46 protein-coding genes (1 of these 46 running past the window's edge) are annotated in these 57671 nt (G+C 60.0%); 16 read left to right on the top strand and 30 right to left on the bottom strand.

Translation table 11 applies throughout. The annotated features are described in order from the left end of the window. On the bottom strand, positions 1-746 hold the start of the coding sequence (locus tag OKC27_RS05225) for a methyl-accepting chemotaxis protein (protein ID WP_182939275.1). Its footprint begins 967 nt before the window's first position; only the first 746 of its 1713 coding nucleotides appear in the window; its start codon is at positions 744-746; its stop codon lies off the left edge, out of view. Positions 747-975: 229 nt separating this feature from the next. Further along, positions 976-2778, bottom strand: a complete 1803-nt coding sequence (locus OKC27_RS05220) for an MOSC N-terminal beta barrel domain-containing protein (RefSeq protein WP_270805985.1) — start codon at positions 2776-2778, stop codon at positions 976-978. A 133-nt stretch (positions 2779-2911) separates the two neighbouring features. Between OKC27_RS05220 and OKC27_RS05215 the strand changes: the two genes are divergently transcribed. From OKC27_RS05215 to yciA, 6 genes are all read left to right on the top strand, one after another. Beyond that, the gene (locus tag OKC27_RS05215; RefSeq protein ID WP_270805984.1) at positions 2912-3658 is read left to right on the top strand and encodes a substrate-binding periplasmic protein; all 747 of its coding nucleotides are present in this window, start codon (positions 2912-2914) and stop codon (positions 3656-3658) included. A 176-nt stretch (positions 3659-3834) separates the two neighbouring features. Beyond that, positions 3835-5481, top strand: a complete 1647-nt coding sequence (locus OKC27_RS05210) for an NAD(P)-binding protein (protein ID WP_270805983.1) — start codon at positions 3835-3837, stop codon at positions 5479-5481. Further along, positions 5478-9053 (top strand): pyruvate:ferredoxin (flavodoxin) oxidoreductase, encoded by a 3576-nt coding sequence (gene nifJ / locus OKC27_RS05205; RefSeq protein WP_182939279.1) that lies wholly within the window; start codon positions 5478-5480, stop codon positions 9051-9053. Before OKC27_RS05210 ends, nifJ begins: the two co-directional genes overlap by 4 nt. Positions 9054-9292: 239 nt before the next feature. Further along, positions 9293-10213 (top strand): hypothetical protein, encoded by a 921-nt coding sequence (locus tag OKC27_RS05200; protein WP_182939280.1) that lies wholly within the window; start codon positions 9293-9295, stop codon positions 10211-10213. Positions 10214-10298: 85 nt separating this feature from the next. Then, entirely contained in the window at positions 10299-11132 is an 834-nt protein-coding gene (locus OKC27_RS05195; RefSeq protein ID WP_182939281.1) for an NAD-dependent epimerase/dehydratase family protein, read from the top strand. A gap of 59 nt (positions 11133-11191) precedes the next feature. After that, complete coding sequence (yciA, locus tag OKC27_RS05190) at positions 11192-11596, top strand: acyl-CoA thioester hydrolase YciA (protein ID WP_042061418.1); 405 nt, start codon at positions 11192-11194, stop codon at positions 11594-11596. Here the strand turns inward: yciA and OKC27_RS05185 are convergent, their stop codons facing one another. Further along, positions 11597-11821, bottom strand: a complete 225-nt coding sequence (locus OKC27_RS05185; protein WP_042061420.1) for a hypothetical protein — start codon at positions 11819-11821, stop codon at positions 11597-11599. A 106-nt stretch (positions 11822-11927) separates the two neighbouring features. Here OKC27_RS05185 and OKC27_RS05180 point away from each other — a divergent pair, with 106 nt between their 5' ends. Then, positions 11928-12773, top strand: coding sequence for an endonuclease/exonuclease/phosphatase family protein (locus OKC27_RS05180; RefSeq protein WP_075114512.1), 846 nt, complete (start codon positions 11928-11930; stop codon positions 12771-12773). A 105-nt stretch (positions 12774-12878) separates the two neighbouring features. Here the strand turns inward: OKC27_RS05180 and OKC27_RS05175 are convergent, their stop codons facing one another. The 9 genes from OKC27_RS05175 to OKC27_RS05135 form a co-directional block, all read right to left on the bottom strand. Then, positions 12879-13175 (bottom strand): GrxA family glutaredoxin, encoded by a 297-nt coding sequence (locus OKC27_RS05175; protein WP_257496286.1) that lies wholly within the window; start codon positions 13173-13175, stop codon positions 12879-12881. Between the two features lie 97 nt (positions 13176-13272). Next, on the bottom strand, positions 13273-14709 hold the full coding sequence (gene dacB, locus OKC27_RS05170; RefSeq protein ID WP_182939282.1) for a D-alanyl-D-alanine carboxypeptidase/D-alanyl-D-alanine endopeptidase: 1437 nt from the start codon (positions 14707-14709) through the stop codon (positions 13273-13275). A 119-nt stretch (positions 14710-14828) separates the two neighbouring features. Then, on the bottom strand, positions 14829-16589 hold the full coding sequence (locus OKC27_RS05165) for a DEAD/DEAH box helicase (protein ID WP_182939721.1): 1761 nt from the start codon (positions 16587-16589) through the stop codon (positions 14829-14831). A gap of 104 nt (positions 16590-16693) precedes the next feature. Continuing rightward, complete coding sequence (locus tag OKC27_RS05160; RefSeq protein ID WP_075112117.1) at positions 16694-17731, bottom strand: HlyD family secretion protein; 1038 nt, start codon at positions 17729-17731, stop codon at positions 16694-16696. Positions 17732-17734: 3 nt separating this feature from the next. Beyond that, positions 17735-18073, bottom strand: coding sequence for a DUF3302 domain-containing protein (locus tag OKC27_RS05155; RefSeq protein WP_058053676.1), 339 nt, complete (start codon positions 18071-18073; stop codon positions 17735-17737). 222 nt (positions 18074-18295) lie between these two features. After that, positions 18296-19717: a carbon starvation CstA family protein gene (locus tag OKC27_RS05150; protein ID WP_182939283.1), complete on the bottom strand. Its 1422-nt coding sequence runs from the start codon at positions 19715-19717 to the stop codon at positions 18296-18298. A gap of 140 nt (positions 19718-19857) precedes the next feature. Continuing rightward, positions 19858-20562, bottom strand: coding sequence for a two-component system response regulator BtsR (gene btsR / locus OKC27_RS05145; protein WP_182939284.1), 705 nt, complete (start codon positions 20560-20562; stop codon positions 19858-19860). Then, complete coding sequence (locus tag OKC27_RS05140; RefSeq protein WP_182939285.1) at positions 20559-22229, bottom strand: sensor histidine kinase; 1671 nt, start codon at positions 22227-22229, stop codon at positions 20559-20561. Before OKC27_RS05140 ends, btsR begins: the two co-directional genes overlap by 4 nt. Before the next feature lie 353 nt (positions 22230-22582). Beyond that, a complete protein-coding gene (locus tag OKC27_RS05135; RefSeq protein ID WP_182970751.1) occupies positions 22583-23818 on the bottom strand; it encodes an HD-GYP domain-containing protein in 1236 nt (411 codons plus the stop codon). A gap of 230 nt (positions 23819-24048) precedes the next feature. Between OKC27_RS05135 and OKC27_RS05130 the strand changes: the two genes are divergently transcribed. Then, a complete protein-coding gene (locus OKC27_RS05130) occupies positions 24049-25665 on the top strand; it encodes a phosphoethanolamine transferase (protein WP_182939287.1) in 1617 nt (538 codons plus the stop codon). A gap of 70 nt (positions 25666-25735) precedes the next feature. On the opposite strand, the gene nagC is transcribed toward OKC27_RS05130, so the two are convergent. From nagC to nagB, 3 genes are read right to left on the bottom strand one after another with little or no spacing between them, the layout of a single operon-like run. Beyond that, positions 25736-26950 carry a DNA-binding transcriptional regulator NagC gene (gene nagC / locus OKC27_RS05125; protein ID WP_042057499.1) on the bottom strand — a complete coding sequence of 405 codons (1215 nt, stop codon included), beginning with the start codon at positions 26948-26950 and terminating at the stop codon, positions 25736-25738. A 4-nt stretch (positions 26951-26954) separates the two neighbouring features. Continuing rightward, a complete protein-coding gene (nagA, locus tag OKC27_RS05120; RefSeq protein ID WP_042657090.1) occupies positions 26955-28100 on the bottom strand; it encodes an N-acetylglucosamine-6-phosphate deacetylase in 1146 nt (381 codons plus the stop codon). 9 nt (positions 28101-28109) lie between these two features. Further along, positions 28110-28910, bottom strand: coding sequence for a glucosamine-6-phosphate deaminase (gene nagB / locus OKC27_RS05115; protein ID WP_042057494.1), 801 nt, complete (start codon positions 28908-28910; stop codon positions 28110-28112). Between the two features lie 273 nt (positions 28911-29183). Here nagB and nagE point away from each other — a divergent pair, with 273 nt between their 5' ends. The 3 genes from nagE to glnS all read left to right on the top strand — a co-directional run bounded on the left by nagE (position 29184) and on the right by glnS (position 35461). Beyond that, positions 29184-30662: an N-acetylglucosamine-specific PTS transporter subunit IIBC gene (gene nagE, locus OKC27_RS05110; RefSeq protein ID WP_058053683.1), complete on the top strand. Its 1479-nt coding sequence runs from the start codon at positions 29184-29186 to the stop codon at positions 30660-30662. 120 nt (positions 30663-30782) lie between these two features. Next, positions 30783-33446 carry a beta-N-acetylhexosaminidase gene (locus OKC27_RS05105; RefSeq protein WP_270805982.1) on the top strand — a complete coding sequence of 888 codons (2664 nt, stop codon included), beginning with the start codon at positions 30783-30785 and terminating at the stop codon, positions 33444-33446. Positions 33447-33799: 353 nt separating this feature from the next. Further along, a complete protein-coding gene (glnS, locus tag OKC27_RS05100; protein ID WP_182939289.1) occupies positions 33800-35461 on the top strand; it encodes a glutamine--tRNA ligase in 1662 nt (553 codons plus the stop codon). 115 nt (positions 35462-35576) lie between these two features. Here the strand turns inward: glnS and fur are convergent, their stop codons facing one another. After that, positions 35577-36005 (bottom strand): ferric iron uptake transcriptional regulator, encoded by a 429-nt coding sequence (gene fur, locus OKC27_RS05095; RefSeq protein WP_005334301.1) that lies wholly within the window; start codon positions 36003-36005, stop codon positions 35577-35579. A 242-nt stretch (positions 36006-36247) separates the two neighbouring features. Here fur and OKC27_RS05090 point away from each other — a divergent pair, with 242 nt between their 5' ends. After that, positions 36248-36721 carry a DUF4442 domain-containing protein gene (locus OKC27_RS05090; RefSeq protein ID WP_005334300.1) on the top strand — a complete coding sequence of 158 codons (474 nt, stop codon included), beginning with the start codon at positions 36248-36250 and terminating at the stop codon, positions 36719-36721. Between the two features lie 90 nt (positions 36722-36811). Here OKC27_RS05090 and fldA read toward each other — a convergent pair whose 3' ends face one another. The 4 genes from fldA to OKC27_RS05070 are packed head-to-tail and all read right to left on the bottom strand — an operon-like array spanning position 36812 to position 38752. Further along, entirely contained in the window at positions 36812-37336 is a 525-nt protein-coding gene (gene fldA / locus OKC27_RS05085; RefSeq protein WP_005334298.1) for a flavodoxin FldA, read from the bottom strand. 39 nt (positions 37337-37375) lie between these two features. Continuing rightward, a complete protein-coding gene (gene ybfE / locus OKC27_RS05080) occupies positions 37376-37672 on the bottom strand; it encodes a LexA regulated protein (protein ID WP_005334297.1) in 297 nt (98 codons plus the stop codon). A 20-nt stretch (positions 37673-37692) separates the two neighbouring features. Continuing rightward, positions 37693-37914 (bottom strand): DUF2788 domain-containing protein, encoded by a 222-nt coding sequence (locus tag OKC27_RS05075; protein ID WP_033138903.1) that lies wholly within the window; start codon positions 37912-37914, stop codon positions 37693-37695. Between the two features lie 55 nt (positions 37915-37969). Next, positions 37970-38752 (bottom strand): alpha/beta fold hydrolase, encoded by a 783-nt coding sequence (locus tag OKC27_RS05070; RefSeq protein WP_232093621.1) that lies wholly within the window; start codon positions 38750-38752, stop codon positions 37970-37972. Between the two features lie 274 nt (positions 38753-39026). Between OKC27_RS05070 and seqA the strand changes: the two genes are divergently transcribed. Continuing rightward, a complete protein-coding gene (gene seqA, locus OKC27_RS05065; protein ID WP_182939290.1) occupies positions 39027-39536 on the top strand; it encodes a replication initiation negative regulator SeqA in 510 nt (169 codons plus the stop codon). A 58-nt stretch (positions 39537-39594) separates the two neighbouring features. After that, entirely contained in the window at positions 39595-41244 is a 1650-nt protein-coding gene (gene pgm / locus OKC27_RS05060; protein ID WP_182939291.1) for a phosphoglucomutase (alpha-D-glucose-1,6-bisphosphate-dependent), read from the top strand. A 102-nt stretch (positions 41245-41346) separates the two neighbouring features. On the opposite strand, the gene mltB is transcribed toward pgm, so the two are convergent. The 10 genes from mltB to OKC27_RS05010 form a co-directional block, all read right to left on the bottom strand. Further along, the gene (mltB, locus tag OKC27_RS05055; protein ID WP_270805981.1) at positions 41347-42429 is read right to left on the bottom strand and encodes a lytic murein transglycosylase B; all 1083 of its coding nucleotides are present in this window, start codon (positions 42427-42429) and stop codon (positions 41347-41349) included. A gap of 132 nt (positions 42430-42561) precedes the next feature. Next, positions 42562-43176: a CDP-alcohol phosphatidyltransferase family protein gene (locus tag OKC27_RS05050; protein ID WP_058053689.1), complete on the bottom strand. Its 615-nt coding sequence runs from the start codon at positions 43174-43176 to the stop codon at positions 42562-42564. A 14-nt stretch (positions 43177-43190) separates the two neighbouring features. After that, positions 43191-43841, bottom strand: a complete 651-nt coding sequence (locus OKC27_RS05045) for an ATP-binding cassette domain-containing protein (RefSeq protein ID WP_213393607.1) — start codon at positions 43839-43841, stop codon at positions 43191-43193. Positions 43842-43864: 23 nt separating this feature from the next. Continuing rightward, a complete protein-coding gene (locus OKC27_RS05040; protein WP_182939294.1) occupies positions 43865-45499 on the bottom strand; it encodes an ABC transporter permease in 1635 nt (544 codons plus the stop codon). A gap of 74 nt (positions 45500-45573) precedes the next feature. Further along, the gene (locus tag OKC27_RS05035; RefSeq protein ID WP_232093622.1) at positions 45574-46797 is read right to left on the bottom strand and encodes an ABC transporter substrate-binding protein; all 1224 of its coding nucleotides are present in this window, start codon (positions 46795-46797) and stop codon (positions 45574-45576) included. A 17-nt stretch (positions 46798-46814) separates the two neighbouring features. Continuing rightward, positions 46815-48968: an FAD-dependent oxidoreductase gene (locus OKC27_RS05030; protein ID WP_064338319.1), complete on the bottom strand. Its 2154-nt coding sequence runs from the start codon at positions 48966-48968 to the stop codon at positions 46815-46817. Then, positions 48968-49549: a carboxymuconolactone decarboxylase family protein gene (locus OKC27_RS05025; protein WP_021231092.1), complete on the bottom strand. Its 582-nt coding sequence runs from the start codon at positions 49547-49549 to the stop codon at positions 48968-48970. Before OKC27_RS05025 ends, OKC27_RS05030 begins: the two co-directional genes overlap by 1 nt. Positions 49550-49574: 25 nt before the next feature. Then, complete coding sequence (locus tag OKC27_RS05020; protein WP_042657101.1) at positions 49575-50249, bottom strand: DUF1499 domain-containing protein; 675 nt, start codon at positions 50247-50249, stop codon at positions 49575-49577. 180 nt (positions 50250-50429) lie between these two features. Further along, the gene (locus tag OKC27_RS05015; protein ID WP_042657102.1) at positions 50430-50708 is read right to left on the bottom strand and encodes a peptidylprolyl isomerase; all 279 of its coding nucleotides are present in this window, start codon (positions 50706-50708) and stop codon (positions 50430-50432) included. Between the two features lie 133 nt (positions 50709-50841). Next, complete coding sequence (locus tag OKC27_RS05010; RefSeq protein WP_033136756.1) at positions 50842-51216, bottom strand: hypothetical protein; 375 nt, start codon at positions 51214-51216, stop codon at positions 50842-50844. Between the two features lie 514 nt (positions 51217-51730). Here OKC27_RS05010 and tamA point away from each other — a divergent pair. Both tamA and tamB read left to right on the top strand, forming a co-directional pair. Beyond that, complete coding sequence (gene tamA, locus OKC27_RS05005; protein ID WP_064338317.1) at positions 51731-53506, top strand: autotransporter assembly complex protein TamA; 1776 nt, start codon at positions 51731-51733, stop codon at positions 53504-53506. A gap of 61 nt (positions 53507-53567) precedes the next feature. Next, positions 53568-57419 carry an autotransporter assembly complex protein TamB gene (tamB, locus tag OKC27_RS05000; RefSeq protein WP_213393214.1) on the top strand — a complete coding sequence of 1284 codons (3852 nt, stop codon included), beginning with the start codon at positions 53568-53570 and terminating at the stop codon, positions 57417-57419. The last annotated feature ends 252 nt before the right edge of the window (positions 57420-57671 follow it).

The following is a 57671-nucleotide window of genomic DNA, read 5'->3' as shown; positions in this document are numbered from 1 at the left end:
TCGACCGAGGTGCCCACCAGATCGAGCAGGGAGCGATAGGTGCGCCAGAGGAAGAACATCAACACCAGACCGAGGGCGATAAAGAGATAGCGCAGCATATCGGTATGGGAGATGGCGCTCTCGACCGCCTCCTGGTTGCGCTGCTCCATCATCACGTAAAAGTCATCGATGGGGGACATGATGCGCCCCTTGTTCTGGTGATAGGCCTTGTCATGCATCATGGCGATGGCTTGTTGCTGATTGGCGGCGAGATCGCCATCGGTCTGCTGCACCAGCTTGAAGGCGGCCACCTCGGTGTTGACCAGCGCATCCGAGTTGTTTTTGGCTTCGTTGAGTTTGGCGAGCTCCCCGTCGGTAAAACCGGCATCCTTCATCAGGTCGATCAGGCCGCGGCGCTGGTTGCTATCGGGTCGGGGATTCTGACCGTTGGCGGCGACAAAGTCCCAGTAGATACGGTTGTAGCCTTCCGGCCTCGGTTGCTCGCCGTTGCGAATGGCCAGGATCCGCATGTACTGCTGCTCGTAGGCGGGATCCTTGGTGATGACGTAGGTGCGCCCGAGTCGGGTCAGATCATCGGAGGATTGGCGCAGCTCATCGGCCAGCAGGTAGGAGACATATTGTTGCCGATAGCTCTCTTCCTGCTGTTTCCCCGCCCAGCTGTAGGCGAAAAATACCAGTGACAGCAGGATCAGGGTAATGACGGATAGCAGCAGGTTGAGCTGAAAGGCGGGCTTGTTCTGTTCCATGGTGGAGCGTCCTTATTCTCATCAGGGAGCGTCTTGTGGCGCATTGCCAAGTCAATGGCTGGCAAGGCTTTTTGCTCTGTGATTATAGGAAGGGAAAGCTTGCTCCGAGGACGATGAACGGAAATAAGCAGAAACGGGGCGGCGCCATCGGCAAAAAAATGACCGGGGTCAATTCCCCGGTCATCTGAGTGAGAGTGAGTTAACGCGGCCCGATCACCAGATCACCAGATCACAAGATCTCCAGATCGGTCAGCGGCACGGCGCAGCAGGTGAGGATCTTGCCCTCGGCCCGTTCGGCGGCGGTAATGGCGGGGGCATCGGGGTGATCCACCTCGCCCGAGACCAGCGTCTGCTTGCAACTGCCGCAGATCCCGGCGCGGCAGCTCCAGGGCAGCTCTACGCCCTGTTTGTTGGCCTGATCCAGCACGGTACCCTGATTGTTGCCGGTGAAGGCCTGGGTGCCGATGCGCAGTTGTACCGCCTGATGGGGGCGGGCTACCGAGAGAATGGCGCCGCCAAAACTCTCCTGGCGGATGCGCTCGGCCGGAACGCCGAGGGCGGCGACTCGGGCGGCGGCATCGGCCATAAAGCCGTGGGGGCCGCAGATAAAGACCTCTTTCCCGGCCAGCCCGTTGACCCGTCGCAGATGCTCATCATTGAGTCGCCCTTGCAGCCCCTGCCAGTGATTGTCTGGCTGGCTCAGGATAATAGTCAGGGTCATCCCCTGCTGCGCCATGGCGTGCAGCTCGCTGGCGGCGGGAATGTCCGCTTCACTGCGGCACTGGTGCATAAAGTGAACGGCTTCCAGCTCCCCGCGCAGCGCCTGGGTGCGGGCTATCGCCAGCATGGGGGTGACGCCGGAGCCTGCGGATAACAACAGCAGATCGCGCTCGCGGCCCAGGTGAAACTCGCCAGCGGGAGTGGCGGCCAACAGCCGATCACCTACCTGCAACTGCTGGTGCAGCCAGTGGGAGATGCGGCCCCCCGCCACCTTCTTGACGCTGATGCTGCAGCGCTCAGGCTGCTCCGGTGTGGAGCTCAGGGTATAGCGCCGCTGAACTCGCTCGTGTTTGATATCGAGACTGATGGGCAGATGCTGGCCCGGCAGGTAGTCGGGTAGCGGTTCGCCATCGGCCGCCTCGAACCAGAAGGTCTCCAGATCCCGCGCCAGCGTTTCGCGGGCCACACAGACCAGCTCCCGCTTCTTCGGTGCGGCGTTGGGGTAGACAGGGGGGCGTGTCGTTTCCAGCACCTCGATCTCGCTGCCCGTCTCGATCCATCCTTCGTTCAGCGCCACCAGATTCTGGCCGAAGTAGACCTCGCCATCCTCGCCACGGCGGTAGCGGGTGAGGGTCGCCAGCGGCTCTTTCAGGGCATTGAACCGATCGGTACCCGCTTCCACCGTGGTCATGATGCAGCGGCTGCAGGGCTTGACCACCTGAAACTCCACCTCGCCGATGCGGATGCGCACCCAGCTGTCCTCCTCGAAGGGGCGGGTGCCGCTTGCCACCAGATTGGTGCGAAATTGACTCATCTGGTGCAGCGCATCGGAGCGCAGGTTGAGATCCTCGATGGAGGCCTGGCTTATCAGCAGCAGCGGATAACCGTCGGCAAAGCTGACCCGGGTGCCGGTTTTTTCACGAAAACGATCAGAGGTTTCACCCAGCCAGAGCAGTTGCACCGGATCCCCTGCCACCCGGCTCAGCCAGCCATCGGCTTTTGGGTCGGTATGCAGGGCGGTGAAGCGGTCGCTCCAGACGCCGGTGGCCTGCGGGGTGCGGCTGAAGTCGGCCTCTTGCAGGATGAGCGGTTCAAAGCCCGGATAGCGCAGTTGCAAACCGCCATCGACAGGGGTAGCGACGACTTGCTGCAGTTGGGGGTGGGTGCGGGCGGTGATAAAGGTACCGTCCGGCTTGACCACCATATAGCGGCGATCCCCGGCGAGCCCCTCTTCGGTCACCCGGGCGCGAGCCAGTGGCATGCCTGCCGTCGATTTGATGGGGTAGAGGTGAATGCTGGCTAGCCTTGGCATGTCCGGATCCTTGTGAAGTGGCTGTTTTCGTTCGGGAAGGGGGCAACATAGCGGTTCCGTGGCGATCCGGCAATCCTTTCACGGCGGCAGTCTATAGTTGGAAAAACAGTACTAAGAGGGCATCGGGATGAAAATGAGCTGGTTGCTGGCGGGGAGCCTTTTTTGCCACGGGCTCTGGGCGCAGGAGCTGACCCTGACCACGGGGGAGTATCCGCCCTACTGCTCCGAGACGCTGAAATATCAGGGGCTGATCCCCCATATAGTGAGCGAGGCATTCAAGAGTGAGGGGGTTAGCGTCAAGTTCCAGTTTCTGCCCTGGAAGCGGGCCTTTCGCTTGTCGGAGGAGGGGGTGGTGGATGGCACTGTCCACTGGTACGAATCGAGCGAGCGGCGCAAAAGCCATCTCTACAGCGATTCCATCCTGAGCGAGACCTATGTCTGGTTCTATCTCAAGTCAGTTCCACTTGAATGGAATGAGTACCGGGATCTGGCAGAACGCAGGCTGGCTGCGGTCAGTGGCTATACCTACAATGCAGATTTTTTTGCAGCCATCGAACAGGTGCCACTGCAGGTGCAATTCGTCACCCGGCTGCGCCAGAGCTTCGATCTCCTGCTTTCCGGCCGCGCCGACCTGACCCTGGAGAACATCGATGTCGGTTACTACTCCCTGCGTCAGTTCTACCCGGCCAGCACGGTCGATCTGTTCACAACCCATTCAAAACCCGTGATGAAAGTCGAAGGTCACCTGCTGATCAGCCGCAAGCGCGAGAATGCTGACGAGCTGGTCAAAACCTTCAATCGGGGGCTCGCCAAACTGAAAGCCAGCGGTCAGCTGGAGAAGATGTTACTTGAGTCACGTTCTGGTCTCTATGAACCATAAAGTGCAACATTTTTTGATCCTGATTCGCTAATCAGTACAAAAAAGCCGCCATTATCGACTCAGTTCCCAGTTTCTAACGCTTTCGCTTCTTCCCTCTCTGGCCACCGTCTGCTTCGGCTACACGGTATCAAGTGCTATCTGAGCGGGCCTGTTACCCAACAAGAAGAAAGCAATGTATGAGCAAACAACTGGACATGACCCCATTGCCGGATCTCTCCCTGAAAACGGGAACAGGCCCGGTGCGTACCCGGCTACCCGTTTGGCGGCCAGCCCTGCCACCCTGCAATCATGCCTGCCCGGCCGGAGAAAATATCCAGGCCTGGCTCTCTTTGGCGCAGGCCGGTCGCTTTGAGGCGGCCTGGCAGACCCTGATCGAAGAGAACCCCTTGCCCGCCATTCATGGCCGGGTCTGCTACCACCCCTGCGAGAGCGCCTGCAACCGCGGTCAGGTGGATGAATCTGTCTCCATCCACGCCATCGAGCGTTTCCTCGGCGACGAGGCGCTGGTCCATGGCTGGCTGCCTGCAGCCCCCGCGCCTGACAGCGGCAAGAAGGTGCTGGTGATTGGTGCTGGCCCCTCCGGCCTCTCCTGCGCCTGGCATCTCAACCGGCTCGGCCATCAGGTGGAGATCCGCGAGGCGGGGCCACTGGCGGGCGGCATGCTGCGCTTTGGTATTCCCGCCTACCGCTTGCCCCGCGACATGCTGGATCGGGAGGTGGCCCGCATCGTGGCGGCCGGGGTGACCCTGACCCTCAACCACAAGGTGGAGGATGTGCTGCGCGAGCGCGACGAGGGGGGCTTTGACGCCGTCTTTATGGCGATTGGCGCCCATCTGGCCAAGCGGGTCGATATTCCGGCTCGGGAAGCGGGCAAGATCCTCGATGCGGTGAGTTTCCTCGAACAGGCCAGTCTGGCCGAAGAGCAGGGCCTGCCACCGCCAAAACTGGGACGGCGGGTCGCGATCTACGGCGGCGGCAACACCGCTATGGACGCGGCTCGCACCGCCCGCCGCCTCGGTGTGGAAGAGGCGATGATCATCTACCGCCGCGACCGGGATCATATGCCCGCCCACGCCTTCGAGGCCGATGAGGCCGAGGAGGAGGGGATCAAGATCAACTGGCTGCGCAGCATCCGCCAGCTCGACAACACCTGCATCGAAGTGGAGGTGATGGCGCTGGATGCCGAGGGCAAGCCGGTGCCGACCGGCAAGTTTGAAACCCTTGAAGCAGACTCCCTGATCCTGGCGCTGGGTCAGGAGGTAGACCTCTCGGTGCTGGAGAGCATTCCCGGCGTGCGGGTCAACAAGGAAGGCGTGGTGCAGGTGGCAGGCAACCTGATGACGGATGTGCCGGGTCTCTTTGCGGGCGGCGACATGGTGCCCTCCGAGCGCACCGTCACCATCGCCACCGGTCACGGCAAGAAGGCGGCGCGCCATATGGATGCCTGGCTGCGCGGTCGCCACTATCAGAAGATGGTCTCTTACCCGCTGGTGGGGCCGGAGCAGTTGCAACTCTGGTTTCAGACCCACGCGCCCGCCAGCAGTCAGCCGGTCAAACCGGCGTGGGCACGGGATGACTTTGGCGAGATCATCGGCGGGTTGGATGAGGTGGCCGCCCGCTACGAGGCGGCGCGCTGCTACTCCTGCGGCAACTGCTTCGAGTGCGACGGCTGCTATGGTAGCTGCCCCGAGCAGGCCATCGCCAAGCTGGGGCCGGGCAAGGGCTATCAGGTCGATGCGGCACTTTGCACCGGCTGCGGTGCCTGCCATGACCAGTGTCCTTGTCACGCCATCGAGCTGCGCCAACCGGAGGAGTCCCAATGAAACATGAACTGATCATGGTTGACGGCAATGAAGCCGCAGCCCGGGTGGCGTACCAGCTGAGCGAAGTGTGTGCCATCTACCCCATCACCCCGAGCTCGACCATGGCCGAACTGGCCGATGCTTGGGCGGATGAGAAGCAGACCAACCTGTGGGGCAATATCCCCACTGTGGTGGAGATGCAGAGTGAAGGGGGGGCGGCCGGTACGGTACACGGCGCCTTGCAGGCGGGGGCGCTCGCCACCACCTTCACCGCCAGTCAGGGGCTTATGCTGATGCTGCCCAATATGTACAAGATCGCCGGTGAATTGACCGCGGCGGTGTTCCATGTGGCGGCCCGTTCGCTGGCGGCACAGGGGCTGTCGATCTTTGGCGACCATCAGGATGTGATGGCGGCGCGCAGCACCGGCTTTGCCATGCTCGCCTCCGGCTCGGTGCAGGAGGCGCAGGACTTTGCCTTGGTCGCCCATAGCGTCACCCTGCAGTGCCGGGTGCCCTTTATCCACTTCTTCGACGGCTTTCGTACCTCCCACGAGGTGAACAAGATCACCGCCCTGCATCGGGACGAGATCCGGGCGCTTATCGACAACGACTGGGTACGCGCCCACCGAGCCCGGGCCCTCAACCCGGATCATCCGGTGATGCGTGGCACCGCCCAGAACCCGGATACCTATTTCCAGTCCCGCGAGAGCGTCAACCCCTTCTACGAGGCGGTACCGGCGCGGGTGCAGCAGTGCATGGACAACCTCGGTGAGTTGACCGGCCGCCACTACAGGCTGGTGGAATATCACGGCGCGCCCGATGCCACCGACGTCATCGTGCTGATGGGCTCGGGGGCGGCCACCGCCCGCACTACTGTGGATTGGCTCAACCGGCAGGATCGCAAGACCGGGGTGCTGGTCATTCGCCTCTATCGCCCCTTCCCGGTACAGGCGCTGCTCGATGCGCTACCCGCGAGCGTGCGGCGCATCGCGGTGCTGGATCGCACCAAGGAGCCGGGGGCGGGCGGCGAGCCGCTGCTGCTGGATGTGCAGAGTGCCCTGATTGACGGCTTGCAGCGCGGTCTGTTCAAGCGGCTGCCCTGGCTCAGTGGCGGTCGCTACGGCCTCTCTTCCAAAGAGTTCACCCCCGCCATGTGCGCGGCGGTGTTCGAGGAGCTGGCTTGTGATGCGCCGCGCCCGCGCTTTACCGTGGGGATTGTCGATGACGTGTCGGGCCTCAGTCTGGCCTGGCACCCCATCGGCGATCTGGAGCCCGCCAGCCGGGTACGGGCACTGTTCTTCGGCCTTGGCGCCGACGGCACGGTGGGTGCCAACAAGAACAGCATCAAGATCATCGGCGAGCTGGAGGGGTTCCACGCCCAGGGCTACTTCGTCTACGACTCCAAGAAGTCGGGCTCGCGCACCGTCTCCCACCTGCGCTTTGGCCCAGAGCCCATCGACGCCCCCTGGCTTATCGAGCAGGCGAGCTTTATCGGCTGTCACCAGTGGGGCTTTGTTGAATCGGTCGATCTGCTGGAGCACGCCGCGGAAGGGGCGACCCTGCTGCTCAATGCCCCCTATGAGGCTGACAAGGTGTGGGGCCAGCTGCCCGAGCGGCTGCGGGCCCGTATTCGCGCCCTCAATATCCAGCTCTACTGCATCGATGGGGATCGGGTGGCCGAGCAAAACGGCATGGGCAATCGCATCAACACCATCATGCAGACCTGCTTCTTCGCGCTGGCCGGGGTGTTGCCACGGGACGAGGCGATTGCGCTGATCAAGGAGAGCATCGAGAAGAGTTATGCCCGCAAGGGGCCCGAAGTGGTGGCGCGCAACTTCGCGGCGGTGGACGATACCCTGGCTCACTTGAGCAAGGTGGTGATCCCGGCCGGTGAGGAGCAGATCAGCGACTATCCGTTGCCGCTGGCACCGGGCGGCAGCGATTTTGTCCAGCGGGTCACTGGCGAAATGCTGGCCGGGCGCGGCGATCTGATCCCTGTCTCCATGCTGCCGGTGGATGGTACTTACCCCACCGCCACCAGCCGTTTCGAGAAGCGGGATATCGCCCGCGAGATCCCCATCTGGCATTCCGATATCTGCATTCAGTGCGGCAACTGCGTCTTTGTCTGCCCCCACGCGGCGCTGCGGGCCAAGTTCTACCATCAGGACTGGCTGGCGACCGCCCCCGAGGCGGCCCAGTCGGTGCCCGTCACCGCCAAGGGCTTCCCCGACAGCCGCTACACCTTGCAACTCTATCCGGAGGATTGCACCGGCTGTGGCCAGTGCGTGCAGGCCTGTCCGGTGCGGGTCGGGGCTGATGAGGAACACGAGGGCGAGCGGGCCATCACCATGATGGACAAGGCGCCGCATCTTGCTGGTCAGAAGCAGGCGCTGCGCTGGTTCGAGAGCCTGCCGTGGCCTGCCCGCGAGCGGGTGGATTTCTCCACCGTGCGCGGTGCCCAGTTCCTCGAACCTCTGTTCGAGTTCTCCGGCGCTTGCGCCGGTTGTGGCGAGACCCCGTATCTCAAGCTGCTGACCCAGCTGTTTGGCGATCGCATGCTGGTGGCCAACGCCACCGGTTGCTCCTCCATCTATGGCGGCAACCTGCCGACCACGCCGTGGGCCAAGAACGCGGAAGGGAAGGGGCCCGCCTGGTCCAACTCATTGTTCGAGGACAACGCCGAGTTCGGCTTTGGTTTTCGTCTCACCGCCGATCAGCATCACGGTCAGGCGGTGGCGGCCCTCGAAGCGATGAAGGGGGAGCTGGGGGAGGCGCTGGTCGATACCCTGATCACTGCCCCGCAGCGGCTGGAGTCGGAGATCCGCGCCCAGCGCACCCGGGTGGCGCAAGTGCGCGAGCGGCTGGAAGAGGTGAAATCCGGCAAGGCTCGCGAGCTGCTGTCACTCATCGATCAGCTGGTACGCCGCTCGGTCTGGATCATCGGCGGCGATGGCTGGGCCTATGATATCGGTTCGGCGGGGCTCGATCATGTGCTCGCCTCCGGGCGCGACGTGAACGTGCTGGTGATGGATACCGAGGTCTACTCCAACACCGGCGGTCAGATGTCGAAATCGACCCCGCTCGGCGCCGTCGCCAAGTTCGCGGCGGGAGGCAAGACGCTGGCCAAGAAGGATGTGGCGCTGCAGGCCATCTCCTACGGTAACGTCTATGTTGCCCGCATCGCCTTTGGTGCCAATCCGCAGCAGGCGCTGCAGGCCTTGCGTGAGGCGGAAGCCTATCCGGGCCCGTCGCTTATCATCGCCTACAGCCACTGTATCGCCCACGGCATCGATATGGAGTTTGGCCTGACCCAGCAAAAACGGGCCGTGGCCTCCGGTCACTGGCCGCTGATGCGCTACAACCCGGTACTGCGCAGTGCGGGGCAGAACCCCTTCAGCCTCGATAGCTTGCGCCCCTCCATTCCCCTTGCTGAATACCGGCAGGAGGAGACCCGTTATCGGGTGCTGGCCCAGAGCCATCCGGAGGAGGCCGAGCGGCTGATGCAGGTGGCGCAACAAGTGGCGTGGCAGAAGTGGGCCACCTACGAGGAGATGGCCACCCGCGAAGCCAGCCATTTCCATCCGCCGGTGTGAGAATGGGGTTAACTCTGCATAAAACGAAGCGGGCCACTGGCCCGCTTTAATTGAGAAGACATGAGGTTATACAGAACGAAAGATTTATCAGAAAGTATGGTTGCAATATTTATGGTGATAGTGTTTTGGGAAACTTGAGAAGCTATTGATATATTAAGTTTGCAAGGGCGCTACATTGGTATTGAGATATTATATTGAGTTGTTCATTGAATAATGAATTTTATTTGTAAGAGGTTGGTATGCAAAAAGATATAATGCAAGCTGCTCAATCGTTCAAAGAGGAATTCGGGGGTTTTTCTCATGAAATGTCGATGAAGCATTTCGAAAGGCAGCGAGAGATGTATGAAATCGAGTATGCTGATTTCTTGGCTCACTATGAACGTGAAGAATGCTATTTGTGTGGAAAGCCATTTAAGACCATAAGTAAAGAACAACCATGTATTCATTGGTTGTTGCGTCGCTGCAAATTCAAAAAGAAAGATTTTCCTAAAATTATAGAAAAGTATGATTTTTACAATATATCGGCTTTCTTAAGATGGGTTGCTAATGTGGAGACTGGAGTGAAAAACATAAACAACCTCAAGGAGGAAAGTAGTGAACGTAAGCTATTTGAAACAACAATAAAATGGAAAAATATTGAGTGGACATTAGACTGCTCAAAAAATGACTTTGACGGTCACAAGGGGAGTAAAACTGACTTTCCTCATTGGCATTTTCAAATGAGGGTTGATGGTGTTCAGTTTATCAACTTTAATGATTTTCATATTAGATTCTCTAAAGATGACCAACTGAAAATTGTTCTTGAACGTGACCCTGATTCTGGTTTCTTGCATTCATTCGGTCCAGGAGGACAAGGAATGCAGGAGCATATGGACCGTTTTTCTAATAACCCTGATGAATTTATTGCCAATGTAAAAACAACTTCGAATCCAGAGGAAGGGACTGTTCATATGCAGTCAATTGTGAAGGGGCCCGAAGGAGGTATTTCGGGAGATAAGATCAATAAGGCTATAGAGATGGCTAGAAAGACAGGTAAATCTCTAACTCACTGCTTTAGGGAAGTGTTAGGGGAGGATGAAGGCATTTCTATAACAACTATCGCCAGCCCTGCTGACAGTGTTCCTCAAATTGCAAAAAGAACAGAGCGGAATCGAAGGTAAAGACCGGTGGCCTTGACCAAGACTTTATTTTCCCTCCAAGACAGGTAAGCTGCGGGGCAAATAGTGTCAAGCAGGAGAAGGGACGATGACAGAACAACATATCGCTGGGACGATCGGCATTCTGGGGGCGGGGTGGCTAGGGCTGCCGCTGGCGCGGGCCCTGCTGGCGGCAGGCAAGCAGGTAGCGGTCACGGTCAGCAGCGCCGAGAAGGCGGCCCGTTTGCAGGGGGAGGGGATCGATGCTCATCCGCTGACGATTTCTGCCGAGATGCCCGTTGCTGATCAACAAGCGCCGTGGCCCATCCCCTGCGAATCGCTGGTTATCTGCGTACCGCCCAGCAAGACCGATGACTATACGCAAGCGGTGGCAAAGGCCTGTGCGTTGGCCAAAGCGAGCGGCACCCGGCGGGTGCTGTTTGTCAGCGCCACCTCGGTATGGGGGGCGGGTCAAGAAGAGGGTGAACAACCCAAACCCCGCCATGCCCGTGGCGAGCGAATGCTGGCGGCGGAGCAGGCGGTGCTGGCGGCCGGTTTCGAGGCGGTGATGATAGTGCGCCCCTCCGGCCTTTATGGCCCGGATCGCCATCCCGGCCGTTTCCTGGCGGGCAAGACTCTCGATGGCGGCGCCCAGTCGGTTAATCTGGTCCATCTGGACGATGTGGTGGCGGCTTGCATCTTGCTTCTGGAGCGGGGCAAGGACGGGGATGTGTTCAACCTGAGCGCGCCGGTACATCCGCGCCGCGAGCAGTTCTACCCCTTTGCGGCGCGCCAGCAGGGGCTCCCTGCGCCGGTCTTTATCGAGCCTGCCGGTGAATTTCAGCCCATCGATGGCCAACTGATTTGCCAGCAGATGGGATTCAACTATCGCTGGCCCGATCCGGCCCACTGGTTTGCCGAGCTGGCCGCCTCGGGCAATTGAGGTTTGCCAAGGGGGTGATCGCCCCCTATCATGCCGCCATCCATGAGAGAGAGGCGGTAATGATGGTAGATACAAAACGTCACCCCGATGGGGAGTTGTTGCTGAGAACCCTGGCAATGCCAGCCGATACCAACCCCAATGGCGACATCTTTGGTGGCTGGATCATGTCCCAGATGGATATAGGTGGGGGCATCATGGCCAAGGAGCTGGCAAAAGGACGTATTTGTACCGTATCCGTCGAAGGCATGACCTTTCACAGTCCGGTCAAGGTGGGCGATGTGGTCTGCTGCTACGGTCGCTGCATCAAGATTGGCCGCAGCTCCATGAAGCTGAAGCTGGAGGTGTGGGTCAAGCCGGTACTGCGGGAAAACGATGCCCAGCGTTACTGTGTGACCGAGGGGGTCTTTACCTATGTCGCCATCGACGACAACGGTAAATCCCGCCCGGTTCCGGTCAGCGTCTGATCAAATCAGCCGGGCATTGATGATGGATATTTCCTGCTCAAGCCCGGTTTTTTGCCGTATCATGCGTTCCAGCATCTCTTCCGAGCCCACATATTGCAGGGTGTCAAACAGGCAGAGATCGCATTGAGGGTCCCGTCTTATCTGATAGACGGTGGCCAGCTCCACTTGATGACAATTTCCTTGTTGATCATAAAACGTCACGCAGTACCGAAGTTCTCTCGCCATTGACAGGCTCCTTCTGGTTGGGTGGAACAGGGACTATCAGCTTAGTCGGCGTGGATGACGTTTGTGATGGTCGCAACAAAAAGCAAAGGCGGGCGGTTGTTAGCCAATGAAAAATAGTTATCGCATTCTTGGCACCTCCCTGCTGACCCTGGGGTTGGTAGGTTGTTTTGAGGTGCCGGATCAGAACCATCTGGTCACAGCTCAAGGGATTGTGCCGGGACTCGACTGCCAGCGTCCGCCGCTGGTAGCGTTGGCGACCACGGCGCTGCCCCGTGAATTCGGGGTGACGGTGTGGAATCTCTACAAGGGCCAGCGCAAAAACTGGCGTGAAGGGATGGACAGTTATGCCAAGGGGCAGGATCTGGTGTTGCTGCAAGAGTCGGCCACCCGTCCCGAGATGCTCGACTGGCTGCGTGCCGGTGATTTCCAGTGGCAACAGCTGCAAGCCTTCACCCAGGGCGGCGTCTCGTTCGGGGTGATGACGGTGGCCAAGACCCCGCAGGCGTTCGTCTGTGGCGTGCGCTCCCCCGAGCCTTTGCTGCGCATCCCCAAATCCGGGCTGGTGAGCCTCTATCCGCTGCAGGGCGACCCTGACGGCGTGCTGGTGATCAACCTCCATGCGGTCAATTTCGAGCTGGGGATGGCCACTTTTCGCGAGCAGCTCAACGATCTGACTGCCTTGGTACGCCGCCATCAGGGGCCGGTTATTCTGGCCGGTGACTTCAATACCTGGAGCGACAAGCGCCAGTTCTGGCTGAACAAACTGGTGGACGAGCTGGGCCTGCAAGAGGCCGTGCCGGTGCCTGACTTGCGTCGCACTGCGTTTGGTCGTCCGCTGGATCACCTCTACTACCGCAATCTGGACTTGGTCGAAGTGAGCTCACCGGCGACCGACTCTTCCGATCACAACCCCATCATTGCGCGCTTTGCCGCCCAGTCGGTGACCCCTTGATCGGGGATGATGTGCGAGTTCCGCTCATAAAAAATCCGGCGCCTGATGGCGCCGGATTTTTTTATACGCTCTGGCGGTTAACCCGCTCGAGCTGACCCGCAGGCATTACTGGTAGAGACCCAGATTCTCTTTGGCGTAGGCTTCGAAATCGGTGCAGCCACCGATGTGCTGCTCGTCCAGGAAGATCTGCGGCACGGTATTGACCGGCTTGCCGGCGCTCTTGGCCAGATCTTCTTTGGTGATCCCTTCGGCATGGATATCCACGTAGCGGAATTTGAAGTCATCGCGCTGCTCGGTCAGCTGCTCGGCGATCTGTACGGCACGGACACAGTAGGGGCAACCCGGGCGACCAAAAATCACTGCAAACATATTTTCTCTCCGTTCTTTAAGCCGTTTTGCTATGGCCGTTGATATGAGGCAGGCAACAGCATAGCCCTGCCTCGTGGCGACTTGAAGCCGAAATTATCGATACAGTGATTCGAGTGGACCTATTACGGCATCACTGCGGCTCGGCGATCTGGATCGGTTGCTGCTGATAGATGCTCTCCAGCACCCCCTTCTCGAATACGGTCCAGGGCCCGGGTGCCTTGCTGGCACGGTAGCGTTCATGGGTCGCCGGATCTTGCGACAGGCCGCGCTGGAACATCACGAACGCCTTGCGCTGGCCGCCTGCGGTATCGATAAAGCCCACCAGATTGGAGGTACCGGTGATGGTGCCTGTCTTGGCGTGGACCTTGTTCTTCATCATGGGGGCGGTGACGCTGCGCCGCCACGCCAGAGTGCCATCCACCTGGGAGCTTGGCAGCAGCTTGATCAGGCCAAGCTCTGCATCGTTTTTCTGGATAAAGTTGAGCACCGACAGCATCTGACGGGCGCTGATGAGATTGTGAGCAGAGAGGCCGGAGCCGTCGGCCAGGGTGGCGTTGCCCAGATCGATACCGTTCTTGGTCAGAATGGCGCGTACCGCCATGGTGCCGCTGCGATAGCTGCCCGGCTTGTTGTAGTAGTGACGACCCACGGTTTTGAGGAAGGTATCGGCGTAGAGGTTATCCGATTTCTTCAGCATCTTGGCGAGCATCACCGGCAGGGAGACCGAGTAGTGGGTGCCCAGTGTCTCGGCGCCGACCGGTGACTTGTGAGTGACTCGCAGCAGGCCATCATGCTTGATGCCCGCCCGGTTCATCGCCCAGCGGATGTTGTCCCAGCCCCAGGCTTCCACATCGTGGATGGCGAAACGCAGACCCTGTGGATCCTTGTTCGGGGTGATGCAGCCCTTGAGCTCGTAGAAGTTGCCCTTGGCCATGTCCACTTCCAGCGCGCAGAACTGGCGCGCCATGTCGGCGTAGCTCATCACTTCCACGTTGTCTGCACCGATGCCGATGGGGACGCCGGTGGCCACATTGCCAACCGCCGGTTTGCCGATCTGGGTGGCGGTGATGGTGCCGTAGGCGCAGTTCTTGTCGATGATGACCGAGGAGACCGGAGCGGCGAAGCAGAGGGTCTGATCCCCCCACGACCAGCCGTTGCCGCGCTCGTAGCCGTTGTAGGCGCCGGTGTTGACGTAGACATTGCCCTTGATCTGGTTGACCCCGAGTTGCTTGAAGAGCGCCAGCAGATCCATGCGGGAGAGGGTGGGGTCGCCGACGAAGTTGATCCAGATATCGCCGTTGATGGTGTCACCCTGTTTGGCGCCCGGCTGGGCCTGAATGTCGGTGGCGAAGCGGAAATCGGCACCGAGCTCGAGGCGGGCTGCCAGTGCGGTGAGCACCTTCATGGTGGAGGCAGGGGCGATCATCTGATCCGCATGGCGGGCGAACTCCACGCCGTTATTGCCCTGCACTATGATGGCGTACTGGCCACCCTGAGGGGGCGTCAGCGGGGCGGCCTGAGCCGCCAGAGAAAAGAGAGCACAAAAACCAATCAACAGCCGCTGCATAACATCCTCTAACGTGACGAAGGGGCCCGGCAGTGGTGCCGACCCTGATAATTCAACCTGCCGATGCGGGATCGACGGGGGTAACGCAATTCGTGGGATTGATGCCGGTCGCCTGGCCATCACGCCATCGAGTTGGCGGTGCGATAGCGACCCTCATAATCAAAAATCTTCTCTTTTATCTGCCAGAAGCGACCCGATTTGCGGGCGATGACAAAATCCGGATGACGGAACTGGCGCTCGCACGCCAGCACGCTCGCCAAGGTGGTGAATTCAGGCTCCAGCCCCGGGGCGGGCCAATGATGACGCACAAAGCGCTGTTGAAACAAGCGTTGTGCGCCCGGGGAGTGAAAACCGAAGTATTCGCTGAGGGTCAGACCATCCTCATCGTGGTAGGTCACCTCCAGCCGTTCCCCCTGTTTGCCGCGCCCTGCGGTGAGGGTTAGCCCTGCGCAGCGAATGACCATGCAATCCTTGAGATTGAGCGCCTCTTTAAGCTTGTCGTCCGGATCCACCAGCAGCTGATCGCAGCTCTGGCAGCGGCGGGCGGCAATGTCATTCTCTGCGCCGCAGCCCGGGCAAATCTTGGCGCGAAAGCGGTAGTCGCACTCCTCGCGATTGCCCTCGTCATCTTCAAACAGCCCCTGACAGCGGCGGCCGTAGTGCTCGATCACCTTGCCATCCTCGTCGGTCTTGCCCCAGAAGGTGTTGGCAAAGCCGCAGGCGGGGCAGGGCACTTGCACCGGTTCGGTACCGGCGTGGGGGCGGGGTTCCCCCACTTCAGGGGCGAACAGGTTGAAGTTGTTGCCCGCATAGTCGAGCACCAGACAATCCTCCTTGCCCGGCGACAGGCGCAGGCCCCGACCCACAATCTGCTGATAGAGCGACACCGACTCGGTGGGGCGCAGCATCACGATCAGATCGACATGGGGGGCATCGAAGCCGGTGGTGAGCACCGCCACGTTGACCAGAAACTTGATCTCCCGTGCCTTGAAGGCGCTGATAAGGGCATCGCGTTCCGGCCCCGGGGTCTCGCCAGTGATAAGGGCTGCACTCTGGGATTGGGCCTGCAACAGCCCCTGAATTTCCCGGGCGTGCTCGACGGTGGCGGCGAAGATCATCACCCCCTGCCGGTCGGCGGCATACTCCAGCACCTGACTCAGGATATGAGGGGTAACCCGCTGCTGGCGCTTGAGCTCGCCGTTAAGATCCGCCTCGCTGAACAGGCCGTTCTCCCGAGCCACCAGCTTGCTGAAGTCGTAGTGGACGATGGGGGCATCCACCATGCGCGGCGGCGTCAGGTAGCCGTTTTTCACCATGAAGCGCAGGGGCAGCTCGAACACGCAGTCGCCAAACAGCCGCTCGCCGTGGCTCTTGACCATGCCGTGGTAGTGGCGTCGGTAGATCCAGCCCAGCCCGAGCCGATAGGGGGTGGCGGTGAGACCTAGGATCTTGAGGGCGGGATTGGCTGCCTTGAGATGCTCGATCACCTGATGGTACTGGCTGTCGTCATCGAGCGAGACCCGGTGGCACTCGTCGATGATCAGCAGCGAGAAGGCGCCGTCGAAGGCCGCCAGATTGCGGGCGACCGATTGCACCGAGCCGAACACCACCTGAGCGCTCGCCTCCTTGCGATCCAGCCCTGCGGCGAAGATGTCGGCCTTGAGCCCCCACGCCTCGTATTTGGCGTGGTTCTGCTCCACCAGCTCCTTGACGTGGGCCAGCACCAGCACCCGACCGCGTGCCTTGCGGGCCAGTTCGGCGATCACCAGACTCTTGCCCGCACCGGTGGGCAGCACCACCACGGCGGGGTCCGGGTGTTTGCGAAAGTGGCTGATCACGGCGTTGACTGCGTCGGTTTGATAGGGTCTGAGAACGAACATGAGGGTGTGGCGTTTGGGCATGGTGTGGCGCCATTATAGGGATCTTGCCGCCACAAAAACAGCGGGCCGGCATGATGCCGGCCCGCTGGGAGGTAGGGTGCTGATTAATGGAACGGGAAGATGTAGTTCATCCAGCTTGCCATGCGCAGCAACACTTTCCGCATGATGGAGACATGGTGGAAGTAGTGGGTATAGATAGCAGCCTGACCACTGGCACCGGCGATCACCTGATACTTGGGCCACTCGGGGTCAGTGATGGAGATGATCACAGGCAGACGGCCCGGACGCACCGCAGTAGTCTGATCCAGCAGACCGGCGTTGGCTTGCACGTTACCGGCGGCAATGGCCGGGATCACTGCAGTCACCTTGCCCTTGAAGATCTTGCCGGGGATGCCATCGATCACCACTTCGGCCTCGTCGCCAATCGCCAGACGCTGCATGCTGTTTTGCCAGAACCAGCCGACATAGGCGGTCTCATCCTTGTGGATGAAGGTCATCACCGGGCGGTACATGAAGGGGGTGGCGATCATGCCGGGGCGCAGGGCCAGCTGCACTACATGGCCATCGCTCGGGGCATAGACCACGGTTTGGGCCAGCTGATACTTGGCTTCCAGCAGCTGAGCTTGCAGATCGTTCAGGGTGGCTTTCTGCTGGTCAATCTGGGCCACGATATCGTCTACGTTGGCCTGGCTGACATCCAGATCACGCTGTTTGCCGACACCACGTTGCATCAGCTCTTTGGCGCGATCCCGATCCAGCTTGGCGGAGCGCAGCCGCGCTTCGATGGATTTGAGGTGTTCGCGGTTGGATTCGACCCGTGCGGCGAGGCTGTCTGCCTTCAGGCGGAACGGCTCATCATCAAGGCGAAACAGCACATCCCCTTTTTTCACCAGCTGGTTGGGCTTCACCGGGACTTCAACGACCCGGCCCTTGACCAGCGGCACAATCGGGGTGGATATGTAGTAATTGCGCGCCATCTCCGAGTAGGGATGGTTGTAGTTCATCAGTATGATCAGGGCGCCGATGATGATGATGCCACCCAGTGCGGCAGTGGGAACCGTCCACTTGTTGAGCGGGATACGGAAGATTTTGAATACGGCCACACACAGTGCCGTATAAGTCAGGATCAGTAGCAGGTCCATGGTTTATCCCTGTTGCTCACTCTGTTCGATAGTGTTGATACGGCTCTTCAGATCGGCCAGCTCCTGCTTGAGAGCGGCCAGATCGTCTTCATCTTTTTCCAACCGCTGGCTAAAGCCCCAGCCGCGATCCGGCCGATAGAGGGTTGCCCAGATCCAGAGGAAGGGCCACAACACATGCAGGGTAAACAGGCTGACCCAACCCGCGACATGAATGGCATCCTGATGAGGGTGATTCCGGTGTTTGGCAATATCGTAGGGAATATCGTGGATCACGATAATTCCATAAAAAATGACCAGCCCGACAAAGACGAGCAGGCCAAGAGCAAAATAATCAAGGGCCATTTATAACCTCCACTGGCATGACGCGCAGCTTAATCATGGGTTCCAACAAGCACTAAAGCAATTAAGAATCACATATTTATCGTTATTTCGCACGGAATCTTAAGCGCTTTCGCTGTATTGAAGCTGAAGCCATCACAGAGTTTTGTTATTACTTTATTTGCCATTAAAAAAGGCGCCATAAGGCGCCTTTTTATGCTGTTTTTTGCAGCATTTTTTGCCGTATTACCCTTCACTGGCACGGCTGACCAGCGGCTGGCGGAATTTCACCAGGAAGGCAACGGTAATCACTGCGGTGGCTGCCAGACCGATGATGGTGGAGATCCCCATCTCCAGCCCGAACCCGATGGGGGCGTTGGCCAGATAGGTGAACACCACGGCGGTCATGAACATGGCAGGAAGGGTGCAGACCCAGTGCAGCTTGCCCTCTTTGATAAGGAAGGCGGCAGCAGCCCACAGCATGATGACGGCGGTGGTCTGGTTGGCCCAGCCGAAGTAGCGCCAGATCACCCCGAACTCGGCCTTGGAGATGATGAAACCAAGGATGAACATGGGGATGGCGATCAGCAGACGCTTGGCCAGCGGCTTCTGGGTCATCTTCAGGAAGTCCGCCACGATCAGGCGCGCACTGCGAAACGCGGTGTCACCGGAGGTGATGGGCAGGATCACCACGCCGAGGATGGCCAGAATGCCGCCCACGGTGCCGAGCAGGCTGGTGGAGACTTCGTGTACCACAGCGGCCGGGCCGCCGTTGGCCATGGTGGCGTTGAGTGCTTCGGTGCTGTCGTAGAAGGAGAGACCCAGGGTGCACCAGATCAGGGCGATGATCCCTTCACCGATCATTGCACCGTAGAAAATGAAGCGGCCGGATTTCTCGTTTTGCATGCAGCGCGCCATCAGCGGTGACTGGGTGGCGTGGAAGCCCGATACCGCGCCACAGGCGATGGTGATGAACAGCAGCGGCCACAGCGGCAGTTCGGTCGGGTGCAGGTTGGAGAAGTCCATCCCGGTGTTGTAGAAGCCTTTGCCGGAGGCGATCAGACCGATGATGAGGCCGACCGACATGAACACCAGCAGGGCGCCGAAGATGGGATAGAAGCGGCCAATGATCTTGTCGATGGGGACTATGGTCGCGAGGATGTAGTAGGCAAAAATCGCCACGATCCAGTAGACCAGATCGGTGGAGGTGAGGTTGGCGAGCAGCCCTGCTGGGCTCAGTACGAACACCACACCCACCAGCATCAGCAGCACCACGGCGAACAGGTTCATGAAGTGCTTGGCGGCGGTGCCCAGATGCTCACCGACCACGGTCGGCACCGAGGCGCCCTTGGCGCGCACTGACAGCATGCCGGAGAAGTAGTCGTGTACCGCACCGGCGAAGATGCAGCCAAAGACGATCCAGAGCATGGCGACCGGACCGTAGAGGGCACCGAGGATCGGGCCGAAGATGGGGCCGACACCGGCGATGTTGAGCAGTTGCACCAGATAGACTTTTTTGTCCGACATGGGGACATAGTCCACCCCGTCAGCCATGGTGATGGCGGGGGTTTTCAGCTCAGGTTTCGGGCCGAATATCCGTTCGATGAACTTGCCATAGATGAAATAGCCGGCGACAAGTAAGCCGACACAGAGGAAGAACCAGATCATTGCTACGCTCCTGCATTGTTATTTTTTGATTTGCACAGCGAGTCTAAAACGATTGCTCTGCTCTGGCAGGTGAAACGGCCCGAGCGGCGTCATGGCGCGCCGAGCGGTCGCCGGCTGTGATCCGGCGCACACTCCACGGCTCAGTCCAGTCCCAGTTGATCCTTGAGCTCCTTGAGATAACGACGGCTGACCGGCACCCTGGCTCCGCTCGGGGTGACGATCTCCGCCAGCTGGTTATCCAGCAGCTGGATCTCGAAGATGGCGTTGGGGGAGACCAGATACTGGCGATGGCAGCGCAGCAGCGGGCTCTTCTCCTCCAGCGATTTGAGGGTGAGCTGGGTGTGGAACAGCTCCCCCTGACAGGCCACATGGACGCCGCCAAGATCGGAGAAGGCATACTCCACCTGTGCGATGGGCAGCAGCCTGACCCGGTTGTGCAGATAGCCCGGAATGTGTTCGATGGTGGGGGCCAGCCGCTCGACCGGCTGTGGCGAGATATCCTGCTTGAGGCGGGCGAGGGTCTTGGCCAGCCGGGCGGGCTCCACCGGCTTGAGCAGGTAGTCAAAGGCATTCTCCTCGAAGGCCTGAATGGCGTACTCGTCAAAGGCGGTGACAAAGACGATGCGGGGCAGGGGGTCGAGCATGGCCACCAGCGCCATCCCGCTCAGCTTGGGCATCTGGATATCGAGGAACACCACGTCGGGCCTGAGCCGCTGGATCAGCGGCAGCGCCTCGATGGCGTTGGCCGCTTCCCCCACGATCTCGATGGCGGGATCGCAGGTCAGGTGCAGCTTCAGCTCTTCGCGGGCGTAGTGTTCGTCATCGACAATCAGGGTGCGGATCATGGTTGCTCCTTGGGGATGGTGAACGACACCCGGGTCCACTGCTCCGGTTCGCACGCAATGGTCACGCCGTAGCGTTCGCCAAAGGCGCTCTTCAGTCGCCGGTCGACGATGGTCATGCCAAGACCGTCACCGGTCGGGCGCGCTTGCCAGGTGCCGGCATTATCTTCCACATGGATGGTGACGCTGGCGGGCTGTTCCTCGGTCCAGAGGCGAATGCGCCCCTGCTCCAGCAGGGTCGAGATGCCGTGCTTGATGGCATTCTCGATCAGCGGTTGCAGGGTGAAACTGGGCAGCCGCAGTGTGGCCAGATGGGGCGGGATCTCGTTGATCACCGTCAATCTGTCGCCAAAACGGGCCAGTTCGATCTCCAGATAGGATTGGCAGTGCTCCTGCTCCTCCTGCAGGGTGGCAAGGCCGCTCTGGCGCTTGAGATTCTTGCGAAAGAACAGGGAGAGGTGCAGCAGCAGACCCCGCGCCTTGTCCGGATCGCGCCGGGTGATGGCACTGATGGTGTTGAGGGTGTTGAACAGGAAGTGGGGGTTGATCTGCGCCTGGATCAGCTTGAGTTCGGATTGCACCAGCAGCCGCTGATGCTGCTCCAGCCGACCGGCCAGCAACTGCTGTGACAGCAGGTTGGCAATCCCTTCCCCCAGGGTGTGGTTGATCTTGAGAAACAGCCGCTTCTTCGGCTCGTAGAGCTTGATGGTGCCGATCACCCCCTTGTCTCCCTGCAGCGGGATCACCAGCACTGAGCCCAGCTGGCAAGCGGGTGAGAGGCTGCAGCGATAGGGCTGGCTGTTGCCATCGGCAAACAGCACCTTGTTGCGGGCGATGGCCTTCATGGTGATGGCCGACGCAATGGGGGTGCCCGGCAGGTGGTGATCTTCCCCGGTGCCGATAAAAGCGAGGATTTTCTCGGTGTCCGTGATGGCAACGGCCCCTACGCCGGTCTCTTCCTGAATGATGCGGGCAATCTTGCTGCTCGCCTCTGGCGTAAAGCCCTGACTCATGATCCCTACGGTGCGGTTGGCGATGTTGAGCGCCTTGGCGGAGAAGACCCGTGAGAACTTTTCATACATCTGCTGCTGGTCGCGGATCATGCTGATAAAGAGCGCAGCGCCGCAGGAGTTGGCCAAAATCATCGGGGTGGCGATGGTGCGCACCAGCAGCAGGGATTTGTCGAACGGGGTGGCCACCAGCAGGATGATCAGCATCTGCATGATCTCGGCATAGAGGGTGGTAAAGAAGGCGATCCGAGGTTGAAACAGGGCATCCGTTCGCCCCGCGCGCATCAGCCGCCAGTGCACCACTCCGCCGAGCAAGCCTTCGCAGGTGGTGGAGATGGCGCAGGCGAGATCGGTAAATCCCCCCAGCGTGTAGCGGTGCAGACCACCGGTCAATCCCACCAGAAATCCCACCAGCGGGCCCCCCAACAGCCCCCCCAACACGGCGCCGACCGCCCGGGTGTTGGCGATGGCATCGTCGATATCGAGGCCGACATAGGTGCCGAGGATGCAAAAGCTGGAAAAGATGATGTATATCAGTATCTTGTGAGGTAGTCTCACCGAATAGTTGGCAAGCGGGCGCAGCAGCGGACTTTTGGAGAAGAGATAGGCGATCACCAGGCTGACGCTCATCTGTTGCAGCAAGGAGAGGACCAACTGCATAAAAAACGTTCCTCATAAGTCGGGTGAAAAAATAACCAGCCCGTGAATAAGTGTGATCAAGATCTTGTTCTGTTGGCCAAAAGGGCTGCAACGGGCCGCCAGTTTGCCAGAACAGGTGGATAAAACCATATTAAATCAGCATGTTAAATTGATATTTGTGTAAGCGGCCACGGGTTGATATTGATGGGTAGAGCATGGAAGTATCCGCTGGATACGCTACACGGAGGTGGCATGCTCCGCCCAGCCCCATGGCTGGGCGTTTTTTATACATGGTCAGATGGCAACCTTGGGATAGGGATTCGAGCAATTATTCCGGTTTGTCCAATGAGTTATCCCCAGCTTCTGGGGATAACTCAGAAGGCAAAGTAGTAGCAGAAGCGGCGGGTCAGATTGAAGAACTGCCGTTGTCCCTCATCCAGTTCGTCCTGTTTGATAAACGCGGTGATGGTGCGTTCATCTTCCCGCAGATCGATCATGGCGACCGCTTCCGGCCGCTGCGCCTTGATATAGGGCAGGATCTTCGGTTTGAGGGGCATGGTGGGCTCGGTGGAGAGCACCAGCGCGATGCTCTCGTCCGAGAGTTTCACCAGTGATCCTGGCGGATAGACCCCCAGCACCTTGACCAGCAACTTGACCAGATTCTGGTCGAACTTCTTCTGGGATAACTTGTAGAGCTGGCTGATGGCCTGACTCGGCGCCGCCGGGGTACCGCTGTTGCGGGGATGGAGCAGTTCGTCGTAGAAGTCGACCAGTCCGATCAGCCGGGCCAGCGGCGGGATCTCCCCCCCCTTGATCCCGAGCGGATAGCCGCTGCCATCGAGTCGCTCGTGGTGCAGATGGGCGACCTGACGGATTTTCGGCTCAAAGGCGTTGAGCTGGGTCAGCATGTCGAGCCCGTATTGCGGGTGCATGTTGAGAAAGTTCTGCTCTGCCTTGCTGAGCTCCCCACGCTTCTGGATGATCTGGCTCGGTATTTTGAGCTCGCCGATATCGTGGATAAGTCCGGCCAGACCGGTTTCTTCCAGTTCGATGGGATTCATGCCCAGCTCGCGCGCCATCAACATGGCGATAAAGGCCACGTTGAGACTGTGCTGCAGCAGGATATCGGTGTGGGGGCTGCGAATAAGGTGCAGCCCGAGGGGGCCCTCGTGCTGACTGAGGGTGAAGGCGGCATTGCGGACGATCTGGGCGGTGTTGGCCAGCCCTTCATCCGGTTTGAGATTGAGCGCCCCGAGCGCATCGCGCAGCTCGCTCATGGACTGGCCAAAGGCTTTGTCGGCGGCGCGCATGGAGCGGCGAAAGGCCTTCTCGTCAAAGGGGGGCGGGCCCGAGGCAATCAGCTCTTCCAGCTCGTCAAGATCAGGTCCTGCATCGGGAATATCACCGCGCAGCAGCGGCTCGATAGGCAGATCGCTCTTGTCGGGGTCGACCATCAGCAGGGTGAGATCAAGATGACGGATAATGTCGAGTTGCTGCTGATCCTTGATCTTGAACGTATTGAACATGAACGGATGGTTGGTCCAGCCGGTCGGAAGGTGGATAAAGTGGCCTACTCTCAACTGCTCTATCGAGGCTTGGATCAGTGCCATCAGTGAACCTGCATTTCGTGAATGCCTACTCAACAAGCTAGCAAAATCCAAGGGATAGACAACTAAAAATCCATTGTGAGTGAGGTGATTACCCCACGCTGTGATGGCGCGCACTAGCACCACGCTTCCCTTCTTAATTCGTTCTTAAGTTTGACTTCCTACGCTGGCCCCGTCGTTTCTGTTGGCTTGACCGCGCCCTCTCTCTGTAGGCCGGTATGTAGGAGTTGTTTATGCGAGTGACCCTCGGTGTACTGCAGACCAATCTGTTGCTGGTGCTCTTTTTCGCTCTGGTACTGAACTGGCCAATCTTTTTGCATTTCTATACGGTGCTCAGTGGTCTGACCCATGTCAAAGCCGGGTTTGCCATCTCGATCCCGTTGGTGCTGATCGCGGCGCTCAATGCCGTGTTTATTCCCTTCACGTTCCGGTTTGTGCTCAAGCCCTTTTTTACCTTGCTGATCCTGAGCGGCTCCATCGTCAGCTACGCCATGCTCAAATACGGCGTCATCTTCGATGCCGGCATGATGCAGAACATAATCGAAACTAACAGTGGTGAGGCTGGGGCCTATTTGAATGGCTCGGTGGCACTCTGGTTTCTGCTGACCGGGCTGCTGCCTGTTCTGGTGCTTTGGTCGATCAAGATCCGTTATCCAGCTCGCTGGTATCAGGGGCTGGCGTTGCGGGCAGGTGCGCTGGCCATCTCCCTGCTGTTTATCGGGGGCGTTGCCGCACTTTACTATCAGGATTACGCCTCGGTCGGGCGTAACAACAAGTCGCTGGCCAAAGAAATTGTGCCCGCCAACTATGTCCACGGCCTCTACAAATATGGGCGGGATGTACTGTTTGCCACCCCGATCCCCTACCAGCATCTGGGGACTGACGCCAGGGTGGTGGCCCGGGGAGGCAAGCCGACCTTGATGTTCCTGGTTGTGGGGGAGACTGCGCGCAGCCAGAACTACTCCCTGAACGGTTATGGAAAGGCAACCAACAGCTTCACCTCGAAAGAGCAGGGGGTGGTGTCGTTCAAGGATGTGCGTTCCTGCGGCACGGCAACCGCCGTATCGGTGCCTTGCATGTTCTCCAACCTCACACGGCGCGGCTACGATGATCAGCTCGCCAGCTCCCGTGACGGCCTGCTCGATGTGCTGCAGCATGCCGGGGTATCTGTGCTGTGGAAAGAGAACGATGGCGGTTGCAAAGGGGTGTGCCGCAATGTGCCGACCATCGAGATCCTTCCCAAATCCTATCCGGCGCTCTGTCAGGGAGAGTCCTGCTATGACGAGGTGCTGCTGGAGGGGCTGGATCAGCAGATTGCCGGCATGAAGGGCAACAAGTTGGTGGCCTTTCATCTGATGGGCAGCCATGGCCCGACCTATTTCCGTCGTTACCCTGCCAGCGAGCGCGCCTTTATGCCGGACTGCCCGCGCAGCGACATTGAAAACTGCAGTAACGAAGAGCTGGTCAACACCTATGACAACACCATCCGCTACACCGACAAGGTAGTGGGGCTACTGATAGACAAGCTCAAGTCGCTGGAGAGCCAGTACGATGTGGGACTGGTCTATCTCTCCGATCACGGCGAATCCCTCGGTGCCATGGGGCTCTATCTGCACGGCACCCCCTACAAGTTTGCGCCGGATGACCAAACCCGGGTGCCGCTGTTGACCTGGTTCTCGCCTCAGTTACAGGCCGATCGCCAGCTTGATATGGGTTGCCTGGCGGCGGAGGCAAGCAGCCAGCGCTTCTCCCATGATAACCTGTTTCACTCCATGCTGGGGATCATGGATGTGCAGACAAGTGTCTACGACAACAAGCTGGATCTGTTCAAGCCGTGTCGGGCGGGCTAAATCTCCAACGAGCACACAATAGAAAACGGCAGCCAGTGGCTGCCGTTTTGTTATCTCGCAAGGTAAGTCCTTACTTCTGCTCCATGATGATCTGCAGCAGATCCCCTTCCAGCAGGGCGCGCTTGACCAGCGCAAAGCCGCCATAGGTCGGCTGGTTCTGGAAGCGGGCCTTCACGATGGGCAGGCCACGGTGGAAGCTCGGCAGGGATTGATGCTCGACGCAGCGACGGATGGCCGGGAAGAGGATCTCTTCGGCGGCGGTGATTTCGCCGGCGATCAGCACCTTCTGCGGGTTGAACAGGTTGACCGTAATGGCTACCGCTCGTCCCAGATGCTCACCGACGTTCTCGATCACGCTGCGGGCCAGTTCATCACCGGCCATGGCCGCCTTGCACACCTCCTGAATGGTGATGTGCTTCTCTTGCAGCGCGCTCTGGTGGCCGCGGCTGATGAGCTCCTTCACCTTGTCGATGATCGCTTCGTTGGAGGCGATGGTCTCGAGGCAGCCGAAGTTGCCACAGTGACAGCGCTTGCCGAGCGGCTCGACCTGAATATGGCCGATCTCGCCGACGTTGCGGTTCTGACCAAGGAACACCTGACCCTTGGTGATGATCCCCGAGCCCGTCCCCTGGTGAACACTCACCAGAATGGAGTCCATGCAGTCGCGGGACTCGCCGAAGAAGTGTTCGGCCAGCGCCAGCGAGCGGGTGTCGTTACCCACGTAGCAGGGGAGGTTAAAGTGGTTTTCCAACAGCTTCGCCAGTCCCAGATTGCGGATCTGGTACTTGGGGGTGTAGATGACCATACCGGATTCCGGGTTGACCAGACCCGGCATAGTCAGTGCGATGCTGATCAGGTTGCGGCTGCGTTCGCGGTTGGCATCGATAAAGGCGCCAATCTCCCGCAGCAGCATGTCGACCACGGGTTGCTGGTCGATCTCGGTCACCTGGGTGACGTGCTGGTCGAGCTCCTTGCCATCGAGGTCATAGAGACTCAGTTGCAGGTAGCCACGGCCCAGCTTGGCAGAGACAAACTGAAAGCGTTGTTTGATGGTGGTCAACGAGATGGCTCGCCGCCCGCCGGTAGAGGCTTGCGGTGAGGTCTCCTTGATCAGGCCATGCTCGATCAGTTGCCGGGTTATTTTGGTCACGCTGGCCGGGGCCAGCTGACTCAACTCGGCAATCTTGACCCGGGAGATGGGGCCTTGCAGATCGATGAGCCGATACACGGCTGCACTGTTGACCTGCTTGATAAGATCTACGTTTGCTATTTGTCCGCCAGTCATGATGTCACTGTTGTGTGTAGTGTCCGTTAACCACGGTCCCACGGACCGTGAAGTCCTGATCGAAGACAGTGAGGTTGGCTACTTTACCGACCTGGATACTACCGAGACGTGAGTCCCATCCAATGGCGCGAGCGGGGTAGAGGCTGGCCATTCTCAGTGCTTCATCGAGCGGTAATCCGACCTGCTTGACCAGATTTTCCACCCCCTCAATCATGGTGAGGGAGGAACCGCCGAGTGTACCATTCTCGTCGACACACTGACCATCGCGTAAAAAGACGGTGGTGCCACAAAAATCAAATTTCTCAAAGCCTTCCGGCGCGCCGGCTGCCGCGGTGGCGTCGGTGACCAGCACAAGTCGTTCCCCCAGCACCTTGTGTGCCAGTCGCACGTTGGCCCAGTGAACGTGGTGACCATCGACGATGATGCCGGCATAGACATCCTTGCGATCATAGATGGCACCCACCACGCCCGGCTCGCGACCATTGAGGGTCGGGGTCATGGCGTTGTAGAGGTGGGTCGCAAAGCGAATACCGTTATCGAATCCGGCCATCGCCTGATCGTAACTGGCGGCAGTGTGACCGGCCGAGACCAGAATGCCCGCGTCCACCAGACGGCGGATATGGGCCGGCTCGTTGCGCTCCGGTGCCAGGGTGATCTTGGTGATGGCATCCGCGTTGGCGCAGAAGAAGTCGATCATCTCGTCCGCTGGCTGGCGAATTTGCGCGGCAGGGTGGATCCCCTTGCGCTTGAGGTTGGTGTAGGGCCCTTCCAGATGGACACCCAGCACCTCGTTGGGGTTGGCCGCCATGTAGTCACGGGTGACCGCAACGGCCTGCTTCATGTCGGCATCCGGACTGGTGATCAGGGTCGGCAGGAAGCTGGTGGTACCGGATTTGAGGTTGGCGGCCTGCATGGTCGCCAGGGTCTCGGTGGTGATGTCGGTGTTGAACATCACCCCGCCACAGCCGTTGAGCTGCACGTCGATAAAACCGGCGGTCAGGTTGGCGCCCTTGAGGTCAATCTGCTCGATGCCCGCTGGCAGCTCGGCCAGGTGAGAGATGGCGACAATCTTGTCGCCCTCGACAAGCACCCCGTAGCCGGTCAGCACGCAGCTGCCGGTGTAGAGGGTGCAGTTGGTCAATGCGTACATGACGACTCCTTACAGACGGCCGATGTTGGCGGCTTCCAGCTGCTGGAAGTAGCGGACGGTCTTGACCTTGAGCTCCATGGTGGAGGGCTCGTCGCACACCATCATTCCCTTCGGATGCAGTTGCAGGGTGGAGATGGTCCACATGTGGTTGACGCTGCCTTCCACGGCGGCTTGCAGGGCCAGTGCCTTGCTGTGACCGGTGACCAGGATCATGATCTCTTCGGCATCCATCAGGGTGCCGACACCCACGGTCAGCGCCAGCTTGGGCACCTGCTCCATGTCGCCGCCAAAGAAGCGGGAGTTGGCGATGCGGGTATCTTCGGTCAGGGTCTTGACCCGGGTGCGGGAGGAGAGGGAAGAGGCCGGCTCGTTGAATGCGATGTGGCCATCGTTACCCACGCCACCCATGAACAGGTGGATCTTGCCGTAGGACTTGATCTTCTCTTCGTAGCGCTTGCACTCGGCCACCAGATCGTCGGCATTGCCGTTGAGGATGTTGATGTTCTCGGGGCGAATGTCGATGTGACAGAAGAAGTTGTTGTGCATGAAGCTGTGGTAGCTCTCCGGGTGATCCTCCGGCAGGCCGACGTACTCGTCCATGTTGAAGGTGACCACGTTCTGGAAGCTCACTTCACCGGCTTTGTGCAACTCGATCAGGCGCTTGTAGGTGTTGAGCGGAGTACCACCGGTAGGCAGACCCAGTACGAAGGGGCGATCCGCCGTCGGCTTGAACGCGTTGATGCGGTCAACGATGTAACGGGCAGACCAGAGGCCTACTTGGCTGGCAGATTTCAACGGGATCAGGCGCATGATGGATACCTCTGTTTCGGGTTGCGACCGGGTTGGCGGTGGCAATTGGCTAAGACGGATTCAAGTTGTTTTATAGCGTAAATAAAGATTGCGAACTAAGCCACATCTATCCACCACCTTTATCTTGTTTGGGTGATAACGATCACGATTATCGGTTTATTAATTTGCGCAGCGAAATAAAAGCCCTAGACTGCCAATCAAGCCTTGATGGCTTATGCGTCAAACGTGATAAGCACTTAATTTCTAGAAAAACATTAACTAAGGAGAGGAACCGTGAACATTCTCGGTTATTTGCAAAAGATCGGCCGTGCCCTGATGGTGCCGGTAGCGGTATTGCCTGCCGCAGCGATCCTGATGGGGGTTGGCTACTGGATTGACCCGAATGGTTGGGGTGGTGACAGCGCGCTGGCTGCCTTCCTGATTAAGGCGGGTGCAGCCATTATCGATAACATGTCCGTACTGTTCGCAGTCGGTGTCGCTTACGGTATGTCCAAGGATAAAGACGGTTCTGCTGCCCTGGCAGGTCTGGTTGGCTTCTTGGTGGTTACCACCCTGCTGAGCCCGGGTGCTGTGGCCCAGATCAAGAGCATCCCGGTGGATCAGGTTCCTGCCGCGTTTGCCAAGATCAGCAACCAGTTCGTCGGTATCCTGTGTGGTGTTATCGCCGCTGAGCTGTACAACCGCTTCAGCAGCGTCGAGCTGCACAAGGCACTCTCCTTCTTCTCCGGTCGTCGTCTGGTACCGATCGTAACCTCCGTCGTGATGATCGTTGTCTCCTTCATCCTGATGGCGGTATGGCCGGCAATCTACGGTGGTCTGGTCTCCTTCGGTGAATCCATCGTGAGCCTGGGTTCCACTGGCGCCGGTATCTACGCCTTCTTCAACCGTCTGCTGATCCCGATTGGTCTGCACCACGCCCTGAACTCCGTGTTCTGGTTCAACGTGGCCGGTATCAACGACATCCCGAACTTCCTGGGTGGTCAGGCTACCATCGATGCCGCGCTGGCCGCTGGCAAGAGCCTGGATCAGGTGAAAGGCGTGGTCGGTATGTACCAGGCTGGCTTCTTCCCCATCATGATGTTCGGTCTGCCGGGTGCCGCTCTGGCCATCTACCACTCCGCCAAGAAAGAGAACAAAGAGAAAGTTGCTTCCATCATGATCGCAGCTGCCTTTGCCTCCTTCTTCACCGGTGTCACCGAGCCGCTCGAGTTCTCCTTCATGTTCGTGGCGCCGGTACTGTATGTCATCCACGCCGTACTGACCGGTATCTCCGTGTTCATCGCTGCCTCCATGCACTGGATGGCTGGTTTCGGCTTCAGTGCCGGCCTGGTGGATATGGTGCTCTCCAGCCGTAACCCGTTGGCGACCAACTGGTACATGCTGATTGCTCAGGGTCTGGTGTTCTTCGGCCTCTACTACGTGGTGTTCCGCGCAGTGATTGCCAAGCTGAACCTGAAAACCCCGGGTCGTGAGGAAGATGAGGACACAGCTCCGGCTGTCGCCCAATCTACCAACCGTACCGAGCTGGCCAAGCAATACCTGGAAGTGCTGGGTGGTCAAGAAAACCTGGTCTCCATCGATGCCTGCATAACCCGTCTGCGTCTGACTCTGAAAGACCGCAGCGTCGTCGATGAGCGCAAGCTGAAAGCCCTGGGTGCGGCCGGTGTGGTCAAACTCGGTGAGCAGAACCTGCAGGTGATTCTGGGCCCCTTGGCCGAAATCATCGCCGGTGAGATGAAAGCCCTGCGTTAATCGAGCACTCGCTCACCTCAAGTCTAAGTCCATTGTTGACATAACTAAGGGCCCCGCTCCGGGGCCCAATATAAAAAAGCCAAGAAAATCCAACCTTTACTTCAAATGAGAGCAGCAGTTATGAACTTGAAACATTCTCTGTTAGCCATTGCCATGTCTACCGTTTTTGCCGGTCCTGCGCTGGCAGCCGATGCCGCCAAGCAGGCCGTGGTCGACTCCCTCGCCAGTAACCTGGTGGTCAAGTATGAAGTGGTCACCAACGACGGTGCCGGTGCCGGCCTCGATTGCCAGGCGCTCGGTTCCGAGTGGGCGAGCTGTGGCGTTGCCAAGCTGCACCTGACCAACACCGGTGCTGACGTGACCTCCAAAGACTGGAGCATCTACGTCTCCTCCATCCGTCGTATCCAGCGTGTGGATAACGACCAGTTCACCATCACTCACCTGACCGGCGATCTCTATCGTTTGACGCCAACCGAGAAGTTCCAGGGCTTTGCCAAGGATGCCACGGTCGAAGTGCCGCTGGTGGTGGAATACTGGGTACTGTTCGAATCTGACATCATGCCGAACTGGTATGTCGCCAGCGAAGGTGCCGAGCCGAAAGTACTGGCCAGCATGAGCAACATCAATGATGCCAGCACCTACGAGAAGCCGATGCCGGCCGATGGCTGGAAGCGCACCAAGGATGACAAGAACATCCTGATGAACAGCGAAACCCGTTTCGCGGCCAACCAGACCAGCACCCTGCTGCCGGCTGGCAAGATTGACAACCAGATCCTGCCGACCCCGATGAAGCAGGTGGTCAAGGCTGGTCCGCAAATCGACTTCTCTACCATCAAGCTCAATGCCCTGGATTTGCCGAGCGATCGCGCCGAGGCCCTGAAGGCTCAACTGACCAAGCTGGGTGTTACCCTCTCCGACACCGGCTACCCGGTGACCATCAAGCTCGGCAGCAAGCTCAAGCAGGCTGAAGGCTATGACATGACCATCGGTCAGAAGGGCACCGTGATCCAGGGTCGCGACATCGACGGGGCATTCTGGGGTGCACAATCCCTGATCTCCCTGCTGGGTGTTGATGACAAGCTGGTGAGCCCGATGACCGTCGAGGATGCGCCGCGCTTTGAATACCGTGGCATGCAGACCGACGTGGCCCGCCACTTCCGCAGTCTGGATACCATGAAGAAGCTGGTTGACCAGATGTCTGCCATGAAGCTCAACGTGCTGCACCTTGGCCTGACCAACGATGAAGGCTGGCGTCTGGAGATCCCGGGTCTGCCGGAGCTGACCCAGGTCGGTAGCCAGCGTTGCCACGACGAGTCCGAAACCAAGTGCCTGATGCCGCAACTGGGTTCCGGCCCGACCAGCGACAACCAGGGTTCCGGTTTCTACAGCAAGTCTGACTACGTGGATCTGGTGCGTTATGCCAAGGCCCGCGGTGTGACCGTGATCCCCGAGATCAACATGCCGGCCCACGCTCGTGCTGCTGTGATCTCCATGGAAGCGCGCTACAAGCGTCTGATGGCGGAAGGCAAAGAAGCGGAAGCCAACCAGTTCCGTCTGACTGATCCGGCTGACACCTCCAACGTCACCTCAGTCCAGTTCTACGACAAGATGTCCTTCATCAACCCTTGCCAGCCAGGTGCTGCCACCTTCGTGGCCAAGGTAATTGATGAAGTTGCCCAGATGCACCAGGCCGCTGGTCAGCCGCTGACCGCATGGCACTACGGTGGTGATGAGGCGAAGAACATCATGCAGGGCGGTGGCTATCAGGATCCGGCCGTCACCAAGAAAGAAGAGCTGGTCGCCTGGAAAGGCAACGTCGATTCCAGCAAGCAGGACAAGCCGTTTGGCAAGTCCCCGATGTGCCAGAAGATGATCGACGAAGGCAAGATCAAGGAAGTGGGCGAGCTGCCGGTTTACTTCGCCAAGGAAGTGGGCCAGATGGTCAAAGACCGCGGCTTCTCTACCCTGCAGGCGTGGGAAGATGGCCTGAAGTACGCCAGCGGTGCCAAAGACTTCGCCACCGACAACACCCGAGTCAACTTCTGGGAAACCCTCTACTGGGGTGGCTTCAACGAAGCGATGAAGTGGGCGCACAAGGGTTACGAAGTGGTGCTGTCCAACCCGGATTACCTCTACTTCGATTTCCCGAACGAAGTACATCCGGCTGAGCGTGGCTACTACTGGGCAACCCGTTTCAACGACACGCGCAAGGTGTTCGCCTTCGCCCCGGAAAACCTGCCGCAGAACGCCGAAACCTCGGTTGACCGCGACGGCAACGCCTTCGTGGCCAAGGGTGACCAAGATCCGGTCAAGTTCAAGGGGATCTCCGGTCAGCAGTGGAGTGAAACCGTGCGTACCGATGCTCAGTACGAGTACATGGTCTACCCGCGTATCTTCTCCGTGGCCGAGCGTGCCTGGCACAAAGGCGGCTTCGAGCTGGATTACGTGAAGAACCGCGAGTTCTCCGGCGAGACCAAGCATGTCAACAAGGCCACCCTCAACAAAGAGTGGAACCAGTTTGCCAACGTACTGGGTCAGCGCGTGCTGCCGAAACTGGATCAGGCCGGTGTTGAATACCGCCTCTCCGTACCGGGTGCCAAAGTGGTGAACGGTGTGCTGGAAGCAAACGTGGATCTGCCGGGTCTGCCCATCCAGTACAGCCTGGACGGCACCAACTGGAGTGCCTATGACGCCGCGGCCAAGCCGAGCGTGAATGGCAAGGTCTACCTGCGTACCACCAGCTTCGATGGCAAGCGCACCAGCCGCGTCACCGAACTGAACTGATAGCAGTCAACCGTTAATGCAAGGTGGGTCGCAAGACCCGCCTTTCCCAAGGGCGATGGCGCATCGGGTTTGGGAAAGGTTGACTGTGCGTGTGAGCCTTTGTTGTGTGTAATTGTCTGTTTTGTTTTTCATCACTTTTAGCCCCGCCTTGTGCGGGGCTTTTTTATGCATTTGCTGCGCAATGTGCCAACCCCGCCCGTTTTTAGTGGCGCAATGGCCGGGAAATGGCCCGGAAGTGCCAAATTCAGGTTGAGGCAGCGCCCGTAATGAGGGATCATACCCGGCTTGACGGCGGGGGGATGAGGGTGCCAGCCGGCACAACTTCCGCCAGTGACGCTTTTTTGAGGTGAGCCATGAGTCAGGCGAACAGCCCAACTAACTTTATTCGTCAGATCATTGATGAAGATCTGGCCAGCGGTAAGCACACCAGCGTGCATACCCGTTTTCCGCCCGAGCCGAACGGTTATCTCCATATCGGCCACGCCAAGTCCATCTGCCTGAACTTCGGCATCGCTCGTGACTATCAGGGCCAGTGCAACCTGCGTTTCGATGACACCAACCCGGTGAAGGAAGACATCGAGTTCGTAGAGTCCATCAAGCAGGACGTACAGTGGCTCGGCTTCCAGTGGAGCGGCGAGATCTGCTACTCCTCCGACTATTTCGACAAGCTGCACGGCTATGCCATCGAGCTGATTGAAAAGGGTCTGGCCTATGTGGACGAGCTGACGCCCGAGCAGATGCGCGAGTACCGTGGCACCCTGACTGAAGCGGGCAAGAACAGCCCGTTCCGCGATCGCAGCGTGGAAGAGAACCTGGCGCTGTTTGCCAAGATGAAGAACGGCGAGTTCGCCGAAGGCACCGCCTGCCTGCGCGCCAAGATCGACATGGCATCTCCCTTCATGGTGATGCGCGATCCGGTGATCTACCGCATCAAGTTTGCCCACCACCACCAGACCGGTGACAAGTGGTGCATCTACCCGATGTATGACTTCACCCACTGCATCTCGGACGCGCTGGAAGGGATCACCCACTCCATCTGTACCCTGGAGTTCCAGGACAACCGTCGTCTGTACGACTGGGTGCTGGACAACATCACCATCGACTGCCACCCCCGTCAGTACGAGTTCTCTCGTCTGAACCTCGAGTACACCGTCATGTCCAAGCGCAAGCTGAACCTGCTGGTGACCGAGAAGCACGTCGATGGTTGGGATGACCCGCGCATGCTGACCGTCTCCGGTCTGCGTCGTCGCGGCTACACTCCGGCCTCCATCCGCGAGTTCTGCAAGCGCATCGGCGTCACCAAGCAGGACAACATCGTCGAGATGAGCATGCTGGAAGCCTGCATCCGCGAAGACCTCAACGAGCATGCGCCGCGCGCCATGGCCGTGCTGCATCCGGTGAAAGTGGTTATCGAGAACCTGGCTGCCGACGAAGTGCTGACTGCCCCGGCCCACCCGAGCAATGCCGAGATGGGTACCCGCGAGCTGAACTTCACCCGCGAGATCTTCATCGACGAAGCGGACTTCAAAGAAGAGGCGAACAAGCAGTTCAAGCGTCTGGTGCTGGGCAAGGAAGTGCGTCTGCGCAATGCCTATGTGATCAAGGCCGAGCGCATCGAGAAAGATGCCGATGGCAAAGTCACCTGCATCTACTGCTCCTACGACCCCGAGACCCTGGGCAAGGATCCGGCCGATGGCCGCAAGGTGAAAGGGGTGATCCACTGGGTCAGCGCCACTCACTCCCTGCCAGCGGAAGTGCGTCTCTACGATCGTCTGTTCAAGGTACCGAACCCGGGCGCCGAGGATGACTTCGAAGCTGCGCTGAATCCGGAATCCCTGGTGATCATCGAGGGGGCTCGTGTTGAGGCATCCCTGAAGAACGCCAAGCCGGAGCAGGCTTACCAGTTCGAGCGTGAAGGTTACTTCTGCGCCGACAACAAGCTCTCCAGCCCGGAGCATCTGGTGTTCAACCGCACCGTTGCCCTGCGCGACTCCTGGGGCAAAGTCGAAGGCTAACTCAGTAGGGCAGGGGAGACCCTGCCCTGTGCGATGCCACGGCCTGCGCCGGACAATAAAAAAGCCAGCTGATGCTGGCTTTTTTATTGTCCGTTATCTGCAAGTCGCGGGCGACTTATTCGTCGTGCTTGCACTCACCTGTTGCACAGTGACCGTAGAGGTAGAGGCTGTGGTTGGTGAGACGGATATTGAATTTCTTGGCGATCTCGCGCTGACGCTGTTCGATCACTTCGTCGGAGAACTCGATCACCTTGCCGCAGTCAAGGCAAACCAGGTGGTCGTGGTGCTCCTGAGTCGCCAGCTCGAATACCGACTTGCCACCTTCGAAGTGGTGACGGGTAACGATACCGGCATCATCAAACTGGTTGAGAACGCGATAGACGGTAGCGAGACCAATCTCTTCACCCAGGTCGATCAGTCGTTTATAGAGATCTTCGGCGCTGGTGTGCTGGCAATCCGGCTGTTGCAGGATTTCCAGGATTTTGACCCGGGGCAAGGTGATCTTGAGCCCGGCCTTTTTTAACGCTTGGTTGTTGTCTGCCATATTCTACTTATTCGCATTCTCGAAGGTGGGGTTATTCTGATGGACTGCCGCAGGAATGGCAACCTTGAACTCGCTTGGCCTGTCATTATAGGTCGTAGCCTCCCTAAAAATAAACCCAGCAATTCAAGGGGTTTAGTCCTAAATGGCCGATTGGATTGAAATAATCAATCGTGTCGTCCGACTTGCCGGTATGGCAGATGTTGATAAGATGTAACTTTCATATTTCTGGTCGGATGAGATCCATGGATTGGCTTTTTGACAATGCGGCCTGGGTGCGCCGCGCACTCAACGCCTGGCCCCCCTTCTGGGGCGCCGGTATCAAGATAGAGACCCTGAGCGATGACTTTCGCTACTGTCGGGTGACCCTGAAATCCCGCTGGTGGAACAAGAACGCCAACCGCACCCAGTTTGGCGGCAGCATGTTTGCCATGACGGACCCCATCTATCCGCTGATGCTGATGGGCTACTTCAAGAATCGCTACTACGTCTGGGACAAGGCGGGCAGCATCAACTACATCAAGCCGGGCAAGGGCAAGCTGGTGGCCGAGTTCAACCTGACCGAGGGCAAGCTGGCCGAAATCGTGGCGGCGACTGAAGGTGGCAACAAGCACTTCCCCGAATTCGAGGTCACGGTGCAGGACAAGAGCGGCGAGCTGGTGGCGCAGGTCAAGCGCACCCTCTATGTGCGGGCCAAACCGGAGCACAGGGGTGAATAACAGGGGAGAATAAAGGCAGGCATCGCAACAAGCAGATACAACAAGGGCCCCGTCGGGGCCCTTGTTGTCAGAGGTATGAGGGTAGGCGGATTACTCCAGCTCGCCCAGGCACATCTCTTCGTGCAGCTGTTTGCACCAGCCCTTGACGCGCTCGGCGGTCAGCTCCGGCTGGCGATCTTCATCGATACCCAGACCGACAAAGTGCTTGTCATCGACCAGCGCCTTGGAGGCTTCAAACTCGTAGCCGGCAGTCGGCCAGTGGCCGATGATGATGGCGCCTTTGGCTTCGACGATGTCACGCAGGGTGCCCATGGCGTCGAGGAAGTACTCGGAGTAGTCTTCCTGATCACCGCAACCGAAGATGGCGACCAGCTTGTTGGTGAAGTCGATTTCGCCCAGATCAGGGAAGAAGTCGTCCCAGTCGGCCTGGGCTTCGCCATAGTACCAAGTCGGGATGCCGAACATCAGCAGGTCAAAGCTCTCGATGTCGGCCTTGCTGCTCTTGGCGATGTCGCGGACTTCAATCAGGTTTTTGCCCAGCTCTTTCTGGATCATCTTGGCGACAGCTTCGGTGTTACCGGTATCGCTGCCAAAAAACAGACCTACACTTGCCATAGTGTTTAGTTACCCGTATTTGGTGTTAATGCTCAACGCTCAGACTGCAATGTCCACCGCAAAGGCGGACTCAATCTGTTGTTTCAGAATAGATTGGATCAGCTCGGCTCGGCTGATGTTCTGTTGTAACGCAAGTTGGTTCAGGCGCTCCAGCAACTCGGCCTCCACCTTTAACTCTACCCGCTTCAGCCCATTTTCCCGATCGCGCTTAAGCTGGTTACGCTTGTTGATCTTGAGCTGGGTCTCGCGGGGGAGTGGATTGGTCTTTGGCCTGCCGGGGCGCTTCTCATTTGCGAACAGATCCAGTGTTGTTCGATCAGTTTGCTGTTTGGCCATACATCACAGATGAAAATAAGTTAGCCGAGTCCTGAGCCTTCCCAGCCCAGTTCGATCAGCCCCTTGGCGACAAAACCCGCACAACCCAGAAACAGTACCAACCAGACGATAAAACGGCCAAAACGGGGCACATTGCCGCGTTTGAGCACGTCATGAATGGCAAGACCAATCAAGATGAAAATCGCCAGAAAAAATAATTTCAGGCCCAAACTTTCGATCAGGTCGATATGTTCACTTAGCATGGATTGCGCACACTCCTTATGACGGGCGCACTATATCACAAAGGATTTGAAACTGTTAACCGCCTGTCGACAGGAAATCCACAACCAATTTGTTGAACAGAGCCGGTTTTTCCGCATGCAGCCAGTGGCCGGTGTCGGCGATGACACGCACCTTTGCCGCCGGGAATTGGGCCAGCGCCGCCTCGCTGTATTGCGGCTGCATATAGTCAGAATCCCCCCCCTTGATAAAGAGCACCGGCCCCTCGAAGCGGCGATCATCCTCTGGCCAGCCCATGATGTTGGCGTAGTTTTGCTTAAGTGCCGGCACATTGAAGCGCCAACCCCAGCCCTGCTCGCCTCTGGCGAAGGATTTGAGCAGGAACTGGCGCACCCCGGCGATCTCGATGTGCTGCGCCAGCATGGCTTCCGCCTCGCTGCGGCTTTGCGGCGGCGTGCGCAGGGTGGCATTGAGTCCGGCGAACACATTCTGGTGGCGGGAGTGGGGATAGGCGACCGGCGCCATATCGGCGACGACTAGACGGCTTACACGTGCTGGCGCCAGCTTGGCGACCTGCATCGCCACCTTGCCCCCCATCGAGTGGCCAATCAGAGTAGCGTCGGCAATCTCCAGCCGATCCATCAGGGTCAGGATATCGGCAGCTTGCGCCGGATAGCTCATCTCGCTGCTATGAAAGGAGCCACCGTGGTTGCGCAGATCGACGCTGATGACCCGATACTGCTCGCAGAGGGCACGGGCCAGCAGGCCGAGGTTGTCGAGGCTGCCAAACAGGCCGTGGATCAGAATGACCGCCGGGCCCTGACCCTGCTCCTTGAAGTTCAATATGCTGTTTTGTTGCAAAATGACACCTTGTCGGTCGTGAGTACGTATCGCTGTTTTATTTAACGCACTGGAAAGAAAAGGATTTCGTCCAACGGATGGGAAATAAATGTGGTTTTTTTTCTAAAAAATCCCGTCCGGATCGGCTATCAGTGCGGCTGATCACACACTTGGCCCGCTATTATGCCGTATTCTCGATGAGATTCATGTACATCTGCCAGCCCCTTGCTTGGGCTGTCGGGTTTGCCTATGTATAATCGCCGCATCCGAATTTCGACGAGTCCAGCGCATCCCTATGAAAACCATCGAGCTTGATGACGATCTCTACTTCTATATCGCCAGCCAGACCCGGCACATTGGTGAGAGTGCCTCCGATATCCTGCGCCGTCTGCTGGAACAGCCTGCTCACCAACGTGTGCCGGTTGCCGAGCCCGTTGCCGTGGTGCAGCCCAGTGCGGTAGCCACCCGGCAAGGGCTGCAAGCCCTGCTCGACTCCGGTGAGCTGCAAAAAGAAGAGAAGTCCATCAACCGCTTCATGCAGGTGCTCAGTACCCTCTACCGGGACGACCCGGTCGGGTTTACCCAGGCCACCGAAATCAAGGGGCGCAAGCGCGTCTATTTCTCACGGGATCCCGAGGCTCTGCGCGCCAGTGGTAGCACCACCAAGCCCAAGCCGGTACCGGAGACCCCGTTCTGGGTGATCACCAACACCAACACCAGCCGCAAGCAGAATATGGTGGCCCAGCTGATGGCCAGCATGGGCTATGGCGAAGAGGTGATCGCGCAGGTGTGTGGCGCCATTTAACGGTTTATCAAGACTCAGGCCTTGCCCGCCAAGGCCGCCATTACGCAAGGAAAACGCCATGGCTCAGCATTCCCACGCCGGTCAGCCGGCCCGTTTAAGCGACCTGACCAACATCCCCCGTCTGGTCAGTGCCTACTACCTCAACAAGCCGGACATGAGCCGCCCCGAGCAGCGGGTTGCCTTTGGTACCTCCGGCCACCGTGGCAGTGCCTTGCACAACGCCTTTACCGAATCCCATATTCTGGCGGTGACCCAGGCGCTGGTGGAGTATCGCCAGCAGGCCGGTATCACTGGCCCGCTGTTTGTCGGCATGGATACCCATGCCCTGTCCGAATCCGCCTTTGCCAGCGCAGTCGAAGTGCTGGCGGCCAACGGCGTTGAAACTCGCATTCAAGCCGGTATGGGCTTTACCCCGACCCCGGTCATCTCTCACGCCATCCTGCGCTACAACGCCAGCAAGCCTGCCGCGCTGGCAGACGGTGTGGTGATCACCCCGTCTCACAACCCGCCGGAAGATGGTGGCTTCAAGTACAACCCGCCCCACGGCGGTCCCGCCGAAGGGGAGATCACCAAGTGGGTGGAAGACCGTGCCAACGCCATTCTGGAAGCGGGTCTGGCTGGCGTGAAACGGATGCCGTTCGCCGAAGCGCTCAAGAGCCCGTTCGTGGTGGAGCACGACTATGTCACCCCTTACGTGGATGACCTGAAGAACGTGCTGGACATGGATGCCATCAAGCAGGCGGGCATCAAGATTGGTGTCGATCCGCTGGGTGGCTCCGGCGTCGCCTACTGGGACGTCATCGCCAAGACCTATGGCCTGAACATCGAGGTGGTGAACTACAAGGTCGACCCGACCTTCTCCTTCATGACCCTGGATAAAGACGGCAAGATCCGGATGGACTGCTCCAGCCCGTTCGCCATGGCGAGCCTGATTGCCCTCAAAGACAAGTTCGACATCGCCCTTGGCAACGACCCTGACTACGACCGTCACGGCATCGTCACCAAGTCTGGCCTGATGAACCCGAACCACTATCTGGCGGTAGCAATCCAGTATCTGTTTACCCATCGCACCGGCTGGGCTGCCGATGCGGCTGTCGGCAAGACGCTGGTCTCCTCTTCCATGATCGACCGGGTTGCCGGCGAGATTGGCCGTACCCTGAAAGAGGTGCCGGTCGGCTTCAAGTGGTTCGTGGATGGCCTCTACAGCGGCGAGTTCGGCTTTGGTGGCGAGGAGAGCGCTGGCGCCTCCTTCCTGCGCAAAGATGGCACCGTCTGGACCACCGACAAGGATGGCTTCATTCTGGCGCTGCTGGCGGCGGAAATTCTGGCGGTCACCGGCAAGGATCCGCAGGCTCATTACGATGCACTGGAAGCCAAGTTTGGTCGCTCCAGCTACCGTCGTATCGACGCCCCGGCCAACAGTGCCCAGAAAGCGGTGCTCTCCAAGCTGGATCCGGCACTGGTCGAAGCCTCAACCCTGGCCGGTGAGCCCATCATCGCCAAGCTGACCAAGGCGCCGGGCAACGATGCCGCCATCGGCGGCCTCAAGGTGGTGACCGAGAACGGCTGGTTCGCGGCGCGCCCCTCCGGCACCGAGTCCATCTACAAGATCTACATGGAGAGCTTCAAGGGCGAAGTACACCTGGATCTGATCCAGCAAGAGGCCCAGCAAATTGTCTCTGCTGCGTTGGCCAAGGCAGGCGTCTAAATCAGGTAGCCATCCTTGAGCCCCTGATGGGGTTGAACGTTGGATATAAAAAAGGAGCCATAATGGCTCCTTTTTCATTGTCTGTTTTATGCCAGCGAGTTGTCAGCGCGCCGCCTTCACCGCCAGCCCCAGCTGCCACACTGCCATGGCGTAGTGGGTGCTGTGGTTGTAGCGGGTGATGGTGTAGAAGTTGGGCAGGCCGTACCAGTATTGGTAGCCGGTGCCCACATCGAGGCGCAGCAGGCTCGATTCGCTGTGATTGCCCAGGCTGCTGGTGGGGGTGAGCCCTGCGCGGCGCAGGGTGGCGACCGGGTAGCGGGTCTGGAAGCCATGCTCATAGCCGGGCAGCTGACCCTGACCGCGCACCGCCACCGGTTGGCCTTTCTCCCAGCCGTGGGCCTTGAAGTAGTTGGCGACGCTGCCGATGGCATCCACCGGATCCCACAAATTGGTGTGGCCGTTGCCGTCAAAGTCCACCGCATAGCGCTGGAAGCTGGAGGGCATGAACTGGCCATAGCCCATGGCCCCGGCGTAGGAGCCCTTGGGCTCTGCAGGATCCATCCCTTCATCGCGGGTCATCACCAGGAAGGCTTCCAATTCGCTGGTGAAGAACTCGGCGCGGCGCGGATAATCAAACGCCAGGGTGGCCAGCGCATCCAGAATGCGGGTCTTGCCCATCACCCGGCCCCAGCGGGTCTCGACCCCGATAATGCCGACGATGATCTCCGGCGGCACCCCGTAGGTCTGCTCCGCCCGGTTCAGCTCGCTTGCGTATTCACGCCAGAAGTTGACGCCGTTTTGCACGTTGTCGGGGGTGATGAACTTGGCGCGATAGCGGTTCCAGGCGCCGGTCGGACCGGTGGGCTTGGCGGTGGTCGGTGCCTGGGCATCCATCAGGCGGATGATCCAGTCGTAACGCTCTGCCTGAGCCAGCACCTGATGCAACTGGGCACTGTCAAAACCGTGCTTCTCGACCATCTTCTGGACGAACCGGTCCACGTTGGGGCGATTGGCGAAATCCCCCTTGCTAACCCCTTGTGTATAAACAGGTTTGTTCGATGGAGTCTGATTGATAAAGGCGCTGTTGGGCTGGGGCTTGACCACGGGCTTGGGGGCCGGGGCGCTGCTGCAGCCACCGAGCAGGGGGAATAACGACAGAGTCAGAAGAGAGGCAAGGCGACGCATAGGGTTCTCAAAGAGACTAACAAAAGTGTCGTCATGGTAAAACATTGTCATCCGCGTGCAAGTGTTCCGTGCGCCTCGTTGGCCACCAATTCATCGTGCGATGGATTAGCCCTCCGGTGAGTGCTGCGCTGTTTAGCTCGGGGGGTGACGCAGGGTGTGGTATCCGCTCCAGAGTCGGGTCAGGGTGGTGATGGCGCAGAGCAGAGCAAAACCGTAGGCGAGTGGGGCGAAGGCGGCGGGCCACAGACACATCAGCACAAAAAGGACGATGGTCTCGCTCCCCTCGGTGAGGCCGCCCAGATAGTAGAGGGACTTGTGGTGGTAGACCGGATTGTCGATCCCCCGCTTGCCTGCCATGATGGCAAAGGCCAAAAAGCTCGACCCTGTGCCCATAAAGGCAAACAGCAGGGTGGCGGCGGGCAGTGCATTGGCGGGGGCGGCGAGGGCAAAGCCCAGCACCACGGCAGCGTAGAAGATGAAATCCAGCGTGATGTCGAGAAAGCCGCCGCAGTCGGTGATGCCAGTTTCCCGCGCCACGGCACCATCGAGCCCGTCCAGCAAGCGGTTGAGCAGGATCGCCGCAAGCGCCCATTGATAGCAGCCAAAGGCCAGCAGCGGCAGCGCCAGCATGCCGATGGCAAAACCGGTGAGGCTCACCTGATTGGCACTGACCCCGGCACGGCAGAGCGGTTTGGCAAGCTGGGTGAGGGGGCTGCGGATCACGGGGATCAGGTGGCGGTCAAACAAGGTGAACTCCTCGGTCAAAAACAGGATTCGGTGAGATTGAGTATGGTGCCCGGCGCATCCTCTTCGTCGTGGGTCACCAGAATCGCGGGGATGGCCAGCGCCTTGATCTGCGCGAATACCAGCTCGCGAAAGGCGGCCCGCAGCGGCTTGTCGAGGCGGGAGAAGGGCTCGTCCAGCAGCAGGGCATCGGGTTCGGCCAACAGCGCGCGCAGCAGACTGACCCGCGCCCGCTGACCCCCCGATAGCAGCGGCGGCAGCTTGTCAGCCTGATCCGCCAGCGCGACCTGTGCCAATGCGGCCAGCGCCTTTTCCCGCCGCGCGCGTTTTCCCTTGATGGTCGCCGGCATGCCGAACATCAGGTTCTCCGCCACCGTCAGATGGTCAAACAGCAAGTCATCCTGAAACAGCATGCCGATGCGCCGCGCTTGCGGTGGCAAGGTGTTGAGTAACCGCTCGCCGAGCCTTATATCCCCCTCCAGCCGGATGGGGCCGCTATCTGTCAGCGCACCCGGCAGTACTCCGGCGAGCCCTGCCAGCAGGGAGCTTTTACCACAACCGCTGGGGCCCATCAGGGTCAACACCTCGCCGGGGACCACCTGGAGGGCGGGCAGCGAGAGCCGCAGATTTTCATCCAGATAGAGTCGAAGAGGCGTGGTGCTCAGCATATGGCGATTTCCATCATGAGAGTTCATCGTGAGCCGCCCCCCTTGAGCGCCGGATTGATCCGCGCCGGCAGCCAAAGCGCCAGCAGATAGATAACGAGCGGCAGCAGCAGTTGCAGCAGGCCGTAGAGCCCCGCCAGCCGCCGGTTGAGGCCACTGCCGATGGCCACCGCTTCGGTGGTGATGGTGACCACCCTGCCTGCACCAAAGAGCAGGGTCGGCAGATACTGGGCCAGGCTCACCGCCGCCCCTACCGCAAAGGCAAACAGCAGCGGGCGCGCCAGCAGCGGTGCTTTCACCTGCCACCAGGCTCGCCATGGCGTTGCCCCCAGCAGCAGGGCGCTTTGGGTGATCCGCGGATCGAACTGGCGATAGGGGCCGTGCAGGCACAAATAGACATAGGGAAAGACAAACAGCAGCTGGCTCCAGAGCACCCAGCCCCAGCCAATGCCGCTGCTTATCGAGTCGTGTGCAAGCCAGTCCAACCCGAGCCGGATACCAAATAGCAGGCTCGCCTGCGGCAGCAACAGCGGCAGGCAGACAAGCCAAAGTGGCCAGCGGCGGCGCCCGGCTTGCACCTCCAGACTACACACCGCCATTACCAGCGCCAGCAAGCCACTCGCCAGCGCCAACAGCGCGCTGGTTGCCAGCAGCGGCAGCAGGGTTGGTAGCAGATCCAGCCAGTAGTGACCGCTCCACTGGCTTGGCCAGAGGGTGGGAAAGGGCCAGCGGCGCGCCAGCGACCAGAGCAGCAGGGCCGCCAGCACCGCCAGATTGAGGGTGATCAGGGTGAATGCAAAGCCTGCTGCGAGCCGGTTGGCAAGGGGATGGGACTCGGCCCGTTTGCCATTGAGCCAGCAGCCTTTGCCCATCTCTTTATGAAGCCACTCCAGTAATCTGAGCAGAGCGATCAGCAGCGCCGTGATGGCGAGCAACAGCAGGGCGCCACTGGCGGTGGCACCGCGCCAGAGCAGATCCGGGTCCTGATACCAGAGCCACAACCGCACCGCCAGCGGGGCGGGGGCGTCGGGCCCGAGCAACTGGGCGAGATCCACTACCGCCACTCCGTAGGCCGCCACCGCATAGATGGGCAGGCGCAGGGCTGGCCAGAGCGCAGGTAGCAGCAGGCGCCACCAGATCTGGGGGGCGCTGAAACCAAGGCTCGCCCCCAGCCACTGCTGGCGTGCCAGCTGGATGGGCTGTTGTGCGGCCATCGCCATCAGCAGCAGAAAGGGGGTCTCTTTGAAAACGAGCAGTGCAATCAGCCCGAGTCCTAGAGGGTCGCGAATAGTCTGCCAATCGGGGGGCAGTTCAAATCCGGTAAGGGCTGGCGAGACGAGCCGCAGTAGCCAGCCGGAGGGGGCGAGCAGAAAGGTAAAACCGATGCCAAAGGCGACGTGGGGCATGGCCAGCATCGGCGAGAGCAGGCGGCGGAGCAGGCCGAAAGCCCGGCTGTCGCTGTGGGCCAGCAGCAGGGCGGTCAACAGCAGGCTACCGAGGGTCGAGGCGGCGCCAATCCACAGGCTCAGCGCAGCGGAGTGCCACAGGCCAGGCTGGGCCAACAGCAAGGCAAGATGAGAGGCGGTCATCCCCTCCGCCAGCAGTTGCCATAGCCCCGCCAGCAGGGGAATGACGAAGATCACCAGATAAACAACGCCCATACCCATCCCGCGGTGGCGGATCAGCAACCTGCGCCATGGTCGGGAGCGGGCAAGCGGGTGACCAGCGGCACTCATCAGTGGCCGTAACGCCCGGCCCAGGCCGCTTCCAGTTTGAGCTGCCAGCTGGGATGGGGCTCTGACACTGATTTGAAGCGCAATGCCGGTTGCCCCTTTGTGGAGTCAGGCTGGGCATCGGCCCGCAGCACGCTGGGATCACCCCAGAATGCCGGATTGGCCTTGCGCGCCTGCGCTGCCGGGCTCAGCAGGAAGTTGGCCACCACCTTGGCCCCGGCGCGGGCACTGGCGTTGAAGGGGATAGCGAGAAAATGGCTGTTGGTGAGCGCCCCTTTCTCCATGGCAACCGCCTCCACACTGGGGGGCAGGGCGCCAATCTGGGCGGCGCTTTGCGCCTCCTGCGGGTTGAAGCTGATGGCCATGGCCAGTTCGCCATCATCGAGCAGTTGGCGGGTTTCGGCGGCGCTGGTGGGGAACAGCTTGCCCTTGCGCCAGAGTGCCGGATGCAGCTCATCGAGCCAGGCCCAGAGCGGGGCGGTGAGCTTGGTAAAGTCGCTCTCGGTCGCTTCCCGATAGAGGGGGGCGGGGTTTGGCGTCAACTCCAGCAAGATCTGCTTGAGAAAGCTGGAGCCATGGAACTGGGGCGGCTTGGGATAGGTGAAACGGCCGGGATGGGCCTTGGCCCACGCAAGCAGGGCAGCAGCCGAGGTGGGCGGGCTGGCGACCTCTTCGGTGTCGACCATCAGATTGAGCTGGCCGATGCCCCAGGGGGCTTCCAGCCCTTCCACCGGCAGGGTGAAGTCCTCACTCACCGGCAGGCTGCTGTCTACCAGCGCCATGTTGGGCAGCTCAGTGGTAAAGGGTGCGCCAAGCAGCCCCTGTTCCTTGAGCGCCTTGAAGTTCTCACCGTTGACCCACAGCAGATCGATGGGGCCGCCAGCTTGCTTACCCGCCTGCTTGTTGGCCAGCAGCTGGCTGACGCTCTGGGCGATGTCATCTACCTTCACCTGCACCAGCTTGACCTGATAGTCGCGCGCCAGCTCCTGCCCGGCCCACACCAGATAGGCGTTGATCTCCGGGCTGCCGCCCCAGGCGTTGAAGTAGACGGTCTGCCCTTTCGCCTCCTCAAGGGTCTGTTGCCAGCCGTCGTCTGGATTGGCCGCCAACAGCGGGCCACTGGCCAGCAGTGGCAGGGCGCACAGCAGGGCGTTGAGCCGCCGTTTAAGCCGAGAGTTCTGGCGTGATCTGAGGTGTGAGCCGAGCAGTGAGAATGGCTTGAGCATAAACGTTTCCCTGATTGTCAGGCGCCACGGCGCCAGCGGTGATAACGGGCCAGCAACGCCAGCACCCGGGTGGGCTGGTGGGCCCGTTTCCATTCACCTGCCACGTATTTGTTTCCCTCCATCAGGGTGGGATAGGCGTGAATGGTGCCGAGGATCTTGCCAAGGCCGAGGCGGTGACGCATGGCGAGCACGAACTCGGCAATCCGCTCACCGGCGTGAGTGCCCACTATGGTGGCGCCAAGGATAGTATCCTTGCCCGGCACGGTCAGCACCTCGACAAAACCGTGGCGCTCACCATCGGCAATGGCGCGATCCAGCTCGGCCAGCTCGAAGCGGGTCGCCTCGAAGGGAATCCCCTGCGCCTCTGCCTCCTTGCGATTGAGGCCGACCCGGGCAATCTCCGGAGTGGTGTAGGTGGCCGCCGGAATGACCCGATAGTCGGCCCGAAAGCGCTTGAACTGGCCAAATAGGGCATTGACCGCCGCATACCAGGCCTGATGGGCGGCGAAGTGGGTGAACTGGTAAGGGCCCGCTACGTCTCCCACTGCCAGTATGCTGGGGAAGTTGGTGGCAAGAAAGCCATCGACCGCTATGGTGCCGCGGGGGGCAAGCTCGACTCCCAACGCTTCGAGCCCGAAGCCGCTCACATTGGCGACCCGACCCAGTGCCAGCAGCAGTTGATCCCCTTCAATCACCTGCGTCTCATCGCCCCGGCGCAGTTGCAGCCGGATGGGCAGATCCCCCTCGGCTGCGGGCAGGTAGTCGGCTCGCTCGGCGCGCCAGCCGGTGAGTAGCCGCACGCCATCGCGGCTCATCTGCCCGGCCAGCGCGTCGGCCACTTCCCTATCTTCGCGGGGCAGCAGCTGCTCCGAGAGCTCCACCAAGGTCACGGGAATGCCGAGCTGGGCGAAGCTTTGGGCCAGCTCGCAGCCGATGGGGCCGCCGCCCAGCACCAGCAGGCGGCGCGGCGGGGTGCGCAGTTGCCAGAGGCTATCCGAGGTGAGGTAAGGCACCTGATCCAGCCCCGGCAGCTTGGGCACCAGCGGCCGGGCGCCGGTGGCAATAACGATATGGCGGCTGGCAAGGCGCTGGCCATTCACTTCCACCTCCCAGGGGGAGACCAGCCGCGCCTCCCCTTCGATGCACTCCACCCCAAGCCCCTGATAGCGCTTGATGGAATCGTGGGGCTCGACCGCCTTGATAACCTCAGCCACCCGCTCCATCACAGCGGCAAAATCGGCGCGGGAGTGGCTTGGGCTAAAGCCCAGCTCGTCGGCCTTGCGCTGCTCTGCGGCAAAGCGGGCGCAGCGGATCAATGCCTTGGAGGGGACGCAGCCGCTGTTGAGGCAATCGCCCCCCATCTTGTGTTTCTCGATGAGCGCCACCTTGGCCTTCACCGCTGCGGCGATATAGCTGGTGACCAGTCCACCGGCCCCGGCACCTATCACCAGCAGGTTGTAGTCATAGCGAGCGGGTTTGCGGTAGGTGGCGAGCAGGCGCCGCTGGGCGAGGTGTGCGGTCAATTTCTTGACCAGCCAGGGCATCAGCCCCAGCAGGGTCAGCGCCATCATCAGGCCGGGAGAGAGGATATTGCCGGTGCTGGTTAACTGGCCAAGCTCGCTGCCCGCCAGCACATAGACGAAGGTGCCGGGCAGCATGCCAAGCTGGCTCACCCAGTAGTAGGTGCTGACTCTGATGGGGGTGAGCCCCATCAGCAGATTGACCAGAAAGAAGGGGAATACGGGGATGAGGCGCAGGCTGAGCAGATAGAAGGCACCCTCCTTCGCCATGCCGGAGTGAAAGGTGGTCAGCTTGTCACCAAAGCGGGCCGTGACCCAGTCGCGCAGCAGAAAGCGGGCGCTGAGAAAGGCCAGGGTCGCGCCGATGGAGCTGGCAAAGGAGACCAGCAGCAGCCCCCAGGCGACGCCGAACACCGCGCTGCCACCCAGGGTGAGCAGGCTGGCACCGGGCAGGGAGAGGGCTGTGCTCAGCACATAGATAAGCACGAACAGCAGGCTGGCCGAGACAAAGTGGCTGTCGACCCATTGCGCCAGTGCCGCCTGCTGGGCCTGCAAGGCGCCCAGAGTGAGGTAACGGCCAAGATCGAGGGTAAAAAAGGTGCCGATGAGGCCCCCCATCACCAGCGCAAGCAGCAGGCGGGTCCGGTTCATCAGGCGTCCTTGCTGTCTGGCTGGGCGGGGCGTTCCGGTTGCACCGGTAGTTGGCAGAAGCCCTGCGGCGCGATATCGAGGGCGGCGTTGAACTTGGCCGACATGTTCTGGAAGGCGATAAGGCCGGTCAGCTCAACCATGGCGTCGTCGTCGAACCAGGGCTTGAGGCGGGCCGCCTGTTCATCGCTAACCCCATCCAGCCCGGTCATCGCTTCGGTGTAGTCGAGCACTGCTTTCTCCCGTTCATCGAACAGCGGGCTTTCGCGCCAGTTGGCCAGCGCCTCCACCTTCTCGCTGGAGCCGGCTCTCTTTACCAGGGTCATGGCATTGATGTCGACGCAAAAACGACACCAGTTGAGCTGGGAGACCCGCACCGTCACCAGCGAGCGCAGCACGGGGTCGATGGGGGATCGCTTGCGGTTGATGACCCCGTAGAGGGTAGCGACGGCGGCAAACAGGCGCGGCGAGCGGCCCCAGCATTTGCCCGGAATAAGCACCTGACCATAGTTGCGCTTTTGCAGCCAGAAAAAGGGGCGGATAAACCAGGCATATTCCCGGTCGGGTTTGACCTCAACGCGCATCAGTTACCTTCTTGTTGTTTCACACTTACGGTTTCAAATTGGGTTTGTAGGCCTGACCGAGTCGCTCGTTCAGGCGGATCAGAAAATCCTCGATCCGCGCCCGGTTGGTACCCAAGTCGCTGCGCCCCTGACGGGAGGCCGATCGCATATCGATGCGAGTCTCTTTCGGGCCGGCAAAGACCCGCAGCGCCACATCATCCTGAAAGCCGAACCAGCCGGTGGTGACCACTGCATCCAGACCATCCGGGCTCGGTCGTACCTGCCAGCCCAGCTCCTGCATCAGTTCGCTGGCTTCAATCACCACTTCGGCAGGGGAGGCCCTGGTAAAGAGAGGACCGGGTTTTGCCTCAACTGCTTTCAGCGGGGCGCTATTAATTGGCAGATCCTGCTCGGTTCTAAGCTCCGCCGCCCAGCGCAGCAGGGGGGGATTGTAGGGATCGGTACTCACATCGTTGATCAGCGGCATGCGCAGCGCCTGCACCACAAAGAGCAGCGGCAGCAACAGCGGCAAGGCGCCAAAGCCGTTGGCGTAGCGGTTGCGGCTCCAGGGCAGGCGCACCAGCAGGATAAGGGAGACAAGCGCTCCGATGAGACAGATCGCAAAACCTATCCACCAGGGCCAGAGATGGAAGCGGCTGCCGAGGGCGCCAGCGAGCGGGAGTAACCAGGCCAGCAGGGGCCACAAGCAAGAGCGGGGCATAGCACGGGATCCATCGTCGAATGTGGACAATGCCGAGAAGGATAAACTTAATTGTCTGATAACGTTAGTAAATTGATGCGAGTTTGGCGTTGTTTCAGCCAGTTTTGCGAGGGAGGATGAGGAGGTCGGTGAAGCCCGCCTGATGGGAGCTTCACCGAGAGAATGGTCAGTTGCGATGGTTTAATTGCGATAGAGCACTTTGATCAGATGGAAGCCGAACTTGGTGCGCACCGGCCCCAGTACCTTGAGCAGTTCGCCCTTGAATACGGCATCGTCGAAGGGCTTGACCATATCCCCTTTATTGAACTCCCCCAGATCGCCGCTACGTTTTGCAGAGGCGCAGGTGGAGAAGCGCTTGGCCATCTGGCCGAAGTCGGCTCCCTTCTCGATCTTCTCCTTGATCTCCATACACTGTTTTTCGGTCTTGACCAGAATGTGCTGGGCACAGGCTTTTTTCATCGGGGCGCTCCTGGGCGTGATGGCGAAGGTTGTTAATGCCAAGTGTGGTGGCAAATGGGGGCGCAAGAGTACCCCAATTTGCCACCGGCGTCAGCCATCACAGCCCGCCGTTTACCGGCGCTGGTCAGCCCTATTATTGGCGAGCGCGGGTGGCTAGCACGGCGCGGGGGCGAGCTTGCCAGATGATCTCCAGCCCGAGCAGGGCGTAGAGGCTCCAGATGGCCAGCGGATTGAGCCACTCGCCCCCCAGTTGCAGGGTCATCAGGGCGCAACCTGCCAGCAGCAAGGTGATGCCTGGCAGCCGCCAGTGGGCGGGCAGCGGGGCCAGCATCGCCATCGCCAGCAGAATACCGAGGCCAAACGGCAGATTCAGGGCGGTAAAGGCCAGTGCCTGTTGGCCACTCATGCCGGTCAGCAGGGCCAGCAGGGCGCTGCAACAGGCGAGGAAGGTGATGAACTCGAGACGATCGGCAATATAGTCAGCCATCTGTTCGCTACGTGCATGCATGATGTGTCTCCTTCAGTTGATGGTTCAAGTGTGAGGGAGTGACGTCTGCAAAGGCAGCGGGATAATTCGATTGCGCTGAACGAGCAATTCTTAATCACCCGCTACGGCGGGCTTTGGCGTGTGCCGGGCCTGCTAAACCGTGAGGGTGGGGCGATGCCGACAAACTCTGTCGTGGTGGGTTTCTGGTGGTAAAGAGAGGGGGAGAGGTGACAAATGGTGCCTGACGACGGGGTGAAGCATGTTCAGGGCAGGTCAGCTCGCCCTCATCGGGAAAGCGGGCGTCGTCATTGTCACCAAAATGTGTGATTTGTGGTCAACCTCTTAAAAGATATGGCGAATTTGCCAATGGCACCGCGCTGTCGCTGGCCGATGCCTATGTTAGGATAAGGTTCGCCATTTTTCTGGCGCGCATTATTGTGTCACGGCCATGCACTGCATGGCGTGCTGCGCCGCTTTCGGGGTTGGCCCGAAAGGGCGCTGGTTTCCTTCACCACAGATTCAGGAATATTGACCTTTGACAGGATGCATTTCATCCCTGCTGGCAGGGCGTTCGCTGTCTGGCTCTGCGTTTCGCCGCGGCCTGTTGGTACTGGGGGTGGGCCTGTTGCTGTCGCTGCTGGCTTCGCCCGCGTTTGCCGCCAAGCTCACCTATCAGGTCAAGGGGTTGAAAGGGGAGAACAAGGATAACGTTGAAGCCTACCTCAATGCCCTGCCGGTCTATCAGGAGCGGCAATACCGCCCGGCCCGCGCCAGGATCACCGAGAGCGTGCAAAAAGCGCTGCAAGTTTATGGCTACTACCAGCCGAAAATCACCCTGAGTCGCGACAAGAAGAGCCCGTCCAAAGTGGTGATCGAGGTGGACAAAGGGGAGCCGGTCATCGTCTCTCGCCTCGATATTCTGCTGGAGGGGGATGCGGGCAGCGACGAGCTCTACAGCGCCCTGCTGGACAAGTTACCGCTGAAAGAGGGGGAGCCTCTCAACCACGCCAAATATGAATCGATCAAGGCGGATCTTGGCAGCCTCGGGCTGGCCCGCGGTTACTTTGATGCCAAGCTGAGCAGGAGTCAGGTCAAGGTGTTCCAGGACAAGGGGACGGCGGAGATCTTCATCCTGTTCGAATCGGGCCATCGCTACCGTTTCGGCGAGATCCGCTACGATGCCACTCCCGAAGCGCTCCACCTGATCCGCCCGCTTATCAACATCAAGAGCGGTGACCCCTATCTCGCCATCCGGCTGGCCGAGATGTCGCAGGATGTCTCCTCCACCAAGCTGTTCCGTCAGGTCGATATCAAGCCGGTATTGAGCGAGGCGAGCAACTATCGGGTGCCCATCGCGGTGACACTGGATAACCGGGTCGATCACGAAATCGAGACCGGTATCGGTTACGCCACCGACGTGGGGCCAAGATTGAGTGCCACCTGGGAGAAGCCCTGGGTCAACCACTACGGCCACCGCCTCTTTGCCACCGCCAAGGTGTCGGCGCCGGAGTCTGAACTCAGTTTCGACTACCAGATCCCGGTGGGCAACCCGCTGCGAGACTACTACTCGGTACAGGCCGGTTACCAGTACAAGGACAACAACGATACCCGCTCCGATCTGACGGCTATCGGTGTGCACCGCTGGACGCGGCGACCGGAGAGCTGGGATCGGGACGTTTTTATCCGGCTGGAGAACGAGATCTATACCCAGGGCGCCGACGAGGGGAACAGCTTGCTGCTGATCCCGGGGGTCTCCTGGTCCCGGCTGCGGGTACGCGGCGGATTGGTGCCGGACTGGGGCGATCGCCAGCAGTTGACGCTGGAGTTCTCCGACCCCAGATGGGGCTCCGACATCAGCTTTATGCGGGTGTGGGGGCGCAGCAAGTGGCTGCGTACCCTCGGGGATAACCACAGATTCCTGATGCGGGCCGAGCAGGGGGCCATCATAGGTGACAGCTTCTCGCTGGTGCCGCCGTCGTTACGGTTCTTTACCGGTGGTGATCAGACGGTGCGTGGCTTTGGTTATGAGACCATCTCCCCCACCGGGTCGGATGGCAAGCTGACCGGTGGCCGCTACACCAGCGTGGCGAGTCTGGAATACAACTACCGCTTCAGCGAGAAGTGGCTGGGTGCCATGTTTGTTGATGGCGGCACCTCCACCACCGATTACAGCGAACCCTGGAAAATAGGTACTGGCGTCGGTGTGCGCTGGGTGACTCCCATCGGTCAGGTCAGGCTGGATCTGGCGGTCGGGGTATCGGAGGAGGATAAGCCCTTGCGGCTGCATTTCGCATTGGGGCCTGAATTATGATGTTGTCTAAACGCTTTTTTCTTTGGCCGCTGCGGCTGTATCTTGCGCGGGGGGCTGCATTGTGATCTGGCTAAAACGCATTTTTCTCTGGCTGATGGGGCTGGTGTTCCTGCTGCTGATCGGCGTCAGCCTGCTGGGCTTTACCCATCAGGGCAACAAGTGGTTGTGGCAACAGGCCAAGGGGGCGTTGCCCTCTCTCAAGGGGGAGCTGGTGGCCGGTCAGCTTGGCTACGGCTGGACTCTGGAAGGGGTGGGCTGGCAGGATGAGTTGGTGGAAGTCACGGTCGATCGCGCCGTGCTCGACTGGGATCTTGGCAAGTTATTGCAGGGCAAGCTCTGGATAAAATCCCTGGTGGCGACCCATCCGGTGGTCAAGGTAGCTGACTCCGAGCCGACACCGGAAGAGCCTTCCGAACCCTTTGTCTGGCACCCGCTGCCGCTCAAGATCCAAGTTGACAGCCTCAAGGTAGCGGATCTCGATCTGGCGTTGCCCGGCGTGGCCGTGACCCTGGGGTCCCTCGATATCGGCGCTAGCCTCAATCGCAAGGGGCTGATTGTGCGCGGCCCGGTGCTCGATAACCTGAAAGTGACGCTGGACGACGCGGCGCCCGCTAACGCAGAGGCAAAATCAGCCAAGCAGCCAGCCGCTGCGAACGCCAAGACCGTTACCGAGCAGACCGTTAATGCAAAGAGCGCTAAAGAGAAGCGAGCCGGGACTGCAGTTGCTCGCACCGACAAGGCCAGTGCCGAGGCCGCCAAACAGGGCAAAGGGGCGCCAGTTGCAAAACCTGCAAAGGCTGCCCCCATTGTCCTGCCCGCCATTCACCTTCCTTTCCCCATTCAGCTGGAAGGGGTCAATGCGACCCGGGTGCAATATAAGCAGGGCGAGCTGATCGAAGGGCTCGACAAGTTGCTGCTGTCGGCCACTGCCGCCGATGATCGCATCGAGGTGCGCGAGCTCTTGCTGCGCCACGCCATGGCTGATCTGGCGCTCAAGGGCCACATCCAGCTCAGTGACGACTACCCGCTGGCGGTGACGCTGGATGCCAAGGCCCGCAAGGGGCTGCTGGATGGCGAGTTGCAGGGTGAGCAGGCCACGCTGGCGCTGAGCGGTTCAGTCGGCAAGCTGGGGCTGGTGTTGTCGGCCAAGGGGCCGGTCGCCGCCAATCTCAAGGGTTCTCTGGCCGCCCTCGACCCGGATCTCCCTTTTGATTTGGCCCTCGACTGGAAGAGCCTCGGTTGGCCCTTTCATAAGCCTGCCAAAGATGAGCCGAGCTATCGGCTGGATAAAGGGAGCCTGACCGCCAAGGGCAAGCTCTCCGGCTACCAGTTTGCCCTCAATACCTCCGGCAAGGGGACCGATGTCCCCCCCTTCAAGCTTGCGCTGGACGGGAAGGGGGATCTGGAGCGGCTCAGCAAGATCGCCTTGCAGCTCAACGCCCTCAAAGGGGGGCTGAAGCTCGATGGCAAGCTGGCCTGGAACAAGGGGATCGAGTGGCAGGGAACCACCCTGTTCAAGGGGATCAATCCAGCCGAGCTGGTGCCTGAGCTGAAAGGGACGCTGGCCGGTGAGCTGGAGAGCCGTTTCGTGATGAACGAATCGGGCCACTGGGAGCTGAAACTGCCCAAGCTCAAGGTGGATGGCAAACTCAATCAGTACCCGCTGGCCCTCAAGGGGGCGCTTAGCGGCAACGACAAGATGGAGTGGCAGATCCCGGCGCTCTCGCTGCAAAGTGGCCCCAACCAGTTGCAGGCCAAGGGCAGTATCAGTAGCGTCCAGTGGAGGCTCGATGCCAACCTGCAGGCTCCCCAGCTGGGGGGCATCTATCCCGGCCTGAAAGGGGATATCAAGGGACAGGTGAAGGTCAGTGGCAATCAGCAGACGCCAAAAATCGATGCGGATCTGGCCTCCGAGCGGCTCTACTATGCTGGCACCGACCTGAAGGGCATTAGTCTCAAGGGCAATGCGGCGATCGGTGCCAAACCGGCCGGTGAGCTCTCGCTGTTGGTGGCGCAGCTGAAACAGGGGGATACCAAGCTCAGCCAGCTGGCCCTGAACCTCAGCGGCGATATCAGTCAGCATCTGTTGACCCTGACCATGAAGGGTGACCCTGTTGCCGCCAACCTCAAACTAGGTGGCGGCGTGCGCGGGGATCACTGGCGCGGGGCGCTCTCCGAGTTGCAGTTGAAAACCCCGCTGCGCCGTTGGGACTTGAGCTCCCCCTGGGCGCTGGATCTCGATCTGCCGCGTCAGCGGCTGGCGATGGGGGATCTCTGTCTCGGCTCCAAGGGAGCCAGCCTCTGCGTCAAGGGGAGTCAGGTCTCCGCTGCCCAAGGCACCCTGGAGTTTGCCCTGAGCGAGTTTGATCTCAAGCGGCTGCGCCCCTGGTTGCCGGACAACTTCCGCTGGCAGGCGATGCTCTCGGCCGACGGCCGCGCCAGCTGGCGTGGCAATCAGCCGACCTTGCATGCAGTGGTGCGCACTACGCCGGGCACTTTTGTGGCAGATGGCCTCAAGACTGATTATCAGCAGCTGGCACTAGCCCTGGATTTCGAGCGGCAGCAGGCGGCCATTCGCCTCGATTTTGCCTCCAAGCAGATCGGCAATATCGATACCGACCTGCTGATCAAGGAGCCTGCCGGTCGCGGTCTGCTCGGTGGTCAGCTCAAGTTTGACGATCTCAAGCTCAATACCTTCGCGCCACTGATCCCGGAGGTGCGCTCCCTGCAAGGGATCATCTCCGCCGATGCCCGTTTCGACGGCACGCTGGCGGCGCCCCTGCTGTTTGGTCAGCTCAACCTGCGTGACGGTGAAGTGCAGACCCACTCCGACATGGTGACCCTGACCAAGCTGGTGACCCGCCTCAAGATCGAGGGCAACCGCGCCGAGCTCGATGGCTCCATGCTGGTGGGCAAGGGGCCGCTGGCGTTGGGCGGCTGGCTCAGCTGGGCCAAGATGCCGGTCAGCGGCAGCCTCACCATTCAGGGCAAGGATCTGGAGGCGCAATATCCGGGCATGGGCCGGGTCAGAGTCTCGCCCGATATCGCAGTGTCGCTGGGGGAGGAGACCCGCATTACCGGTCAGGTGGATATTCCCTGGGCACGCATTCTGGTCAAGAGCCTGCCGGATTCGGCGGTGGCGGTCTCCGACGATGTGACCGTGGTCTATGACGATCTGCCCCCTGCTCCCAAGCAGGCCAGCCTGCCGCTGGCGATGAAGGTGGCGATCCGCCTTGGCAACGATGTGAAGCTCGATGCCATGGGGTTGAAGACTGATGTCTCCGGCGGTCTCAATATCCGTCAGGATCCCGAGAAGCCGCTGGCAGGCAATGGCCGGCTGGTGCTGACCAACGGCCGCTTCAAGGCTTACGGTCAGAACCTCATCATCAAGGAGGGTCGGATCCTCTTCTCTGGTCCGCTGGATCGGCCGTTCCTCAACATCGAGGCCAACCGGGATCCCGATACCATCGAGGGTCAGGTGACGGTCGGGGTGCGGGTGACCGGCCCAGCCAGCAAGCCGGAGATCACTGTCTACTCCGAGCCGCAGATGGCGCAGTCGGAACAGCTCTCCTATCTGCTGCGCGGCAAAGGGTTGCAGACCGGTGGTGAGGATGGCGGTTTCAACGGCCTGCTGGTGGCCGGTGCGGTGAGTCAGGCCAACGGCGTGGTGTCGAGCATCGGCGAGTCGCTCGGGATGAGCGATGTCTCCCTCGATACTGCGGGCAGTGGCGACAACACCCAGGTGACTCTGTCGGCCTATCTACTGCCGGGCTTGCAGTTCCAGTACGGGGTCGGGGTGTTCAGCCCCATCGCCGAATTCAAGCTGCGCTACGAGGTATTGCCACGGCTCTATCTGCAGGCGATGAGCGGGGTGGCCCAAGCGGTCGATGTCTTCTATCGCTTCACCCTGTAACGCTTTGCCCCCTAACAAGGCTGATATGAACGTAAACGGGAGGCGCAGGCCTCCCGTTTTTTATTGCGCGATCGGCAGCAGGTAAACGGCGATAAGAGACTGGAGTGCAGAGGGAAAATAGATTGCGGCGGGCTATAAATGCGAAAACCCGGCGCTAGGCCGGGTTTTCTGAATGATGGTGGAGGGAGAAGGATTCGAACCTTCGAAGGCAGAGCCGTCAGATTTACAGTCTGATCCCTTTGGCCGCTCGGG

Origin of the sequence: Aeromonas sp. QDB62, from assembly GCF_027705695.1 — a bacterium.
Lineage (GTDB): Bacteria > Pseudomonadota > Gammaproteobacteria > Enterobacterales > Aeromonadaceae > Aeromonas > Aeromonas allosaccharophila.
The sequence above is the reverse complement of the archived record's forward strand: the minus strand, read 5'-3'. Positions and strand labels throughout refer to the sequence as shown.

Bases quoted from the DNA above. Each gene is read 5' to 3' on its own strand.
- OKC27_RS05010 (WP_033136756.1), bottom strand. From the start codon at position 51,216: ATGCATGCACGTAGCGAACAGATGGCTGACTATATTGCCGATCGTCTC.
- glnS (WP_182939289.1), top strand. From the start codon at position 33,800: ATGAGTCAGGCGAACAGCCCAACTAACTTTATTCGTCAGATCATTGAT.
- OKC27_RS05195 (WP_182939281.1), top strand. From the start codon at position 10,299: ATGACAGAACAACATATCGCTGGGACGATCGGCATTCTGGGGGCGGGG.
- OKC27_RS05135 (WP_182970751.1), bottom strand. From the start codon at position 23,818: ATGGCACTGATCCAAGCCTCGATAGAGCAGTTGAGAGTAGGCCACTTT.
- OKC27_RS05210 (WP_270805983.1), top strand. From the start codon at position 3,835: ATGAGCAAACAACTGGACATGACCCCATTGCCGGATCTCTCCCTGAAA.
- dacB (WP_182939282.1), bottom strand. From the start codon at position 14,709: ATGCAGCGGCTGTTGATTGGTTTTTGTGCTCTCTTTTCTCTGGCGGCT.
- nagC (WP_042057499.1), bottom strand. From the start codon at position 26,950: ATGACTGGCGGACAAATAGCAAACGTAGATCTTATCAAGCAGGTCAAC.
- ybfE (WP_005334297.1), bottom strand. From the start codon at position 37,672: ATGGCCAAACAGCAAACTGATCGAACAACACTGGATCTGTTCGCAAAT.
- OKC27_RS05140 (WP_182939285.1), bottom strand. From the start codon at position 22,229: ATGCAGTTGGTCCTCTCCTTGCTGCAACAGATGAGCGTCAGCCTGGTG.
- fldA (WP_005334298.1), bottom strand. From the start codon at position 37,336: ATGGCAAGTGTAGGTCTGTTTTTTGGCAGCGATACCGGTAACACCGAA.
- nagB (WP_042057494.1), bottom strand. From the start codon at position 28,910: ATGCGCCTGATCCCGTTGAAATCTGCCAGCCAAGTAGGCCTCTGGTCT.
- OKC27_RS05185 (WP_042061420.1), bottom strand. From the start codon at position 11,821: ATGGCGAGAGAACTTCGGTACTGCGTGACGTTTTATGATCAACAAGGA.
- pgm (WP_182939291.1), top strand. From the start codon at position 39,595: ATGGCTCAGCATTCCCACGCCGGTCAGCCGGCCCGTTTAAGCGACCTG.
- OKC27_RS05215 (WP_270805984.1), top strand. From the start codon at position 2,912: ATGAGCTGGTTGCTGGCGGGGAGCCTTTTTTGCCACGGGCTCTGGGCG.
- yciA (WP_042061418.1), top strand. From the start codon at position 11,192: ATGATGGTAGATACAAAACGTCACCCCGATGGGGAGTTGTTGCTGAGA.
- OKC27_RS05180 (WP_075114512.1), top strand. From the start codon at position 11,928: ATGAAAAATAGTTATCGCATTCTTGGCACCTCCCTGCTGACCCTGGGG.
- OKC27_RS05220 (WP_270805985.1), bottom strand. From the start codon at position 2,778: ATGCCAAGGCTAGCCAGCATTCACCTCTACCCCATCAAATCGACGGCA.
- OKC27_RS05160 (WP_075112117.1), bottom strand. From the start codon at position 17,731: ATGGACCTGCTACTGATCCTGACTTATACGGCACTGTGTGTGGCCGTA.
- OKC27_RS05020 (WP_042657101.1), bottom strand. From the start codon at position 50,249: ATGCCCCGCTCTTGCTTGTGGCCCCTGCTGGCCTGGTTACTCCCGCTC.
- OKC27_RS05165 (WP_182939721.1), bottom strand. From the start codon at position 16,589: ATGTTCGTTCTCAGACCCTATCAAACCGACGCAGTCAACGCCGTGATC.
- OKC27_RS05130 (WP_182939287.1), top strand. From the start codon at position 24,049: ATGCGAGTGACCCTCGGTGTACTGCAGACCAATCTGTTGCTGGTGCTC.
- OKC27_RS05150 (WP_182939283.1), bottom strand. From the start codon at position 19,717: ATGATCTGGTTCTTCCTCTGTGTCGGCTTACTTGTCGCCGGCTATTTC.
- OKC27_RS05075 (WP_033138903.1), bottom strand. From the start codon at position 37,914: ATGCTAAGTGAACATATCGACCTGATCGAAAGTTTGGGCCTGAAATTA.
- nifJ (WP_182939279.1), top strand. From the start codon at position 5,478: ATGAAACATGAACTGATCATGGTTGACGGCAATGAAGCCGCAGCCCGG.
- btsR (WP_182939284.1), bottom strand. From the start codon at position 20,562: ATGATCCGCACCCTGATTGTCGATGACGAACACTACGCCCGCGAAGAG.
- OKC27_RS05035 (WP_232093622.1), bottom strand. From the start codon at position 46,797: ATGCTCAAGCCATTCTCACTGCTCGGCTCACACCTCAGATCACGCCAG.
- nagA (WP_042657090.1), bottom strand. From the start codon at position 28,100: ATGTACGCATTGACCAACTGCACCCTCTACACCGGCAGCTGCGTGCTG.
- OKC27_RS05200 (WP_182939280.1), top strand. From the start codon at position 9,293: ATGCAAAAAGATATAATGCAAGCTGCTCAATCGTTCAAAGAGGAATTC.
- OKC27_RS05040 (WP_182939294.1), bottom strand. From the start codon at position 45,499: ATGGGCGTTGTTTATCTGGTGATCTTCGTCATTCCCCTGCTGGCGGGG.
- OKC27_RS05030 (WP_064338319.1), bottom strand. From the start codon at position 48,968: ATGAACCGGACCCGCCTGCTGCTTGCGCTGGTGATGGGGGGCCTCATC.
- OKC27_RS05025 (WP_021231092.1), bottom strand. From the start codon at position 49,549: ATGCGCGTTGAGGTCAAACCCGACCGGGAATATGCCTGGTTTATCCGC.
- OKC27_RS05105 (WP_270805982.1), top strand. From the start codon at position 30,783: ATGAACTTGAAACATTCTCTGTTAGCCATTGCCATGTCTACCGTTTTT.
- OKC27_RS05045 (WP_213393607.1), bottom strand. From the start codon at position 43,841: ATGCTGAGCACCACGCCTCTTCGACTCTATCTGGATGAAAATCTGCGG.
- OKC27_RS05155 (WP_058053676.1), bottom strand. From the start codon at position 18,073: ATGGCCCTTGATTATTTTGCTCTTGGCCTGCTCGTCTTTGTCGGGCTG.
- seqA (WP_182939290.1), top strand. From the start codon at position 39,027: ATGAAAACCATCGAGCTTGATGACGATCTCTACTTCTATATCGCCAGC.
- fur (WP_005334301.1), bottom strand. From the start codon at position 36,005: ATGGCAGACAACAACCAAGCGTTAAAAAAGGCCGGGCTCAAGATCACC.
- mltB (WP_270805981.1), bottom strand. From the start codon at position 42,429: ATGCGTCGCCTTGCCTCTCTTCTGACTCTGTCGTTATTCCCCCTGCTC.
- OKC27_RS05015 (WP_042657102.1), bottom strand. From the start codon at position 50,708: ATGAAAAAAGCCTGTGCCCAGCACATTCTGGTCAAGACCGAAAAACAG.
- OKC27_RS05090 (WP_005334300.1), top strand. From the start codon at position 36,248: ATGGATTGGCTTTTTGACAATGCGGCCTGGGTGCGCCGCGCACTCAAC.